The 56,627-nt window shown below is 68.9% G+C and carries 53 protein-coding genes, 2 tRNA genes, 1 other RNA gene and 1 pseudogene (1 of these 57 running past the window's edge); 32 read left to right on the plus strand and 25 right to left on the minus strand.

Annotated elements, in window-relative coordinates:
• Positions 1-131 precede the first annotated feature (131 nt).
• The 4 genes from OG876_RS13970 to OG876_RS13985 all read right to left on the minus strand — a co-directional run bounded on the left by OG876_RS13970 (position 132) and on the right by OG876_RS13985 (position 3,155).
• Positions 132-617: a hypothetical protein gene (locus tag OG876_RS13970; RefSeq protein ID WP_328525269.1), complete on the minus strand. Its 486-nt coding sequence runs from the start codon at positions 615-617 to the stop codon at positions 132-134.
• A 111-nt stretch (positions 618-728) separates the two neighbouring features.
• Positions 729-1,241 (minus strand): GNAT family N-acetyltransferase, encoded by a 513-nt coding sequence (locus tag OG876_RS13975; RefSeq protein WP_328525270.1) that lies wholly within the window; start codon positions 1,239-1,241, stop codon positions 729-731.
• Positions 1,242-1,303: 62 nt separating this feature from the next.
• Positions 1,304-2,908 (minus strand): hypothetical protein, encoded by a 1,605-nt coding sequence (locus tag OG876_RS13980; protein ID WP_328525271.1) that lies wholly within the window; start codon positions 2,906-2,908, stop codon positions 1,304-1,306.
• Between the two features lie 159 nt (positions 2,909-3,067).
• A tRNA-Ser gene (locus OG876_RS13985) sits at positions 3,068-3,155 on the minus strand.
• Positions 3,156-3,235: 80 nt separating this feature from the next.
• Between OG876_RS13985 and OG876_RS13990 the strand changes: the two genes are divergently transcribed.
• Together OG876_RS13990 and OG876_RS13995 are read left to right on the plus strand one after the other, a co-directional pair.
• On the plus strand, positions 3,236-3,862 hold the full coding sequence (locus OG876_RS13990) for a CatB-related O-acetyltransferase (protein ID WP_328525272.1): 627 nt from the start codon (positions 3,236-3,238) through the stop codon (positions 3,860-3,862).
• The gene (locus OG876_RS13995) at positions 3,859-4,845 is read left to right on the plus strand and encodes a GNAT family N-acetyltransferase (protein ID WP_328525273.1); all 987 of its coding nucleotides are present in this window, start codon (positions 3,859-3,861) and stop codon (positions 4,843-4,845) included. Before OG876_RS13990 ends, OG876_RS13995 begins: the two co-directional genes overlap by 4 nt.
• On the opposite strand, the gene OG876_RS14000 is transcribed toward OG876_RS13995, so the two are convergent.
• Positions 4,822-5,637, minus strand: a complete 816-nt coding sequence (locus tag OG876_RS14000) for a TIGR03620 family F420-dependent LLM class oxidoreductase (protein WP_328525274.1) — start codon at positions 5,635-5,637, stop codon at positions 4,822-4,824. The genes OG876_RS13995 and OG876_RS14000 overlap by 24 nt on opposite strands.
• Positions 5,638-5,697: 60 nt before the next feature.
• On the opposite strand from OG876_RS14000, the gene ffs reads away from it, so the two are divergent.
• An RNA gene (ffs, locus tag OG876_RS14005) (signal recognition particle sRNA small type) lies at positions 5,698-5,794 on the plus strand.
• 52 nt (positions 5,795-5,846) lie between these two features.
• On the plus strand, positions 5,847-6,662 hold the full coding sequence (gene nadE, locus OG876_RS14010) for an ammonia-dependent NAD(+) synthetase (protein WP_328525275.1): 816 nt from the start codon (positions 5,847-5,849) through the stop codon (positions 6,660-6,662).
• 3 nt (positions 6,663-6,665) lie between these two features.
• Here nadE and OG876_RS14015 read toward each other — a convergent pair whose 3' ends face one another.
• Together OG876_RS14015 and OG876_RS14020 are read right to left on the minus strand one after the other, a co-directional pair.
• Positions 6,666-7,064, minus strand: coding sequence for an SRPBCC family protein (locus OG876_RS14015; RefSeq protein ID WP_328525276.1), 399 nt, complete (start codon positions 7,062-7,064; stop codon positions 6,666-6,668).
• A 2-nt stretch (positions 7,065-7,066) separates the two neighbouring features.
• Positions 7,067-7,552 carry a MarR family winged helix-turn-helix transcriptional regulator gene (locus OG876_RS14020; RefSeq protein WP_328525277.1) on the minus strand — a complete coding sequence of 162 codons (486 nt, stop codon included), beginning with the start codon at positions 7,550-7,552 and terminating at the stop codon, positions 7,067-7,069.
• A 140-nt stretch (positions 7,553-7,692) separates the two neighbouring features.
• Here OG876_RS14020 and OG876_RS14025 point away from each other — a divergent pair, with 140 nt between their 5' ends.
• Positions 7,693-9,318 (plus strand): long-chain fatty acid--CoA ligase, encoded by a 1,626-nt coding sequence (locus OG876_RS14025; RefSeq protein WP_328525278.1) that lies wholly within the window; start codon positions 7,693-7,695, stop codon positions 9,316-9,318.
• 45 nt (positions 9,319-9,363) lie between these two features.
• On the opposite strand, the gene OG876_RS14030 is transcribed toward OG876_RS14025, so the two are convergent.
• Complete coding sequence (locus OG876_RS14030) at positions 9,364-10,179, minus strand: nucleotidyltransferase domain-containing protein (RefSeq protein ID WP_328525279.1); 816 nt, start codon at positions 10,177-10,179, stop codon at positions 9,364-9,366.
• A 76-nt stretch (positions 10,180-10,255) separates the two neighbouring features.
• On the opposite strand from OG876_RS14030, the gene OG876_RS14035 reads away from it, so the two are divergent.
• From OG876_RS14035 to OG876_RS14065, 7 genes and pseudogenes are all read left to right on the plus strand, one after another.
• Positions 10,256-13,513: a DNA polymerase III subunit gamma and tau gene (locus OG876_RS14035; protein ID WP_442914127.1), complete on the plus strand. Its 3,258-nt coding sequence runs from the start codon at positions 10,256-10,258 to the stop codon at positions 13,511-13,513.
• An 863-nt stretch (positions 13,514-14,376) separates the two neighbouring features.
• Positions 14,377-14,646 (plus strand): annotated as a pseudogene (locus OG876_RS44015) (YbaB/EbfC family nucleoid-associated protein); the annotation flags it as partial.
• A 199-nt stretch (positions 14,647-14,845) separates the two neighbouring features.
• On the plus strand, positions 14,846-15,445 hold the full coding sequence (recR, locus tag OG876_RS14045) for a recombination mediator RecR (protein ID WP_328525281.1): 600 nt from the start codon (positions 14,846-14,848) through the stop codon (positions 15,443-15,445).
• A complete protein-coding gene (locus OG876_RS14050) occupies positions 15,438-16,082 on the plus strand; it encodes a DUF5063 domain-containing protein (RefSeq protein ID WP_328525282.1) in 645 nt (214 codons plus the stop codon). The genes recR and OG876_RS14050 overlap by 8 nt, the downstream gene beginning before the upstream one ends.
• A 97-nt stretch (positions 16,083-16,179) precedes the next feature.
• Positions 16,180-16,830 carry a hypothetical protein gene (locus tag OG876_RS14055; RefSeq protein WP_328525283.1) on the plus strand — a complete coding sequence of 217 codons (651 nt, stop codon included), beginning with the start codon at positions 16,180-16,182 and terminating at the stop codon, positions 16,828-16,830.
• Between the two features lie 21 nt (positions 16,831-16,851).
• On the plus strand, positions 16,852-18,333 hold the full coding sequence (locus OG876_RS14060) for a serine/threonine-protein kinase (RefSeq protein ID WP_328525284.1): 1,482 nt from the start codon (positions 16,852-16,854) through the stop codon (positions 18,331-18,333).
• Between the two features lie 11 nt (positions 18,334-18,344).
• On the plus strand, positions 18,345-18,836 hold the full coding sequence (locus tag OG876_RS14065) for a GNAT family N-acetyltransferase (RefSeq protein ID WP_328525285.1): 492 nt from the start codon (positions 18,345-18,347) through the stop codon (positions 18,834-18,836).
• Here OG876_RS14065 and dinB read toward each other — a convergent pair.
• On the minus strand, positions 18,833-20,029 hold the full coding sequence (gene dinB, locus OG876_RS14070; RefSeq protein ID WP_328525286.1) for a DNA polymerase IV: 1,197 nt from the start codon (positions 20,027-20,029) through the stop codon (positions 18,833-18,835). The two genes, OG876_RS14065 and dinB, sit on opposite strands and share 4 nt — an antisense overlap.
• An 86-nt stretch (positions 20,030-20,115) precedes the next feature.
• Between dinB and OG876_RS14075 the strand changes: the two genes are divergently transcribed.
• A complete protein-coding gene (locus OG876_RS14075) occupies positions 20,116-21,327 on the plus strand; it encodes an MFS transporter (RefSeq protein ID WP_328525287.1) in 1,212 nt (403 codons plus the stop codon).
• Here OG876_RS14075 and OG876_RS14080 read toward each other — a convergent pair.
• The 3 genes from OG876_RS14080 to OG876_RS14090 form a co-directional block, all read right to left on the minus strand.
• Entirely contained in the window at positions 21,210-21,803 is a 594-nt protein-coding gene (locus OG876_RS14080; RefSeq protein ID WP_328525288.1) for a dihydrofolate reductase family protein, read from the minus strand. The two genes, OG876_RS14075 and OG876_RS14080, sit on opposite strands and share 118 nt — an antisense overlap.
• A gap of 57 nt (positions 21,804-21,860) precedes the next feature.
• Positions 21,861-22,400 (minus strand): dihydrofolate reductase family protein, encoded by a 540-nt coding sequence (locus tag OG876_RS14085; RefSeq protein ID WP_328525289.1) that lies wholly within the window; start codon positions 22,398-22,400, stop codon positions 21,861-21,863.
• 65 nt (positions 22,401-22,465) lie between these two features.
• Positions 22,466-22,798, minus strand: coding sequence for an ArsR/SmtB family transcription factor (locus OG876_RS14090; RefSeq protein WP_328525290.1), 333 nt, complete (start codon positions 22,796-22,798; stop codon positions 22,466-22,468).
• A gap of 276 nt (positions 22,799-23,074) precedes the next feature.
• Between OG876_RS14090 and OG876_RS14095 the strand changes: the two genes are divergently transcribed.
• Both OG876_RS14095 and OG876_RS14100 read left to right on the plus strand, forming a co-directional pair.
• Entirely contained in the window at positions 23,075-24,343 is a 1,269-nt protein-coding gene (locus OG876_RS14095) for an aspartate kinase (protein ID WP_328525291.1), read from the plus strand.
• 5 nt (positions 24,344-24,348) lie between these two features.
• The gene (locus OG876_RS14100; RefSeq protein WP_328525292.1) at positions 24,349-25,446 is read left to right on the plus strand and encodes an aspartate-semialdehyde dehydrogenase; all 1,098 of its coding nucleotides are present in this window, start codon (positions 24,349-24,351) and stop codon (positions 25,444-25,446) included.
• 45 nt (positions 25,447-25,491) lie between these two features.
• Here the strand turns inward: OG876_RS14100 and OG876_RS14105 are convergent, their stop codons facing one another.
• Positions 25,492-26,481, minus strand: coding sequence for a helix-turn-helix domain-containing protein (locus OG876_RS14105; RefSeq protein WP_328525293.1), 990 nt, complete (start codon positions 26,479-26,481; stop codon positions 25,492-25,494).
• 1,458 nt (positions 26,482-27,939) lie between these two features.
• Between OG876_RS14105 and OG876_RS14110 the strand changes: the two genes are divergently transcribed.
• The 15 genes from OG876_RS14110 to OG876_RS14180 all read left to right on the plus strand — a co-directional run bounded on the left by OG876_RS14110 (position 27,940) and on the right by OG876_RS14180 (position 44,984).
• Positions 27,940-28,806 (plus strand): ABC transporter permease, encoded by an 867-nt coding sequence (locus tag OG876_RS14110; RefSeq protein ID WP_328525294.1) that lies wholly within the window; start codon positions 27,940-27,942, stop codon positions 28,804-28,806.
• Positions 28,793-29,611 (plus strand): ABC transporter ATP-binding protein, encoded by an 819-nt coding sequence (locus OG876_RS14115; protein WP_328525295.1) that lies wholly within the window; start codon positions 28,793-28,795, stop codon positions 29,609-29,611. Before OG876_RS14110 ends, OG876_RS14115 begins: the two co-directional genes overlap by 14 nt.
• A gap of 3 nt (positions 29,612-29,614) precedes the next feature.
• Positions 29,615-30,703, plus strand: a complete 1,089-nt coding sequence (locus OG876_RS14120; RefSeq protein ID WP_328525296.1) for a glycosyltransferase — start codon at positions 29,615-29,617, stop codon at positions 30,701-30,703.
• A gap of 19 nt (positions 30,704-30,722) precedes the next feature.
• Complete coding sequence (locus OG876_RS14125) at positions 30,723-32,045, plus strand: glycosyltransferase (RefSeq protein ID WP_328525297.1); 1,323 nt, start codon at positions 30,723-30,725, stop codon at positions 32,043-32,045.
• Positions 32,042-32,857 carry a hypothetical protein gene (locus OG876_RS14130; RefSeq protein WP_328525298.1) on the plus strand — a complete coding sequence of 272 codons (816 nt, stop codon included), beginning with the start codon at positions 32,042-32,044 and terminating at the stop codon, positions 32,855-32,857. The genes OG876_RS14125 and OG876_RS14130 overlap by 4 nt, the downstream gene beginning before the upstream one ends.
• A 4-nt stretch (positions 32,858-32,861) precedes the next feature.
• Entirely contained in the window at positions 32,862-34,049 is a 1,188-nt protein-coding gene (locus OG876_RS14135; RefSeq protein ID WP_328525299.1) for a hypothetical protein, read from the plus strand.
• Positions 34,046-34,657 (plus strand): acyltransferase, encoded by a 612-nt coding sequence (locus OG876_RS14140; protein ID WP_405070585.1) that lies wholly within the window; start codon positions 34,046-34,048, stop codon positions 34,655-34,657. The genes OG876_RS14135 and OG876_RS14140 overlap by 4 nt, the downstream gene beginning before the upstream one ends.
• On the plus strand, positions 34,654-35,745 hold the full coding sequence (locus OG876_RS14145) for a DegT/DnrJ/EryC1/StrS family aminotransferase (protein WP_328526904.1): 1,092 nt from the start codon (positions 34,654-34,656) through the stop codon (positions 35,743-35,745). The genes OG876_RS14140 and OG876_RS14145 overlap by 4 nt, the downstream gene beginning before the upstream one ends.
• A gap of 1 nt (position 35,746) precedes the next feature.
• Positions 35,747-36,754: a Gfo/Idh/MocA family protein gene (locus OG876_RS14150; RefSeq protein WP_328525301.1), complete on the plus strand. Its 1,008-nt coding sequence runs from the start codon at positions 35,747-35,749 to the stop codon at positions 36,752-36,754.
• Entirely contained in the window at positions 36,751-37,803 is a 1,053-nt protein-coding gene (wecB, locus tag OG876_RS14155) for a non-hydrolyzing UDP-N-acetylglucosamine 2-epimerase (protein ID WP_328525302.1), read from the plus strand. Before OG876_RS14150 ends, wecB begins: the two co-directional genes overlap by 4 nt.
• A gap of 4 nt (positions 37,804-37,807) precedes the next feature.
• Positions 37,808-39,007 carry an acyltransferase family protein gene (locus OG876_RS14160; protein ID WP_328525303.1) on the plus strand — a complete coding sequence of 400 codons (1,200 nt, stop codon included), beginning with the start codon at positions 37,808-37,810 and terminating at the stop codon, positions 39,005-39,007.
• 25 nt (positions 39,008-39,032) lie between these two features.
• Positions 39,033-40,334, plus strand: a complete 1,302-nt coding sequence (locus OG876_RS14165) for a nucleotide sugar dehydrogenase (RefSeq protein WP_328525304.1) — start codon at positions 39,033-39,035, stop codon at positions 40,332-40,334.
• Complete coding sequence (locus tag OG876_RS14170; RefSeq protein ID WP_328525305.1) at positions 40,331-42,949, plus strand: glycosyltransferase family 4 protein; 2,619 nt, start codon at positions 40,331-40,333, stop codon at positions 42,947-42,949. Before OG876_RS14165 ends, OG876_RS14170 begins: the two co-directional genes overlap by 4 nt.
• Positions 42,950-42,960: 11 nt before the next feature.
• Entirely contained in the window at positions 42,961-44,106 is a 1,146-nt protein-coding gene (locus OG876_RS14175; protein ID WP_328525306.1) for a glycosyltransferase, read from the plus strand.
• A gap of 152 nt (positions 44,107-44,258) precedes the next feature.
• Positions 44,259-44,984, plus strand: a complete 726-nt coding sequence (locus OG876_RS14180; protein ID WP_328525307.1) for a hypothetical protein — start codon at positions 44,259-44,261, stop codon at positions 44,982-44,984.
• Positions 44,985-45,031: 47 nt separating this feature from the next.
• Here OG876_RS14180 and OG876_RS14185 read toward each other — a convergent pair whose 3' ends face one another.
• Positions 45,032-45,907 carry a hypothetical protein gene (locus OG876_RS14185; RefSeq protein WP_328525308.1) on the minus strand — a complete coding sequence of 292 codons (876 nt, stop codon included), beginning with the start codon at positions 45,905-45,907 and terminating at the stop codon, positions 45,032-45,034.
• Positions 45,904-46,893: an SPFH domain-containing protein gene (locus tag OG876_RS14190; RefSeq protein WP_328525309.1), complete on the minus strand. Its 990-nt coding sequence runs from the start codon at positions 46,891-46,893 to the stop codon at positions 45,904-45,906. Before OG876_RS14190 ends, OG876_RS14185 begins: the two co-directional genes overlap by 4 nt.
• Before the next feature lie 82 nt (positions 46,894-46,975).
• On the opposite strand from OG876_RS14190, the gene OG876_RS14195 reads away from it, so the two are divergent.
• Positions 46,976-47,686 carry an NUDIX hydrolase gene (locus tag OG876_RS14195; RefSeq protein WP_328525310.1) on the plus strand — a complete coding sequence of 237 codons (711 nt, stop codon included), beginning with the start codon at positions 46,976-46,978 and terminating at the stop codon, positions 47,684-47,686.
• Here OG876_RS14195 and OG876_RS14200 read toward each other — a convergent pair.
• The 9 genes from OG876_RS14200 to OG876_RS14240 form a co-directional block, all read right to left on the minus strand.
• Positions 47,657-48,550: a carbohydrate kinase family protein gene (locus tag OG876_RS14200; protein ID WP_328525311.1), complete on the minus strand. Its 894-nt coding sequence runs from the start codon at positions 48,548-48,550 to the stop codon at positions 47,657-47,659. The genes OG876_RS14195 and OG876_RS14200 overlap by 30 nt on opposite strands.
• Positions 48,551-48,654: 104 nt before the next feature.
• Positions 48,655-49,284, minus strand: coding sequence for a CoA transferase subunit B (locus OG876_RS14205; RefSeq protein WP_328525312.1), 630 nt, complete (start codon positions 49,282-49,284; stop codon positions 48,655-48,657).
• Between the two features lie 2 nt (positions 49,285-49,286).
• Positions 49,287-50,045 carry a CoA transferase subunit A gene (locus tag OG876_RS14210; RefSeq protein ID WP_328525313.1) on the minus strand — a complete coding sequence of 253 codons (759 nt, stop codon included), beginning with the start codon at positions 50,043-50,045 and terminating at the stop codon, positions 49,287-49,289.
• A gap of 121 nt (positions 50,046-50,166) precedes the next feature.
• A complete protein-coding gene (locus OG876_RS14215; protein ID WP_328525314.1) occupies positions 50,167-51,099 on the minus strand; it encodes a tetratricopeptide repeat protein in 933 nt (310 codons plus the stop codon).
• A gap of 43 nt (positions 51,100-51,142) precedes the next feature.
• Positions 51,143-51,844 carry a carbohydrate-binding family 9-like protein gene (locus OG876_RS14220; protein WP_328525315.1) on the minus strand — a complete coding sequence of 234 codons (702 nt, stop codon included), beginning with the start codon at positions 51,842-51,844 and terminating at the stop codon, positions 51,143-51,145.
• A complete protein-coding gene (locus OG876_RS14225; protein WP_328525316.1) occupies positions 51,837-52,313 on the minus strand; it encodes a hypothetical protein in 477 nt (158 codons plus the stop codon). Before OG876_RS14225 ends, OG876_RS14220 begins: the two co-directional genes overlap by 8 nt.
• A gap of 18 nt (positions 52,314-52,331) precedes the next feature.
• A complete protein-coding gene (lipB, locus tag OG876_RS14230) occupies positions 52,332-52,961 on the minus strand; it encodes a lipoyl(octanoyl) transferase LipB (RefSeq protein ID WP_328525317.1) in 630 nt (209 codons plus the stop codon).
• 51 nt (positions 52,962-53,012) lie between these two features.
• Positions 53,013-53,089: transfer RNA gene (locus tag OG876_RS14235), tRNA-Pro, on the minus strand.
• 9 nt (positions 53,090-53,098) lie between these two features.
• Positions 53,099-54,058, minus strand: coding sequence for a metallophosphoesterase (locus OG876_RS14240; protein WP_328525318.1), 960 nt, complete (start codon positions 54,056-54,058; stop codon positions 53,099-53,101).
• A gap of 26 nt (positions 54,059-54,084) precedes the next feature.
• Here OG876_RS14240 and OG876_RS14245 point away from each other — a divergent pair, with 26 nt between their 5' ends.
• On the plus strand, positions 54,085-54,552 hold the full coding sequence (locus OG876_RS14245; protein WP_328525319.1) for a GatB/YqeY domain-containing protein: 468 nt from the start codon (positions 54,085-54,087) through the stop codon (positions 54,550-54,552).
• 52 nt (positions 54,553-54,604) lie between these two features.
• Here OG876_RS14245 and OG876_RS14250 read toward each other — a convergent pair whose 3' ends face one another.
• Positions 54,605-56,627, minus strand: the 3' portion of a protein-coding gene (locus OG876_RS14250) for a penicillin-binding protein (RefSeq protein WP_328525320.1). The gene runs 383 nt beyond the window's last position; the window shows 2,023 of its 2,406 coding nt (coding positions 384-2,406); its start codon lies beyond the right edge, outside the window — the gene reads right to left on this strand; its stop codon occupies positions 54,605-54,607.

A 56,627-nucleotide genomic window follows, 5' to 3' on the forward strand; every position in this document is an offset into this window, starting at 1 on the left:
CGAGCGCGAGTACGGCTTGTGTTCATCCCCCAACACGCTTTCCAAGCCGCAATTCGACGTTCGGGCAGGATCGAGCGCTAGTGCTGAGCCCTGACCGCACCCGTCAGTCGGCGGGTCGGTATCGCTGTGAGCTAGCCCTCGGAGAGCGCTTCGATCACGTCCTTGGAATGGGTCAGCGGTATCCGGCTGCCCTCGAGCTCGATCCGCGAGTTGCTCTCGGGATGGATCAGCTCGAGCACCCTCACGTTCACTCGCTGGTGGACCTTCACCTCCAGCCCCGCCCTCGCGACCTTGAAGACCATCGCACCGGGCTCCTTGCTGCGCGACCGGCCTTCGAAGCCGTAAACCCCGTCGGCGGTCACTCCGAGCAACATGAACTCGGGCATCCCGTGGGCGGCCGCGTTCGCGTGCATGCCACCGATCACGCCCGCGACGTTACCGACGGCCTCACCTACCGAGCCACCGACTTCGCCCAAGCTGCCGCCCACCATGCCGCCGGCGAAGATCGAGCCGGTCTGGCCGCGGGGGCTGAACTGGCCTGCGGCGATCACCTCATCGGCGATCCCGTCGCGAACCAGAGCCTGCTGAACCACGCGCTCCATCGTTTCCTCGGACATCGCTCCTCCTGGCGCTCGACGTTGATCACCCTGTAGCGGTCCCAGGCTCGCAGGTATGGCTCCGGGATGACAGGACGCCGGTTGACGTGTGAATCCTGCCGGCGCTTGAGTTCAGTGGTCGTGGACCAGGCTTTTGGTGAACATCAGGCAGGCGCTGTCGTCGTTCCTGACGGTCGCCATCGGTGGCACCTGCCGGCCGTCGTAGATCAGCCCGCGCCCGTCAGGGATGTAGCCGCGCCGCACATACATCCGCTGCGCCGTCCCGTAGTCGGGATACAGACCGACACCGATCCCCACCACGTCGGACCGTTCGGCCACCCGAGCCTCAGCCGCGTCCATCAGCCCACTACCGATCCCACGCCGCCGAAACTTCGGCAACACATTGAAGTCCGAAATCTCCGGGATCCCCTCGAACGGCTCGTACGGCGACTCCCACCACACAGTCACGTATCCCGCGAACTCCTCGTCCACGGTCGCCACCAACACATCCCGCAACCCGGCTTCTTGCTCAGCCAGGTACTTCTCGTACTGCTGAACCGGCTTGTTCCACCCGATCGCCGTGAACGCCGCCGCGAAAACCTCAGGATCCCCATCCCGCAACGCCCGAATCGCAACCCCGTCCACGACACCCTCCCCAGCCCGGCACCAACTCCCCGCAGGTTAGCCCGCCGGAGCACATAACAAGTTCACGTGGCGCGCTGGACCTCTTCGTGCCTGCGTCGGCCTTCGCGGAGCTCGAGCGCGGCCAGGAGGACGCGCCGTACCAGGCCTGTCAGCGCGTCATCGCTGCTGGTGACGTCTTCGCTGACCGCGGCCAGGATGGCGTCGAGGTGGTCGTTGGAGGCAGCGGTGTTGCTGACCACGTCGTCCATGAGCCGGATGGCTCGCCGCAGCGGGTCCGAAGGTTCGTCGAGGCCGAGGTCGGCGCGCCAGGGCGAGCCTGCGGCCGCGATACGCAGGACCGCGCCGACCCGGTTGGGCGCGTACGCCAACGACTCGGCGACGGCCTCGGCCCAGCCACACAGAATCGTCAGGTCGTCGACGTTCAACGGTCTCGTTGGAGCCGTTGCTGGGGTCCTTCCACAGGCCGTCGACACGTGCGGGATCGAGCCCGCCCGGACGGCAGCGGTCCACCAGGCCCAAGCGCTGAGGGTCAGTACGGCGGAACCCGGGTCGTCGGCGAACACACTCGCGTACCGGGCGGACCACCGCGATGCGAGCTGCGGCCCGTCAAGGAGCGGCGCCACGATCCCCGTCGGTCCGATCGCGCGGATGAGGTCGGCGACCTCGTCGTTCTGAGCGAGGTCCTCGCAGATCAGGACGACAACGGTGAATCCCTCGCCGAACTCGATGAAGTGCAGAACGCGTCGGGGGACGTTCACGGCTTCCCACCACCGCATCGCGGGGTGCAGTTCGCCGCCAAGGTGGTACTGGTAGATCTGCCCGGCGTCCAAGGACCATCGATGGTGCTTGTTCTGCCGGACGTGGAGCCAGCCGGTGCCGAAGCCCTCCAGCGGTTCGGCCCGGCCCTTCTCCATCTCTGGTGACACGCCCCAATGCACCCAGTTGTCGGGAAAGTCATCGAGCGGCGATCGCTTTCGACGTACGCCGGTAGTGAGCGAAACGACTCCGTGTGACTCGAGTAACGCCTCCAACGGCGCGAGATCGTCCTCCGTGATCGCACTCTCCGGCAGGCACACCACGTCGATGCTGTCGACTTCGTTGCGGGCGGCAACCAGCATCCGGTCGACCAGATCCAGGTCGAGGCGCTCGGCGGGGTCGAAGTCGAAGAACCCGTACGGCTCATCGGTATCGCGCTGTGCGGACCCTTCGACCGGGCGGAAGTCGCTGGCGCGGATCTGCAGGGGCCAGGGCAGTAGCAGGAAGTTGACATGGTCGGCACGAGGCTCGGTGCCTCGCCGGCGGGCCGGCAGCTTGTGCCATCGCACGCGGTAGCCGCACCCGAGCGGATTCGAAGCGGCCAGGGCGACGCCGAGCCCGGCGCACGCCTCATCGGCGATGGCGTGCAGCGTCAGCAGGGCTGCGCGCAGCTCCCAATCGGCGCCGGTGGACAGCTCTTCCAGCGGCGTCGTCGCAGCGGCGAGTACGACGTCCATCATGCTGACCAGTAGCGGCGGTAGTTTCTCCTCAGGGGCGTCGATGACGCCACTCCACGCCCGGCCGACCGCCTCGACCGTGGTCGACCACGCGATCCGTGATTCAGGCGGCCACTGGCGCCCGGGAGGCGGCGACAGCGCGAACCGAAAGGCCCCCGACCGCTCCAGCGTCAACCGTGGACACCGAAGCCGTACCTGCCCCAGCCAGGCTAAGCCCTGCCGACACCCCTCACGAGACAGAAAGCCGGCCGCAACCGCGACCGGCTTCCTCGTGCTCATCCCCCCACACCTTCGAACCCACCCTCTGACCTGCAGGTTCGTACTCCAGGAGACTGGCGGAGGATACGAGATTCGAACTCGTGAGGGGTTGCCCCCAACACGCTTTCCAAGCGTGCGCCCTAGGCCTCTAGGCGAATCCTCCAAGCGCAGAGAATACGCGAGGGTGCACGGGAAGGTGAAATCGGGCTGCTGGTGGTCAGCCTGCTCATCTAGGGTCGCGGTATGCACGGTGCACCGGATCCGAACGTCGTACACCCGATGCCCGCCACAGACCGCGTGGTGCTGCTGAAAGCGGTGGTGACGTCGCCGCTGATCGAGGTGGGCGACTACTCGTACTACGACGACCCGCATGACCCCACCGCCTTCGAGACGAACAACGTGCTCTACCACTACGGTCCGGAGCGGCTGCGGATCGGCAAGTACTGCGCACTCGGCGAGGGCACCACGTTCGTCATGAACGGTGCGAACCACCGGATGGACGGGCCGTCCACGTTCCCGTTCCCGATCATGGGTGGTGCGTGGGCGGAGCACTTCGATCTGATCACCGGACTGCCGGGACGCGGCGACACCGTGGTCGGGAACGACGTGTGGTTCGGATACCGCAGCCTGGTGATGCCCGGTGTGACGATCGGGGACGGTGCGATCGTCGCGTCTGGCGCGGTGGTGGTCGACGACGTATCGCCGTACGGGATCGTCGGTGGGAATCCAGCCAAGCTGATCCGCCGGCGGTTCTCCGACGACGACGTTGCCCGGCTGCTCCGGATCGCCTGGTGGGACTGGCCGGCGGACCGCGTCACAACCAACATCCGGGCGATCATGGCCGGCACTATCGAGGAACTGGAGAAATGAGCCTTGTACTGCGCCCGATCGCACCGGGCGACGTGGATGCCTTGCAAGAGTTGATCGAGTCCGACCCGGGCTACACCGAGCGGATCACTGGCTACCCACCGGGACCTGCAGACGCGCAGAGCCTGTTGATGATGCGACCGGAGGGACTGCCCGAGGAGGCGAAGGTCGTTCTCGGCGCGTTTGTCACCAACCGGTTGGTTGCCGTCGTCGACCTGCTCCGGGGCTATCCGAACGACCACACCGCCTTCATCGGCCTGCTCGAAGTTCACTGGAACCACCAGGGCAGCGGTCTCGGCAGAGCGACGTACGAGGAGGTCCAGCGGTACGTCGAGACCTCGTGGCCCGAGGTATGGACGCTCCGGCTGGCGATCGTGGACACGAACGCGCGGATCGCGACCGGGTTCTGGCTGCGGCAGGGGTTCACGCCGACGGGTGAGGAGCGGCCGTATCGCTACGACAAGCTGGAGTCGACCGCACGCCTCTACGAGAAGCAGCTGACCTGGGCGCATCCCGCGCTGGAGGTGCGGGAGTCGCCGGTCGCGGGCAAGGGCCTGTTCGCGACGCAGCCAATCGCCAAGGGCGAAGTCGTCGGCCAACTGTCCGGCCGCCGGGTCACCACGGCGGAGCTCCGTGAGCTCCTGAAGCATCCGCCTGTCGACACGATCACGATCGACGAGGACGAACACCTCGTGCTGAGCAACGACCCTCGCCCTGTGATTGCTTATGGCAACCACAGTTGCGACCCGAACATGTGGTGGATCGACGCCGTCACGCTGGAGGCCCGCCGGGACATCGCGGTGGGCGACGAGGTGACGAGCGACTACGGGACCTCTACTGGTGTGGACTACGAGCTGCAGTGCACCTGTGGCTCACCACTGTGCCGAGGCGTCATCACAGGTGAGGACTGGAAGCAGCCGGAGCTCCAGAGCCGGTACGGCGACCACTGGATCCCGGCGCTGCTACGCAAGCAGCGTGGGGGCTAACGCTCTCCACTGCTCGACCGGCTGGGGACCGGTGACACCTGTGATCACGTTGACCGCGACATGGTCGACTCCGGCGTCCAGATGCTCGGTCAGCTTGGCCTTGATGTCGGCCGGCGTACCCCATGCGGCCAGTGCGTCGACCATGTGATCCGGGAGCTCAGCCTGGTCCTTCGCACTGAACCCCTGCCGCTCGAGGGAGGCGGCGTACCCGGGGATCCGTGGGAAGAAGCCGATGGTGTCCCGTGCGATCGCCCGGGCCCGGTCCGCGTCTGCCTCCAGTACGACGAGGTGGCTGACCGAGAGCAGCTTGTCCGGGCCGAGTACCTTGCGTGCCTCAGCGGCGTACGCAGCACTGATCAGGAACGGGTATGCACCGGCGGACCGGTCCCGGGCCAGCTCCAGCATCCGCGGACCGAGCGCTGCGAGGACACGCCGCTCCACTGGTACGTCGACCTCGTCCAGGTAGGCGTTGAGGGTGGCGAGCGGCTTGGGGCCGTGCGCTCCGCCCAGTCCGACCGTGAACCGGCCCGGTGCGGACTCTTCCAGCGCGGCGTACGTCGTACTGACGTCGGCCGCGCTGTATCTCACAACCGCGAGGATGCCGCTCACGAATTTTATCGAGGTGGTCGCGCCGACCAGATCGACGATGGTCTGGAGTCCAGGCAGCGGGCCGCCGGACAGCCAGATCGCGGGATACCCGAGCGCCTCGGCCGCCCGCGCGGCCTCGATCGACTGCTCGCTGCTGTCCAGACCCGTCGAGATCCCGAACGGGCCGAATTGATGATCCGTCACGCAACCAGAGTAGTCCGGGGCGGGATTTCGGGCCTGCGGAGGAGATCCCGTACACTCGTCTCCGGTTCCCCGCGTGGCGGTATCTCGCCCAACTCCCCCAGGGCCGGAAGGCAGCAAGGGTAAGTGAGCTCTTCCGGGTGCGCGGGGAATCCTCATGTCCGGGCTGTCTAGGCTGGTGGCGCTTCGACCGACCACAGCGAGGGAGCCCGATGAGCGCCGAGCGCCGTTACCTGCAGGAACTGATCATCGCCGAGCTCGGCGTCCCCGCGTCGTTCGATCCGGACATCGAGATCGAGCGCCGGATCGAGTTCCTGGCCGACCAGCTCCGGCGGAGCGGCGCGACGTCGTACGTGCTCGGCATCAGTGGCGGAGTCGACTCCGCGACCGCGGGCCGTCTCTGCCAGCTGGCGGCGGAGCGAGTGCGGTCCGAGGGCGGTCAGGCGACGTTCATCGCGATGCGGCTGCCGTACGGCGTCCAGGCGGACGAGGCGGACGCGCAGCGCTCGCTGGAGTTCATCAAGCCGGACGAGACGCTCGTGGTCGACGTGAAGCCGGCCACCGACGCCATGGTCGAGTCGGTCCGGCACGCGGGGCTCGGCGACCGGGAGGACTTCCACGTCGGCAACATGAAGGCACGGCAGCGGATGATCGCGCAGTACGTCGTCGCCGGGGCACGCGGCGGTCTCGTCGTCGGCACGGATCACGCGGCGGAGGCGGTGATGGGGTTCTTCACCAAGTACGGCGACGGCGCCTGCGACCTCACGCCGTTGTCCGGCCTGACCAAGCGCCGGGTCCGTGAGGTGGGCTCACGCCTGGGCGCGTCGGACGAGATCACCGGCAAGGTGCCGACGGCCGACCTCGAGACCAACAACCCGGGCCTGCCCGACGAGGCCGTCCTGGGCGTCACGTACGACGAGATCGACGACTTCCTCGAAGGCCGCGAGATCGACGAGAAGGCGGCCGCGACGATCATCGGCACCCACCGGCGGACCGCCCACAAGCGCGCTCTGCCGCTGGCCGTCTAGCGCTCAGGCGGTGTGCGCGAGCTGGCGGACGCGGTTGGCGAGGCGGGCCAGGCGGATGGTGGCGACGTTGCGGTAGGCCGGGCGCAGAACCGTTGCCAACGGCCCGGACTGCTCGAAGGTGTGCGTGACCTGGCGGTCCGGGCCGATGGTCCAGATGCCGACCTCGCGAAATCCGGGGACCTGCCAGGTGATCTCGACCCGGTCGGCCTCGACCACCGTGTACTGCAGTTCGCCGGCCAGGCCCGGTCGCACCTGCAGTGCGTATCTCGCGCCCAGCTCCGCCTGCTCCGGTCCATCGATGGCCAGGAACGCCTCGTTCCACTCCGGCAGCGCGAGCGCGTCCAGCAGGACGTGCCGGATCGCCGCCGGGTCGGCCGGGATGGCCTCGGTGGCTTGCTCCATGACTATCTCTCCTGGGCGAGGTGGTGGTCGTACTCGGGGTCTCGCCGGCGGGCCAGCGCGGCCCCGGCGGGGAACGCGTCGGCGACGGCGCGCAGCGTGGTGATGGTCTCGTCGAGCGCCTGACCCGCGACGATGTCGTGCATGGTCCGGTGCAGGCGGTTCTCCGCGGTGACGATGCGCCGGTGCAGCGCCCGGCCCTGCGGGGTCAGGCTCAGCGCGAGGTAGCGCCGGTCGACCTTGTCGATGCCGCGTTTCACCAGCCCCTGCGCGACCAGCCGGTCGACGAGGCGGCTCGGGCTGTTGCCGGTCTCGCAGACCAGCAGGTCGCCGAGAGCGTTGAGCGTCAGCGGCCCGTGATCGCGCAGGACGCGCAGGACTTCGGCCTGGGACGGCGTGATTCCGAGCGGCCGCAACTCGGCCGCGAGCAGCCGGTTGCCCTCACGCTGGATCGCCAGCACGAGATAACGCAGCTCCTCGACAACCTTCATGACCGATACATTACACGACACGTATGTTGTGTCATCTATCTCTGCCGAGATCGTTCGGTGCTCCGAGTGCGGGAAGAGTGCCGGAGAAAGTCCGGACAGCTTCATGGTCAAGGTGGCATCGCGACTGGCACAGTGTTGGCATGAAGGGTCTGATGCAGAGCTACCAGCTGTCCCTGGACACCATCTTTCTCCGGGCCGAGCAGTTCTACCCGGACAAGACCGTTTACACCGGCGGGCCGGCGCCGACGAAGCTGACGTACGGCGAGTGGGCCGCGCGGACCAGACGCCTGGGCGGCGTCCTGGACGCGCTCGGGACCAGTCCGGACGGTCGAGTGGCCACCTTCGCGTGGAACTCGGGGCGCCACCTCGAGCTGTACTTCGCCGCCCCGTGCACCGGCCGGGTCCTGCACACACTCAACATCAGGCTCTTCCCCGACCAGGTCGTCTACATCGCGAACCATGCCGAGGACGAGGTCGTTTTTGTCGACAAGTCGCTGCTCGGGCTGTTCCTGCCGCTGCTCGAGCGGCTGCCGCTGATCCGGCATGTCGTCGTGATGGACGACCTGCCACCGGGAGCGCCCGGTGCGGAGGTGCCGGACGATCCCCGGTTCCACGACTACGAGGAGCTGCTGGCCGCGGCCGAGCCGGTCGAGTTCCACGTCGACGACGAGAACCAGGCCGCCGCGATGTGCTACACGAGCGGTACGACGGGCCACCCGAAGGGTGTCGTCTATTCGCATCGATCGACCTGGCTGCACTCGATCGGCGTCCTGACGAACTCCGGGCTCGGGCTGGCCGAGACCGACACCGTGATGCCGGTGGTGCCGATGTTCCATGCGAACGCCTGGGGCCTGGCGCACGCGGCGCCGATGGCCGGCGCGTCGCTGGTGTTCCCGGGGCCGGACATGACTCCGCAGGGAATCCTCAAGTTGCTGCAAGAACAAGAGGTCACGTTGTCGGCCGGCGTTCCGACGATCTGGCAGGGTCTGTTGCCGTTGCTGGACGGGGTCGAGTTGCCCAAGCTCAGGCGGATCCCTTGTGGCGGATCCGCCGTACCGCTGGCTTTGTCGGAGGCTTTCCGGGAGAAGCTCGGCCGGCCGATCCTGCAGGCGTGGGGCATGACGGAGACCAGTCCGGTGGCGACTGCGTCGCACGTGCCGGCGCGGTACGACGAGCTCGCCGAGGACGAGAAGGCGCGGCTGCGGGCCCGCCAGGGGTTACCGCTGCCGGGAGTCGAGGTGCGGATCGTCGAGCCCGGGTCGATCACCCCGCTGCCCTGGGATGACGCGGCCACCGGTGAGCTGCAGGTCCGCGGCCCGTGGATCGCGGCCGAGTACTACCGCCCGGGCGATGGCGCCCAGCTCAACACCGAGGACGGCTGGATGAAGACCGGCGACGTCGCCGCGATCGACCAGTTCGGCTCGGTCCGCCTGGTCGACCGCACCAAGGACCTGGTCAAGTCAGGCGGCGAGTGGATCAGCTCGGTCGAGCTCGAGAACCTCCTGATGGCCCACCCCGCCGTCAAGGAGGCCGCCGTCATCGGCGTCCCGCACCCGAAGTGGGACGAACGCCCGCTCGCCTGCATCGTCTGCCAGGAAGGCGAAACCGTGACCGGCGAGGAGATCCTGGACTTCCTCCGCCCCCAGGTCGCGAAGTGGTGGCTCCCCGACGCCGTCGAGTTCATCGAGGAGGTGCCGAAGACCTCGGTGGGGAAGTTCTCCAAGAAGGACCTCCGCACGCGCTTCGCCAACTACCACCTCGAGTAGCTCGGATGGACCCGTCAGCTGGCGCTCATCGGCTCCTTGGGGGCGTCAGGTGAAGTCCACGTCGAACTGACGGCGGAGGTGGGCGAGGGTCGCGTCGACGAACTCCGCCGGCCACGGCTCGCCGGTTTGCTGGGCGAGGGCGGTGCCGCGGCGGATGAACTCGCGGCAGATGTAGTGGTTGGCCGCGACGATGTCCGCGGGGTCGGTGCCGGCCGCGGGGATTGCTTCCAGGACGGCGCGTTGTTCGTCGGAGAGGTAGGCGTTGAGGCGCTTGGCTCCACCGGTACGACGTACGCCGCGCTCGGCGAGCATCAGGGTGATGAGTTGGTCGCGGACCGCCCCGATGCCTTGGTTGCCGACGATCCGTTCGTCGCGGCCGAGGACCGTGACCAGGTTCCCGAGGAAGTAGAAGAAGAGGTTGACCGCGACCGCCGGCCAGTACGGGTCTCCGGGCCGACCGCCCTGCCGCGGGATGTCGCCATCCGGGAACAGCGTGCCGTCCCGGTCGAACAGCACCCGCACACCGTCGTACCCGAACCGATTGAAGGACTTGAGCGGATGCACGATCAGGTCGACATGGAGCCAGTCAGCGGTGATCCCCAGCCCACCGATGAGCCCGGGCACTCGATCCGCCAGGACGGTCGGCCCAGCGACCTTCCGCAGTACGTCGGCCCAGTTCTCCTCGAACCACTCCAGGCTCTCGTCCGTCACGACCAGATGTACGTCGACGTCGCTGAACCTGTCGGCCTCGCCGGTCCCGTAGCTTCCGATCAGGTAGACCGCGAGGATGCGCTCGTCCTCGAGCAGCACCTCTTGGGCTCGCCCGATCGCTGTCTGCTGCAACTCGTCCCCAGCGTCCACCCGCCTCACCTTAGGACGGTCCCGGTTCGACCCGTCCCTCGCACCCCACTCGCGCACCGCGGGGACGAGGCTGGTTTTGTCGGGGCGCGGCGCTAGGGTGGCGGGCGTGGAAGCACCCCTTGCGTTGTACCGCCGGTATCGCCCGGAGACGTTCGCCGAGGTGATCGGGCAGGACCATGTCACGGCGCCGCTGCGGAACGCGCTGAGCAACAACCGGGTGAACCACGCCTATCTGTTCTCCGGGCCCCGCGGGTGCGGGAAGACCACCAGCGCGCGGATCCTGGCGCGGGCGATCAACTGTGAGAAGGGCCCGATCGCGGAGCCGTGCGGGGTGTGTAAGTCGTGCACCGACCTGGCGCGTGGCGGTCCCGGCAGCATCGACGTGATCGAGATCGACGCCGCGTCGCACGGTGGTGTGGACGACGCGCGGGACCTGCGTGAGCGGGCGTTCTTCGCGCCGGTCGAGAGTCGCTACAAGATCTACATCATCGACGAGGCGCACATGGTGACCACGCAGGGCTTCAACGCCCTGCTGAAGCTGGTCGAGGAGCCGCCGCCGCACCTCAAGTTCATCTTCGCCACCACCGAGCCCGACAAGGTGATCGGGACGATCCGGTCCCGGACCCACCACTACCCGTTCCGCCTGGTGCCGCCAAAGGTGCTCGGCGACTATATGGCCTCGCTCTGCCAGTCCGAGGGTGTCGCGATCGAGTCGGCCGCGTTGCCGCTGGTCGTGCGTGCGGGTGCCGGTTCGGTGCGGGACTCGCTGAGTGTGCTCGACCAGTTGATCGGTGGGGCGGGTCCGGATGGGGTGACGTACGAGTTGGCCGTCGCGCTGCTCGGGTTCACGCCGGACTCGTTGCTCGACGCTTGTGTTGATGGATTCGCCGCGCACGACAGTGCGGCTGTGTTCGAGACGATCGAGAAGGTCATCGAGACCGGGCAGGACCCGAAGCGGTTCGCGGAGGACTTGCTGCGGCGACTGCGGGATCTCGTCGTGCTGTCCGCCGTACCGAATGCTGTTGCCTCCGGTCTGATCGAAGCCGCCGAGGACCAGGGCGAGCGCCTACAGACCCAGGCTGCCGGGATCGGCTCCGCGGAGCTCACCCGGGCGGCCGACATCGTCGCGGCCGGTCTCCTGGAGATGCGTGGCGCGACGGCTCCCCGCCTTCAGCTCGAACTCATCTGCGCCAAGGTCCTCCTCCCCGGCGCCGACGACTCCACCAACGGCATCCAGGCCCGCCTCGACCGGATGGAACGACGCCTAACCATCGGGGTCCCGGCCGCTACGCCAGACGCCGCCCCCGCGGCGGGTGTCGCCGGCGGAGCTGGCCAGGACGCCGCCAGTCGAGCCGCAGCCCGGGCCGCCGCTGGTGCGGTAGGCACGCCACCCGACAGTACGACGATGGCCGAAGCGACCGCTGGCCCCGGAGCCCCTGCGGACTCAGCACCGGCAGCTGACGCCGGCCCAGGCGCCGCCGCATCCGGAGCTGGCTCCTCAAGCGCGGCGGCCGGAGGCGATACAGCTGGCGTGGACGCCAGTGGTGCCACGGCGACAGGTGGTGCTGTTGGTACTGCCGGCAGCGGTGCCGGTACGTCGCGGCGCGGCGCCGGGACGGGAGACGCGGGGCGCGGGGGTGCTGTTGATGGCGGCGCTTCCGGCTCCGGCTCGGTGGCAGCTGGCGCCGGGCGTACCGGAGCGTGGGGCGATGAGTCCGCTCCGGCGGCTGCGGCTGCGGCTGGTGCTGGAAAGGCGGTCGGTGGTGCTTCGGGGCCGGGTGGTGCTCCGGCGGGTGGGGGCTCGGGGGCGCCGTCCGGTGGTTCAGTGGGGCTGGCGGATATTCGGCGGTTGTGGCCTGAGGTGCTCGACGCGGTGAAGAGCAAGCGGCGGTTCGCGTGGATCATGCTGAGCCAGAACGCGCAGGTCATCGCCGTCGACGATCAGACACTGACGCTGGGATTGGTGAACGCGGGGGCGCGGGAGAGCTTCGCCCGTTCCGGCAGCGACGAGATCCTCCGGCAGGCGATGATCGACACCATCGGCCTGAACCGCAGAATCGAAGCCGTCGTCGACCCCTCCACCGACCCCGGCGCAGGCGGCGCACACCAACCAGCCACCCCCCGACCAGGCGGCCCACAGGCAGGCAGCCCAGGCTCAGCTGGTCCAAGCGCAGGCGGTACTGGCGCAGGTAGTCCGGGCACAGGCGGTACCGGCGCAGGCGGTCCAGGCACGGGCGGTACCGGTGCGGGTGCCGGAGGTGGTGGGTCTGCCGCAGGTTCCGGAGCCGGCGCGACCGCGGCTGGATCGAGCACGGGAGGCGGAGCCGATGGGTTCGCCGCAGGTTCCGGAGCCGGTGGTTCGGCCGCGGGTGGTGCTGCGGCCGGTGGTCCGGGAGTCGGCGGACAGGCCGTGGATGGTTCGGCAGTCGGTGGTCCGGCCAGTGGTCCCGGCGCGAGTGCTCCCGGCACGGGCACAAGCGGATCCGGCGTGGGTGCTCTCGGCTCGGGTGGCGCTGGCGGATCCGCGGGTGGTCCTGGATCGGGTAGTGCTGGCGCGAGTGGATCCGGTGCGGGCGGGCTGGGAGCGACTGGAGCAGGTGTGGGTCCGGGTGGCGGCGGTGGTACTGCGGCCGGCGGGGTTGCGGCCGCGGGATCGGCGTCCGGTGGTGTGGGCTCTGGTGGCCCGGAGGCCCGGACCGGTGCGTGGGGTACTGGCGTGGCAGCGACGCCTGGTGCGGGTGCGGGCGCCGCAGGCGGGGCTGGGGATCAGTCGGGCGGTGGTCAGTCGTCGGTGAACCCGGGACGGAACGCCGGGCCGGGTGGCGCGGGCGGGACTAAAGGGGCTGGCCAGTGGGGTGATGGCGCAGGCACGGCGGTTGCCCTCCAAGAGCCGCCGGACCCGGAGTATGACGACGTACCGCCGGAGCCTGATCCGTGGGACGACGTACCGGTGTCGCGGCAGGCCCCGCGAGCCGCTCGCGCAGACGGGCCCGGGACGCGGACGCCTGGGGCTGGACGCGCGCCTGGAGCTGGGCAGTCGACCGGGACCGCCGGGCAATCGGGTGGGACGGCTGGGCAGTCGGCTGGCGTGTCTGGCGGTGATCGGCGTGAGCAGGCGGCGAGTAAGCGGCGGGCTGCCGAGGCGGCGGTTGCGGCTGAGCAGGCACGGCGAGCGGCTGCTGCGCCGGCCGCTCCGATGGTGCCGCTGACCCCCGAGGAGGAAGCGGACGCGATCGGCGAGGACGACGTAGTGCTGGAAGAAGATTCCCGCACGCACACAGACCTCCTGCGCGAGACCCTAGGCGCCCAAATCATCACCGAAGAACCCAACTGACCACCAGCCACAGCCGCCCACCAGCTAACCGCAGAACGCCCACCGGCCGATCGCAAGCCCGCCGGCAGCCGCAGGGCACCACCGACTGACCACAGAGCCCACCGGCTAACCGCGAGGCGCCTTCTGGCCGGCGCAAAACTGCGCCGCCAGCCGGCGGCCACAAAGCTCCGGTCGGCCGATGGCAAGCACCCAGGCCAACCGCAGAGCGCCTACTGGCCGACGTAACGCCGCGTCGCCAGCCAACCACCCACCGGCTCGCCGGCTCACCGCAGAGCGCCTACCGGCCGACGCACAGACCGCTTCAGGGCACCCGCCGGCTGGCCACAAGCCCGCCGGCTAACCACAAGGGCTCCCGTCGGCCGATGGCAAAGCACCCAGGCCAACCGCAAGGCACCCGCCGGCTCACCGCTGGGCGCCCTGGGCCGATCGCACAGCCAGCTGGCCAATCGCAAGGCACCACCGGCCGTTGTCCGGGGTCGGTACGTCGCCGTGGTCGGTGGAGGACGGTTAGGCCTCGACCTGGTCAGGGGGTTGACGCTGGGGTCGCGCGCGCGGCACCAAGCGACGGGCGTCGTGCTCTGCTGAGCCGCTGTGGAGGCGCCGGTGAGAGGTGGGTGGCTGGGCGGGGGTTTTCCACAGGAGTGGGGTGGGGGTGTGGGTGGTTGTGGTGGGTGTGCACAGGAAATTTGGGGTGTGGATGGGGGTGTCCACAGGGGTGTGGAAAAGTTGGGGAGACTGGTCGGTTTCTGGGGGAGGGTGGGGTTGTCGGGGGGACCGGCTAGTGTTGAGGCTCGGGCTAGACACGGAGCGGTTGGGACGAGGAGATCGCGGTGTTCGACGGTGGCGGTGCTGGGGGCTTCGACATGTCCAACCTGCTCGCGCAAGCGCAGGCGATGCAGAACCAGTTGATGGAGGCTCAGGCCGACCTGGAGAGCCAGGAGATCGAGGGCTCCGCCGGCGGTGGGCTGGTGACCGCGCTGGTGTCGGGTACGGGTGAGCTGCTCAGCCTGAACATCAAGCCCGAGGCCGTCGACCCCGACGACACCGAGACGCTGGCCGACCTGATCGTCGCCGCGGTGCGCGACGCCTCGGAGAACGCGAAGGAAGCCGCGGCGCGGGCGATGGGCCCGCTGGCCGGTGGGCTGCCCGGGTTCGGCGGCGGAGCGGATGTTCCCGGCGCCGGTGGTCCGGCCGGTTTCAGCCTGCCCGGTGCGTCGGCTCCCGCGGTGGAGCAGGGTGACGACAAGCCCGGCAACCCGGGCACCAGCGGCAGCGTCGGGTTCACGAACCCGGGCAGTGGGACCGGCCCATCCGGTCAGAACCCGGGCTGACGTGTACGAGGGGGCCGTTCAGGATCTGATCGACGAACTCGGCCGGTTACCCGGTGTCGGTCCGAAATCCGCGCAGCGGATCGCGTTCCACCTGCTCGCCGCCGACGAGACCGACGTACGCCGGCTCGCCCATGTGCTCGTGCAGGTCAAGGAGCGGGTCAAGTTCTGCGAGATCTGCGCCAACGTCTCGGAGGAGACGCAGTGCCGGATCTGCCGTGACCCGCGCCGCGACCTGAGCCTGATCTGCGTGGTCGAAGAGGCCAAGGACGTGGTCGCGATCGAGCGGACCCGCGAATTCCGCGGCCGGTACCACGTGCTCGGCGGGGCGATCTCGCCGATCGAGGGGATCGGACCGGACGAGCTGCGGATCAAGGAACTGATGGTGCGGCTGGCCAGCGGAGAGGTCACCGAGATCATCCTGGCCACCGACCCGAACCTCGAGGGTGAGGCGACGGCCACCTACCTGAGCCGTCTGCTGCGGCCCATGGGGTTGCGCGTCACCCGTTTGGCTAGTGGACTTCCAGTAGGCGGTGACCTCGAGTACGCGGATGAGGTCACACTCGGACGGGCGTTTGAAGGGCGACGATCGATAGATGACTGATTCAACCGATATTGCAGAGCGCGCACTGCGCACGGACTCCGAGGACCTCACCGAGTTCGCCGAACAGATCGCCGACCAGGTGCAGAGCTTCCTGATCTCGGTGCGCGACATCGCCGCGCAGCCGGACGAGGACGGCGTGGACGAGGGGCTCGCCTCACTGCCGTACCTGCTGCTCGAGGTGAGCCAGCTGCTGCTCGCCGGCGGCCGGCTCGGCGCGTTCGAGGACTTCGTCCCGGAGGAGCGGTTCGAGAGCGACGCCGGACCGGATCCGGATCTGGACGCGATGCGGGACCGGCTCGCGGTGCTGTTCGAGGGCCTGGACGAGTACGCCGAGGTCTTCGACCCGTACGCCGCGCCGCCCGAGATCACCGTCAACCGGCTGTCCGACGACCTCACCGCGATCGCGACCGACCTCGTGCACGGCCTCGCGCACTACGAGGAAGGCCGGATCGTCGAGGCGCTGTGGTGGTGGCAGTTCTCGTACGTGTCCACGTGGGGTGCCGCGGCGAGCGCCGTACTGCGGGCGATCCAGTCGCTGATCGCGCACGACCGGCTGGAGCCGGCCCACGATGCCGAGACCGAGGCGACGGATCGCGAGCTGGTCGAGGTCGCGGAGGAAGCCGTCCAGCGCCGCTGAAGTTATCCACAGGCCGCCTCCGACCGGACCCGCGAGGGGTGCCTCAGCCACTACGGTGAGGACTCGGACCCGGGGTTCTGACGGTCGGAGGAGCGTGATGTCTGTCCATGACCTGATCCGGCGGCTGCCCGATCCGCCGACGGTACGGCGGATCAGTCGTGCGCTCGCGGTTCTGGATCTGATCCTCAATGACGACGACGACCTGCTGAACTTCTTCTCGTTCGACGCGCGCTGGTCGGAGACCGAGGAGGCCGCGCTGATGCGGGACGGGTCCGGCAACGAGTACTCGATCGTGTTCTCGCCCGCCGGCGCGTTCGCGTACGGGTTCGACCACGAGTCGCCGATGTCCCCGTGGGTGAACGGCATGCGGACCTGGCCCGGACTGCTCGACGGCGTCCCGGAGGTCTTTCAGGCAGCGCGCGACGAGCCCGCGTTCCGTGACGATGGGCCGAGGGCGACGGTGTGTTTCTGGCGTACGACGGAGGATTCCGCGTGGCGCTGTGGTCCGGTGGAGAACGCCGACAAGGACGGCGCCGACTGGCTGTTCGAGGTGATCGCCGACGGCCGGCCGGAGGCGTACCTGACGTTTGCCGAGGACTACTACGAGGTCGCCCTCGACCTCGAGCCGATCCGGCACGCGTACGCGTTGATGCCGCTGACCGAGTACGTCGTGACCTCGCTCAACCCGAGGCGCCGGCTGGCCGATCTCTCCGAGGGGATCGCCGAGATCGGATACCCGCGGTCCTGAAGCGCGTTAGCGTGTCGCCCGATGACAACTCGTCCGCACGATCCGGCGGTGATCGGGTCGTTCACGATCCAGGGCCGGCTCGGTCGTGGTGCGATGGGCGCCGTCTACCTCGCGCGCTCGCCCGGTGGCCGGCTGGTCGCGGTGAAGGTGGTTCGCGACGAACTGGCCGGTGATGCGGCCTTCCGGGCCCGGTTCGCCCGCGAGATCGAGGCGGCGCGGCAGGTCGGTGGTGCGTACACGGCCGCGGTCGTCGACGCCGATCCGGACGCGGAGCATCCCTGGCTGGCCACGGAGTACCTGCCCGGACCGACCCTGCAGAAGGCGATCGACACGTCCGGCCCGTTGACGCCCGGTGGGGTGCAATCGCTCGCGGGCGGGCTGGCCGAGGCGCTGATGGCGATCCATGCCAGCGGCGTCATCCACCGCGATCTCAAACCGTCGAACATCGTCCTGACCGACAACGGTCCGCGGGTGATCGACTTCGGCATCGCCCGCGCACTCGAGGAAGCGAGCCTGACCGCGACCGGCGTGGTGGTCGGTACGCCGGGCTACCTGTCGCCGGAGCAGATCACCGGTACGGCGATCGGGCCGCCGAGCGACGTGTTCGCGCTCGGGGCGGTGCTGGTGTTCGCCGCCAGTGGACGTGGTCCGTTCGCGCATGGGAATCCGGCGTCCTTGCTGCACCGAGTCGCCCACGAGCAGCCACACATCCCGCCGCTCCCCAATCCACTGCAGGACGTCGTACGCCGATGTCTCGCACGCGATCCCGCGCAGCGGCCGACGCCACAAGAGCTACTCCAGTTGCTCGGATTACCCGCGAGCACAGCCCTCCTCAGCTCGCCCGCCGAGACGATCCCCTACCCGCCACCGCCAACCAAACTCCTCCCCGCACAACCGCAAACCCTGCAACCGCAAATCGCACAACCGCACACCTCGCAGCCGCAAACCGCACAGCCGCAGACTCCGCAACCGCCACCAGCGCAACCGCGGCCGGCACCACCGACGGGCGCCGCCTTCAGCACCAGCCGGACGCGGCCGGCGATCATCGCAGGCATCACCACCGTCCTCTTCCTCGCCTTCATCCAGCGCGACCCCCAAATGCAAGCCCAGCACCCAGCAGTCACCGCATTCCTCGGCATCGTCGACCTGATCTTCCTCTACTTCGCCATCCGCAGCTGGCGCCTCGTCCTGCGCCGTCGCGTCGTCCTTCGCCTGTCCCCACAGGGATTGACGATCGAACGCGGCTACAAGCAAGGGACGATCCCCTGGAACGGCGTCACCCGGCTCCGCGTCGGCGGTGACGTCCGGCGTCCCTGGCTGATCGCGTGGCTCGAAGCGCCGCACCAATCCACGCTGCCGGCGCCGAAGCGACGGCACCACGGCGGCATCAGGATCTACCCGATCGCTCACGGCGCGACCGTCAACCGCCGCATCCGCCAGGTCGACGAACTCCGCGCCGCCCTCAACTGGTACGCCGGCCGTCTGCACGACAACTCGTACTAGCGTTGGCCGACATGAAGGTACGAGCTGCCACGGATGCGGATCACAAGGCCATCGTCGACATCCTGACCGCCGCGTGGGGCGGCACGATCGCTGTCGCCCACGGAGTCGCCTATGACGCCGCGACGCTGCCGGCGTTGGTGGCCGAGCAGGACGACCGGATCGTGGGTCTGCTCACCTACACGCTGGCGGACGGCGAGCTGGAGGTCGTCACCATCGACGCCCCAGCGCGACGCCTTGGTGCGGGCAGCGCCTTGCTGGCGGCCGCCACGGAGGTTGCCCGTGAGGCCGGCGCCCGGCGGTTGTGGCTGATCACCACGAACGACAACCTCGACGCGCTGCGGTTCTACCAGCGACGTGGGCTGCGGATCGTCGGCGTCACTCCGGACGCGATGGACGCATCGCGCAAGCTCAAACCGTCCATCCCGCTGACGGGTGAGTACGACATCCCGTTGCGCGACGAGCTGACCTTGGAGCTGCGGCTCGACCAGCCGGACAAGAGCTAGTCGGGCAGCATCGGCACCGTCAGTCCCTGGTCGCGGCCGAGCAGGATCCCACGAGTGATCGCATTCGTGCCGAACTTGTCCTTCACCCGATCCATGGCCGTGTCCAGCTCGTCGTTCGCCGCCTTGTCGAAGGGCAGCGCGAGCTGCTGTGCCGCCTCGTTCTCCAGGTTGCCGACCGAGATGCCGATCATCGTGATCCCCTGTGTCGCGATGAGCGGCCCGGCGGTGGTCAGCAGCGCCCGCGCGGTGATCAGGATAGCCCGCGTCTGATCCGTTGCCTGCGGCAACGTATGGGATCGGGTCGCCCGGCTGAAGTCGTCGAAGCGCAGCCGCAACGTGACGGTCCGCCCGGACCGCCCCGCCGTCCGCATCCGGCGCGTCACCCGATCGACCAGGCCGGCCAGTACGGCGTCGAGGGTGGCCGGCGACTTGGGTGATCGACCGAGGGCCCGTTGCGAACCGATCGACCGCCGCCGACGGCCGACCTCGATCGGCCGGGGATCCCGGTTGTGGGCCAACGCGTGCAGATGGCGCCCGGAAGCCCGTCCGAGCATCGCGACCAGCGCGGCCTCGGGCAGCATCGCGACATCACCGACCTTGGTGAGCCCCCGGCTGCGCAGCTTCTCCGCGGTCACCTCGCCCACGCCCCACAGGCGCTCGACATTCAGCGGATGCAGGAACTCGAGCTCCCGCTCGGGCTGCACCTCGAGCAACCCGTCCGGCTTCGCGACCCCGCTGGCCACCTTCGCCAGGAACTTCGTCCGCGCCACCCCGACCGTGATCGGCAGCCCGACCTTCGAAAGCACGTCGGCGCGCAACCGCCGGGCGATCTCCAATGGCGTCCCGGAGATCTTCCGCAACCCGCCGACATCGAGGAACGCCTCGTCGATCGACAACCCCTCGACCAACGGCGTGGTCTCCTCGAAGACCTTGAACACCGCCTTGCTGGCCTCGGAGTACGCCGACATCCGCGGGTCCACCACGATCGCGCCGGGGCAGCGGCGCAACGCCTGTCCACCGTTCATCGCGGTGCGGACGCCGTACGCCTTGGCCTCGTAGCTGCAGGCGAGGACGACGCCGGCGCCGACGATCACCGGGCGGCCGCGCAGGCGTGGGTCGTCCCGCTGCTCGACCGAGGCGTAGAACGCGTCCAGGTCGGCATGCAGGATGGTCGCCCCGCGGGATTCGGACACGAACACATGTTCGCATACGCCGCCGACAACAAGATAGGGAGAAATCCCGAGGCAGCGGCCGTCCTTGTCAGGACACAATGCAGCCCATGGACCTGACGTCGTACCGCGATCTCTGGAAGACCCACGGCGTGATGGCGCTGTTGGCCTCGGCTCTGATCGCGCGGCTGCCGGTGATGGCGACGATGGTGCCGCTGTCGTTCCTGGCGAAGGATGCGGCCGGCAACTTCGGCTGGGCCGGTGTGGTGGCCGGTGCCTACGCGGTCGGTATGGCGGTCGCGAGCGTGGTGTGGTCGCGGCGCGCGGATCGTCGAGGCGCACGCAAGGTCCTGATCGCCACCGGGATGACGTGGGGCCTGTTGATGGCGGTCGTCGCCATGCTGCCGTACACCTGGTATCGGGTGCTGCCCGTGGCGGCCGCGCTGGCCGGCATGTTCGTCGCGCCGGTGACCTCGGCCCTGCGGGCGAGCTGGCCGCGACTTGTGCACGGTGCGCGGTTGCGGGCGATCTATGCGCTGGACGCGACCGCCCAGGAACTCCTCTTCGTCATCGGTCCGATGCTCGGCGCGCTGGTGGTCAGCTTCGCCAGCCCGCGGGCAGGCCTGCTGGGCTGCGCCGCGACCGCGGCCGGGGCGATCTGGTGGTTCGGTCTCAAGCAGCAGCCGCGGGCGATCCACGAGGAGGACGGCGGGGTCCGGCCGACCGTGCGCGAGTTGCTCATCCATCGGCATCGGTTCGCGCTGCTGTTCGCTTTCGCCTGCATGGTCACGGGTTTCGCGGCGATGTCGCTCGGCATCGTCGCGTTCGCCGACGAGCACGGGAACCGGCTGATCGCCGGCGTCCTCGAGATGGTGGCCGCGCTCGGCAGTCTGACCGGCGGCCTGGTCGGCGGTGCGCTGCCCGGGCGGCGCGAGTCGCACGTCTGGCGACGGATGCTCGCGATGACGGTCCTGGTCGTCGGCTGCGTTTTCGCCACCGCGTCCGTGGTGGCGCTGTCGGTGATGATGTTCGCGGCCGGCGCTCTGATCGCGCCGACGATCGGCGCGATCTATGAGCGGCTCGGCGTCCTGACTCCGGCCGCTGCGCGGACAGAGATCTTCGGCTGGATGCTGAGCGGCGGGATGATCGGCTCGGCGGCCGGCTCCGCGATCGCGGGTGCGTTGGTCGAGTCGTTCGGTGTTCGCTACGCGTGGGTCCTGATGGCCGGCCTCGCGCTCGTCGCGACCGTGTCCGTGCTGGGCGTACCGCCCCATCGCCCGGCCGAGTCCGCCGACCTCGAAGGCGCCGCGGTCACCGCGTAGAGCACGCGGTAGCTGGCCTCCAGTACGCCGCCATTGCGGGCGCACATCGAGATCAGCCGCAGAGTACGGCGATCGAGCAACGTGCCGCGGCCCGCGGCCACCGGGTGGATCAGGAGCGACACCTCGTCGATCAACTTCCATCGCAGCAGCGAACGGACCAGCGCCAGACTGCCGACGACGTGAAGGTCGTCGCCGGGCACCTCCTTCAGCGCCGTCAGCACCCGGCGCGGATCACCTTGCAATACTTCGGTGTCCCGCCGCGCAAGCACCGGCCGGGACGCGATGACGAGCTTGCGCGCGAGATCCAGCCCGGTGACGGAACCGGCGTACTGCTCGAACGTCTTCCGGCCGAGCAGGACCGTTTCCGCACCGGTCACCAGTTGGTCGAGCGCCTGGCCGGCGTCGGGGAGCCATTGCTCCGGCCGGTCGACGATGCCGTCCTCCGACATGCACAGTCGGGCCACGATGTTGCGCATCTCTACCGCTCCTCTGAGTCTCCTTACCAACTCAGATGCAACGGCGGCGGCGAATGTTTAGGCCGATCGGTACACGGTGTGCAGCACGCCGGTGGAGAACGGCGTACAGGAAACCAGCTCGAGCGGGATGTGCTCGCCGCCGTCGAAGAGGCGGGCGCCGGAACCGAGCGCGATCGGGTGGATCAGCAGGTGCAGTTCGTCGATCAGCTTGGCGCGCAGCAGCGAGCGGGTCAGCATCAGGCTGCCGCTGATGCTGATGTCGCGGCCCGGTCCCTGCTTCAGTTCGGTCAGGGCCTCGATCGGGTCGCCCTTCAGGAGCGACGAGTTCTGCCAGGCGTCGACCTGGTCGAGCGTGTTCGAGACGACCAGCTTCGGTGTGCCGTTCATCACGTCGGCGCCGTCGGCCTCCGGGTGCTCGGGCCAGTACGACGCGAACTCCTGCCACGACTTGCGTCCCAGCAGCATGGTGTCGGACCGCGACCAGATCGCCTCGACCGCGCCGCCCATCTCGTCGTTGAAGTACGGGAAGTGCCAGGTGCCCGGCGCCTCGGCGACTCCGTCGAGCGAGATGAACAGACCGGCGATGATGTTGCGCATGGTGACTCCTCGGGATCGGTTGCCTTTCACCGAGGCGTCGACCGGCCGGTGGCCGGATCGACACGTCAGTCGACGGAATTCTTCCGGCGGCCGCGATGGATCTCGGTCTCCAGGGCATCCAGGCGGTTGATCCAGAACTTGCGGTACCGGTCCAGCCAGGTGTCGATCTCGCGCAGGGGGCCGGGGTCGACGGCGTACAGCCGCCGGGTGCCGTCCACGGTGACGGTCGCGAACCCGTTGTCGCGCAGCACCCGCAGATGCTGGGAGACGGCCGGCTGGCTGATGCCGAACTCGTCGCCGATCGCCGCCGCGATACTGCCGGCCGGCAGCTCGCCGTCGGCCAGCAATTCCAGGATCCGGCGCCGGACCGGGTCGCCGAGAATGTCGAACGCGTGCACGTTCACAGTATTTCAGTGATGACTTATATGAACAAGAGCCTTGTCCGGCCGGACGGTTTCCGGCCCGTACGGAGCGTCGCCGTGGAACCTTCCGGCGGCGTCCGGATCGGCCGGACGACCGGGGCGGTGGGGTGGGAGGGTATCGGGTGCTGTGCGCCCAGGTGCTGGTCAGCCGGTAGGCAACGAGCAGGTCACGGCTAGAATGACCCCGAAACGACTACGCCTGGTGCAACGCCGCACGGCGTACCGCAACCAGTGGTTTGAGGAGAGTCAGCTGTGGGACGCGTCGTACACAAGTACGGCGGTTCTTCGGTCGCCGACGCCGATGGCATCAAGCGCGTGGCCCAACGGATCGTCGCGACGAAGAAGGCCGGGAACGACGTGGTGGTGGTCATCTCCGCCATGGGCGACACCACCGACGAATTGATGGACCTGGCCCAGCAGGTTTCTCCGCTGCCCCCGCCGCGCGAGCTGGACATGCTGCTCACCTCGGGTGAGCGGATCTCAGCCGCGCTGCTGGCGATGGCAATCGCGAACCTGGGCTACGAAGCGCGGAGCTTCACCGGCTCGCAGGCCGGCGTGATCACCACCTCCGCGCACGGCAACGCGCGCATCATCGACATCACGCCGGGCCGGATCGAGGGAGCGCTGGGCGAGGGCCACATCGCGATCGTGGCCGGTTTCCAGGGCGTCGCCCAGGACACCAAGGACATCACCACGATGGGCCGCGGCGCGTCCGACACCACCGCGGTCGCGCTGGCCGCCGCGCTGGAGGCGGACTACTGCGAGATCTACACCGACGTGGACGGCATCTTCACCGCGGACCCGCGGATCGTGCCGGCCGCCAAGCAGATCCCGAAGATCTCCTACGAGGAGATGCTCGAGATGGCCGCCTGCGGCGCCAAGGTGCTGCACCTGCGCTGCGTGGAGTACGCGCGGCGCTACAACGTCCCTGTCCACGTGCGCTCCTCCTTCTCGCAGAAGGAAGGCACCTGGGTCGTCGATGCAAAGGAACTGGATCAGATGGAACAGGCGATCATCACCGGCGTGGCCCAGGACACCAAAGAGGCCAAGATCACCGTGGTCGGCGTACCGGACAAACCCGGTGAGGCCGCCCGGATCTTCGAGACGGTCGCCGGCGCCGAGACGAACATCGACATGATCGTGCAGAACGTCTCCGCGGTCGCCACCAACCGGACCGACATCTCCTTCACGCTGCCCCGCGCCGACGGCGCCCGGGCGATGTCCGCGCTGGCCAGGATGAAGGACGAGGTCGGCTACGAGCAGTTGCTGTACGACGACCAGATCGGCAAGGTGTCGGTGATCGGCGTCGGCATGCGCTCGCACCCGGGCGTGTCGGCGAAATTCTTCTCCGCGCTCGCCGACGCCGGCGTGAACATCGAGATGATCTCGACCTCGGAGATCAGGATCTCGGTGGTGATCGACGAGGACCTTGTAGACGCAGCCGTCACAGCGGCGCACACTGCATTCGACCTGGACGACGAGCACACCCAAGCTGTCGTGTACGGAGGAACTGGACGGTGACACCTGTGAGCGCATTGGACCACGAGACCGAAGACCGGGCGGGCCTGCCCTCGCTGGCGGTGGTCGGGGCGACCGGCGCCGTCGGGTCGGTGATGCTGGCCCTGCTCTCGACCCGGGAGAACGTCTGGGGAGAGATCCGGCTGATCGCGTCCGAGCGCTCCGCGGGCAAACGGCTGAAGGTCCGCGGCGAGGAGGTCGAGGTCGTCGCGATCAGCGAGGACGTCTTCGACGGCATCGACGTGGCGATGTTCGACGTACCGGACGACGTGTCCGCACACTGGGCGCCGATCGCGGCCGCCAAGGGCGCCGTCGTGGTGGACAACTCCGGCGCGTTCCGGATGGACCCGGACGTCCCGCTGGTGGTGCCCGAGGTGAACGCCGAAGCGGCCCGGAACCGGCCGAAGGGCATCATCTCCAACCCCAACTGCACGACGCTGTCGATGATCGTCGCGATGGGTGCGCTGCACCACCGCTACGAGCTCGAGCAGCTCGTGGTCGCGTCGTACCAGGCCGCCTCCGGGGCAGGTCAGGACGGCATCGACGCGCTCTACGACCAGCTGACGAAGGTGGCCGGCAATCGCGACCTCGGCACCACGCCGGGCGACGTCCGCCGGGTGATCGGCAACGATCTCGGCCCGTTCCCGGCCCCGCTGGCGCTGAACGTCGTACCGTGGGCCGGCTCGCTGAAGGACGACGGCTGGTCGTCGGAGGAGCTGAAGGTCCGCAACGAGTCGCGCAAGATCCTCGGGCTGCCGAATCTGAAGGTCTCCGCGACCTGTGTCCGCGTCCCGGTCATCACCACGCACTCGTTGTCGGTGCACGCGCGGTTCGTCCAGGAGGTGGACGCCGACGGCGCCCGGGAGGTACTGCGGGACGCCCCGGGCGTGCTGCTGTTCGACAACCCGGCCGAAGGTGAGTTCCCGACGCCGGCCGACGTGGTCGGCACCGACCCGACCTGGGTCGGCCGGATCCGCAAGTCGCTGGACGACCCGAACGCGCTCGAGCTGTTCGTCTGCGGCGACAACCTGCGCAAGGGCGCGGCCCTGAACACGGCCCAGATCGCCGAGGTCGTCGCGAAGGAGTTGACCGCCGCCAAGGCCTGAATCGTCAACAAACAAAGGGCTCCCAGGTGGGAGCCCTTTGTTTGTCTACAACCAGTTCTCCCGCGCGGCGTGCAGTGCGAGCTGGAAGCGGGTGCTGGCGCCGGTGCGGTTCATCAGCCGCTCGAGATAGCGGAAGAACGTCCGCCGGCTGATGCCCAGCGTGCGGGCGATGGTGTCGTCCGCGGCGCCGGTCGCGAGCAGGGCCAGCAGCCGGCGCTCGATCGGTTCGAGCCGGTCGTCCTCGGTGCCGACCGAGGCGTGCAGCGGCAACGCGTTGCGCCAGCAGAGCTCGAACATGCCGATCAACGCGGTCAGCAGGCTGCTCGGCCGGATGATCAGCAGCGACCGGTTCACATCGGTGTCGCGCACCGACATCGACACGAATGCGATCGACCCGTCGATGATGGTCAGCTTCGCCGGTACGTCGGGCAGCACCCGGGCCTGCTCACCGGCCTCCACGCACGGGAGGATGTTCTCGGTCAGATACCCGGGCACCTCGACCGATTCGGGCGAGTACACGACCCGGTACGAGACACCGCGCTTGAGGTGCTCGATCTCCTCCTGGTTCGGGCCGCCGATGTAGTACGGCGGGGAGTCGATGGCCAGGATCTCCCGCTGCGCGCCGCCCTTGATCTGGTGGATCCGCTCGATGATCGCGCTGCCGGTGACCACCTCGATCAGGTGCGTGGTCGACTCGTTGTGCACGGTCCGGCGGAACTCGTCGTACGCGTTCAGGACCTCGATCCGGGCCTGCTTCAGCTCCGACTCGCGCCGCAGCGTCATTGCCTCCAGACCGGCGTCGGGGGGCACCGGCAGGAAGCGGGAGCGGTCCGATCCGGACCGCCGGGCCAGGCCCGCCTGGACCAGCCCGCCGAGCGTCGAATCGATGCTCGCCGACCGATCGGGGACCGCCTCGTCCAGTTCGGTGATCGACGACGGACCGGTCCGCAGCAGGTGCTGGTAGACCTTGATCTCGTCGTCAGTGAGTCCGAGCACCTTGAGATGGTCGGCACGCTCCGTGTCCGTTGTGCTCACAACTCTCCCCTCCCTTCCGAATGCTGTCACCGTCGGCAACCGTCCCTCCAGAATAAGACGGCCGATCCAGCGCCGATCGCACTGTCCGTGTCGTCGTGAATGCGCCTAGCGATATTTGTTGTCCTGTCAGCATTCTTGTGCCGTGTCACCATCTGGCCACCATTTCCGCGCAGTTGTGAGCGAGAATTGAGGTCCAGCAGCCCGGCGACGGACCACCTGAGCGCCGCCGGGCTGCTGTTCCAATTCTGGCCTGAGTTCGCTGCTACGTCAGCGGAGCCCGTTTCGGTTGGGTCTCGATCCCGGCGCATCGGTGCCCTCGCACTCCCGTGCCATCACCGGCTGTGCTGGAGGGTGTACAAACTGTGCATCTCCATCGTGAGGCCGATGAGGAGGAGAGCCCGATGCGACCGGTTCCGCCCTGTTCCGCGGTTCGCATCGATGCTGCCGTCCCCAGCGCACCCGCCCTGGCATCTTTGCAGGGATGCCGGGCCGCGCTGCCTTCCACCGGCCTCGGGCCCGTCCCCACATCTGCTGCGCGCACCTGTCGGCGATCGCAGCACGTCTGGGGACGAGCCCAAGGTGCGATGACCGCCGCCCTGGTCATCGTGCCGGCCGATCCGGCGCGTGCCCGCTCCGCCTCCGCCCACCGCGGACGGGTCCCTGGATCGCGTGTGAGGCCCCAGGAGGTGCCGAGCGGAGCTCCGTGGATGGTGAGGCTGTCCATGGGGAGCGGGGACAAACAGGTCCGCCGCCCGGCTCGCCCCGGCCAGGAAGCACCTCCTGGGGCCCCACTGTGTTTTTGGCCTCGCCTCCGGCTCGGCGCGGTCATGGGGCTTTACGCCCGACCTTCCCTCGTCGCTCCGGTCGCTGTGCTTTTAGCCACGCCTCCGGCGCGGCGGGTCCTGGGGCTGTGACTCCCGGCCTTCCCTCGTCGCTCCAGTCACTTCGCTCCCTGCGCTCCTCAGTCCAGGCCGGGAGGCCCCATGACCGGGCTCCCTGCGCTCCTCAGTCCAGGTCGAGCGGCCCCATGACCGGGCCATGGGGCCGGGTGGGGCATGTCACGACAACTTCCTGGGTGCGGGTAGCGTCGTACTGGTGAATTGACCGCGATTTGACCTTGTGCGCTGTTGTTCGCCCCGGCGGACGGTGACCATGGTCGCTGCGCCGTTTCCGTTGCGCTGGAAGGCGTTTTGGCCGTCGATGGTTGTCAAATGTATATTCCGGATAACGATCGACGGAGGACGACTCTGGCGTTGTGGGCATAGTGGCGTGCGACGTTTGGTAGCCGTCTGTACGTCGTTGCTCACTATGGAGGACCACTGTGTCGTCGGCGTGTGAGCGGATCCGCTACTCTGCTTCCCGGTCTGCGTGGCCCGCCGTCGTACCGGGCGGCAACCGCCGAAACCCAGGTGATCGGCCACAGAGACTCGACTTCCGGCAGAGAGAGGCGTCGCCTGAATGAACGCGACTAGCGTCGACGAGGAGTTCAACCCGTCGGTGCACGTGTACGAACCGCACAAGGTCGGCCTACCGGCGCTGCGTCCTTACTTCAAGGCACTGTGGCAGCGCCGGGAGTTCGCGGCCGAGATGTCCCGGACGAACATCCGGGCGGCCAACACCAACACCTTCTTCGGACAGGTGTGGCTGGTCCTGAACCCGCTGCTGCTCGCCTTGGTGTACTACCTGCTGACCGACATCATCGCCGGCGGTGCCTCGAGGGTCGGTGCCGCGGAGCGGTTCGCCCACATGTGTGGCGGCCTGTTCGCCTTCTACTACTTCTCCGGTGCGATGACCGCCGGTGCGGCCAGCGTGGTCGGTGGCGGCAAGCTACTGATGAACCAGTCGTTCCCGCGGATGCTGCTGCCGCTGTCCGCGGTGCGGACAGCATTCCACCGGTTCCTGCCGACCCTGGTCGTGTACTTCGGCATCCACCTGGCGATGCGTCAGCCGCTGCGCTGGCCGATGCTGCTGGCCCCGGCCTTCCTGATCATGCTGACGATCTTCGCCGCCGGCATGGGCATGATCTTCGCCGCCCTGCAGGTGTACTTCCGCGACACCACGAGCTTCCTGCCGTACTTCGTGCGGATCTGGCTCTACATGTCGCCGGTGCTCTGGTTCGCCGAGCAGGCCCCGGCCAAGTTCAAGGGCTTCATTCAGTACAACCCGCTGTACCCGCTGCTGGGCGGCTGGACCGACCTCCTGGTGCGCGGTGACATCCCGAAGTGGCAGATGTGGGCCGGTGCCGGGTTCTGGGCCGTCCTCGCCTTCCTGGTGGGCTCGTTGTTCTTCATGTCTAGGGAGCGTGAGTTCGTTGTCCGTCTCTGAGACCGAGAAGAAGCCGATGCAGAAGAGCACGTCGGGTATGCCGGCGGTCAAGGTGCAGGACGTGTCCATCACCTACCGGACCACGTTCGAGCGGGTGCCCACCTTCAAGAGCGCGATCGTCCGGTTCGGCCGCGGCGAGCGCGCGGTCCGCGAGGTCAAGGCTGTCCAGAACGTCTCCTTCGACGTCGACCACGGCACCACCATCGGCATCATCGGCGCGAACGGCGCCGGCAAGTCGACGCTGATGCGCGCGGTCGCCGGCATCCTGCCGCCGACGTCGGGCCGGATCGAGGTGCACGGCCGGGTCTCCACCCTGCTGTCACTGGGCGTCGGCTTCAACGCGGCGCTGTCCGGCAAGGAGAACGTCGTACTGGGTGGACTCGCGGCCGGTCTGAGCCGCAAGGAGATCGAGGCGCGGTACGAGGAGATCGCCGAGTTCGCCGAGCTCGGCGACTTCATGGAGATGCCGATGCGGACGTACTCGTCCGGCATGTTCAGCCGGCTCGCGTTCTCCGTGGCCGTGCACATGGACCCGGACATCCTGCTGATCGACGAGGCGCTGTCCGCCGGTGACGCGTCGTTCAAGACCAAGGCCGCGGCCAAGATGTCGGAACTCGTCACGAACAGCCGGACCATGTTCCTGGTCAGCCACGCGATGAGCAGTGTCCGCGAGATGTGCAACGACTGCATCTGGCTGCACAAGGGCAAGCTGATGATGCGGGGCGAGCCGGACGAGGTGATCCAGGCCTACACGAAGTTCCTGCAGGTCGGCGAAGCAGAAGCCGTTTCTCTCGAGGATCTCTGACCAATGTCACGTAGCGCGGCGCCGGACGTGGGGATCATCACGACCGGCCATGACGTCGCTGACGCGCGCCTGCACAAGATCACCGCGGCGCTGCAGCACCGGGACCTCAGCGTCGAGCTCTGGGGCCTCGGCGATCCGGCCGGTGGGCCTGCGGGCGCCACCATCCACGCCGGTCCGCGGGGCAACCTGGTCCAGCGGCTGGCGCGGACCGCCGTACTGCCGTGGCGGACCAACGCCAAGGTGGTGATGACGGTCGATCCGGACATGATCCCGATCACCCGGTTCGTCACCACCGTCCGGCGGCGCAAGATGGTCGCCGACGTGCACGAGGACTACACCCGGCTGCTGGCCGACCGCGCCTGGGCCAAGGGACCGGCCGGCCTGCCCGCTCGGCTGATCGTCCGGGCCAGCTCCAAGCTGGCCGCGGGCGCCGACCTCACCGTCGTCGCCGACGCGCACCTCGCCCCGCACGAGGCGAAGCAGCGGCTGGTCGTGCAGAACCTGCCGTACATCCCGTTCCTGGCCCCGACGCCGCCGTCCGGGACGCCGCGCGCGGTGTACGTCGGGGACCTGCGGGCCAGCCGTGGATTGTTCGACATGGTCGAGACCGTCGCCGCGGCGCCGGACTGGTCGCTCGACCTGATCGGCCCGGTCGCACCGTCGGACCGGGACCAGCTCGAAGCCCGGATCGGGCAGGCCGACCTGGCCGGCCGGGTCCGGCTGCACGGACGCCAGCCACCGGCCGAGTCGTGGCGGCTGACCCAGGGCGCCTGGGCGAGCCTGGCCATGCTGCAGCCGACGCCGGCGTTCGTGGAGGCGATGCCGTCCAAGATCTACGAGTACCTCGCCAGCGGTCTTCCCGTGCTGTCCACCCGCCTGCCGCGGCAGACCAGGGTGATCGAGGAGTCCGGTGGCGGAGTCCTGGTGGACTCGGTGGCGGAGGCGTCCGAGACCCTGCGGCGCTGGTCCGCGGATCCCGGCGAGCTGGAGAAGCTGCGCGACCACGCGCTGCAGTGGGCGGCTGACCACCTGCCCGCGACCACGCCGTACGACGAACTGGCCGACGCGATTCTCAACCTGCTGAGAGCCTGAACCTGCTGAGAGGAAGGGCATGACCGACCGCCCACACATGCTGTACGTCGCCTGGGGCTATCCGCCCTGCCGAGGTGGCGGTGTCTACCGGGCCCTGGCCACGGCCAACCGGTTCGCCGCGCTCGGCTGGAAGGTGACCGTGCTGACGGCCGACCGCGAAACCTTCCATCGGTTCACCGGCGCCGACCTGACCCTCGAGGAGCGGATCGACCCGTCCATCGAGGTCGTCCGGGTCCCGTTCGAGTGGCCGATCCTGGAAGCCGACCTGCGCAAGTGGTCCAAGGCCCGGGCCTCCAACCCGAAGCTGTGGAGCAAGTGGCGCACCAAGCAGGACCAGATCCCGTTCCCGGAGACCGGGTACGGCCCGTGGCGCTCGATCATCGAGAAGGCCGCGGAGCGGATCCACCAGGCGCACAAGGTCGACCTGACGGTCGCCACCGCGAACCCGCACGTCGCGTTCACCGCGGCGTACCACCTGCACAAGAAGCACGGCGTCCAGTACGTGATGGACTACCGGGACGCGTGGCTGCTGGACGTGTTCACCGGTGACCGGCTGCACGAGCCGAACAGCCGGGCCGCCAAGTGGGAGAAGAAGCTGGTCGAGTCCGCTCGCGAGGTCTGGTTCGTGAACGACCCGATCAAGGAGTGGCACGAGAAGCTCTATCCGGCGCACGCCGCGAAGATGCACACCGTCGCCAACGGCTTCGACCCCGACCTGGTGCCGGACACCCACGACCGCGGCCCGGTGACCGACCGGCCGCTGGTCTTCGGGTACGTCGGGACCGTGTCGCCGAAGGTCCCGCTGGCCGAGTTCGTCGAGGGCTGGCAGCTCGCGCGCTCGCAGTCGGAGGAGCTGGCCGGCGCGAAGGCGAAGATCCACGGCTACCTCGGGTACTACGCGCAGCCGCGGGCGGACATGCTCGCGACGATCAACAACGCGTCCGAGGACGGGGTCAGCTACGAGGGCCCGGTCGGCAAGGCGGAGATCGCCAAGGCGTACGACGAGTTCGACGTCCAGCTGCTGATGCTCGGCAAGGGTCGGTACGTGACGAGCGGCAAGGTGTTCGAGTACCTGGCGACCGGGTTGCCGGTCGTGTCGGTGCACGACCCGGAGAACGCGGCGTCCGATGTACTGCGGGGTCATCCGCTCTGGTTCCCGGTGTCGGAGGTGACGCCCGAGGCGATCGCGGCGGCGCTGACCGAGGCGGCGCACGCTGCTCGGACGGCCGACGAGGGGATCCGGGCGAAGGCGCGCGAGTTCGGTGCGTCGTACCGGCGTGATCTGCAGCTGGATCCGCGGATCGAAGCGCTGGCCGCGGGTGTGAAGGGGGTGGCGGCATGAAGAACGTCGTCCTGCTCAGCACGCGCCGGTTGCCACCCACGTACTTCGACACCGTTCGCGAGGACCTCGGCAACGCCGAGATCACCCTCGACGTCGTCGGCTGGGTAGCCCCGGCCGGCCCCGTCGCCGACAAGGTCCACACCTTCACCCTCATCGGCCCGGGCCGGATGCCAGTTGCCCCCACACCCGAGCCTGTCGCCGACCCCACCGACGAGTCCCCGGACGCGATCATCGCGCCTGAGGCGGTCGCCGAGCCGGAGTCGGTCGTCGGTGAGGCCGAGGTCGCACCGGCTGCGGCTGAGGTCCCTGCCGATGCGGCGGATGAGGTTGCTTCCACCTCTGCCGCTGCCGCCGAGGAGAAGACCGCAGAGGCGTCCACGACTTCCACAGCCCCGGCTGCGCCCGCCACCTCGACTGGCGCGGCTGCTTCCACCACGCCGCCTGCTGCGGCGAAGCCGCGGCCTACTGGCGCCAAGCGCGTCGTGAAGGCGGTGCAGTGGCGTTACCGGCGGGCTCGGAAGGTGGTTGGGCGGATGTTGCCTAAGGCAATTAAGACGTCGGCGCCGGTGAAGTTCCTGCGGGGGAATCGGGCCAGCAAGGATCTGGGGAAGACGTACTGGGGCCGGGTGCTTAGTCGTCGGGATGTGATGGCGACGATCGAGAAGGCCGATGTGGTGGTCGCGCTGGATGCGGGCGCGATCTGGGCCGGGTGGAATCTGGGCCAGCGCCGGGCGAGTACGCCGGTCGTGCTGGGGATTCCGGCGGCGCGGCGGGAGTTGGATCAGCTGAAGGCTCCGGCAGGTAATGGGTGACACGATGACGGTGACGCGTTCGATTCGCGAGCACCTGCCGGCGCCACTTGCCCGGACCGCGGGAGCGGTCCGGCGGCGCCTGCGGGGCTTGCGGTACTCGTACGCGCAACTGCCGGCGTTCCCGCCGGTGGCGACGACGCGAGTGCGGATGCTGGTCGGACCGACCAACTCCGCCGGGCAGGGTCACGCCTGGGCACAGGCCGCCAAGACCCTGCCGGACGTCGACGCCGTCTCGTTCTCCTTGCACCGCAAGGGCCAGTTCCAGTTCCAGAACGACTACGGCGTGCCGCTCGCGTGGTTCGGCCAGCCCCGCTGGCAGCGCGCACAGGAGCAGCACGTGCTGGCGTCGTACTCGCACGTGATGGTCGAGTCGCTGCGGCCGATCCTGGGCTCCCGCGGCTACCCCGACGCGGCGGCCGACATCGCCACGATGCTTGACCAGGGCATCAACGTGTCCCTGCTGTTCCACGGCTCCGACATCCGCCTGCCCAGCCGGCACGCGAAGCGTGAGCAGTGGTCTCCGTTCATCCCGGGTGACGAACTGACCGAGCGCCTGGAGAAGCAGGCTCGCCGCCATGCCGAGCTGATCGACAGCCTCGGCCTTCCGGTCTTCGTGTCCACGGTCGACCTGCTGGACGACGTACCGGACGCGCAGTGGCTCCCGGTCGCGATCGACCCGGCGCCGTGGCAGCAGGCCGCTCGCCCGCTGTTCTCCGGCGCGAAGCCCGTGATCGCGCACGTTCCGTCGAACGCGAAGCTCAAGGGCACCGAGGAGATCGACGCCGTCCTAACCGGTCTGCACCAGAGCGGTCAGATCGAGTACCGGCGCATCACCGGAGTCGCCCACGACCGGATGCCGAGCGTCATCGGCGACGCCGACATCGTGGTCGACCAACTCCGGATCGGCCTGTACGGCGTGGCGGCCGCCGAAGCCCTGGCCGCCGGGCGGATCGTGGTTTCGTACGTCGGTGACGCGGTGCGCCACCGGGTGCGTAGTCTGACGGGGCGAGAGGTGCCGATCGTGGAGGCGGATCCCGACACCCTGGGTGATGTCGTGAGCGGCCTGATCGCCGATCGTGACGCCGCCGCCGAGCGGGCGGTCGCCGGCCCCGGCTTCGTGGCGGAGCTGCACGACGGACGCCGCTCGGCCCAAGCACTCACCAGTTGGCTCATTTCGAAGGAGATCTTGTGACGTCCCGCATCGCGCCCTCGGCCGACGTCGACGACAGCGCCCAGATCGGCGACGGTTCGTCGGTCTGGCACCTGGCCCAGATCCGCGAGAACGCGGTCCTGGGGAAGAACTGCATCGTCGGCCGCGGCGCCTATGTCGGGACCGGGGTCCGGATGGGCGACAACTGCAAGATCCAGAACTACGCCCTGGTCTACGAGCCCGCCTCGCTCGAGGACGGCGTGTTCATCGGACCGGCCGTGGTCCTCACCAACGACTACTTCCCGCGCGCGGTGAACCCGGACGGTTCACCGAAGAGCGGGCACGACTGGGAACCGGTCGGCGTGACCATGAAGGAAGGTTGCTCGCTCGGGGCGCGCAGCGTCTGCGTGGCGCCGGTCACCATCGGTCGCTGGGCCACCGTCGCCGCGGGTGCGGTGGTCACCAAGGACGTGCCAGACTTCGCGCTGGTCGCGGGCGTTCCGGCTCGCCGGCTCAAGTGGGTCGGCAAGGCCGGAGTGCCGCTGCTCGACGTCGGGAACGGCGAGTGGAAGTGCCCGAACACGGGCGAGACATACATCGAAACCGACGGACGGCTGCGGCCGGCCGGTGAAGACATGGAGGAGAACTGATGGTGCAGCCGATTCCGGCCGCGAAGCCGATCATCGGGAAGGAGGAGCGCGAGGCCGTCGACCGTGTCATGCAGTCCGGCATGCTGGCCCAGGGCCCCGAGGTGGCGGCGTTCGAGCAGGAGTTCGGCGCAGCGCTGGTCTCCGGCCGTGCGTGCGTCGCGACGAACTCGGGCACGTCAGGCCTGCACCTCGGCCTGCTGGCCGCGGGCGTCGGACCGGGTGACGAGGTCATCGTTCCGTCCTTCACCTTCGCCGCGACCGCGAACAGCGTCGCGCTGACCGGCGCCACCCCGGTGTTCGCCGATGTCGAGCCGACGTACTTCTGCCTGGACCCGGCCGCGGTCGAGGCCGCGATCACCGAGAAGACCAAGGCCGTCATGCCGGTGCACCTGTTCGGTCACCCGGCCAACATGACCGCCCTGCAGGCGATCGCCGACAAGCACGGCATCCAGATCTACGAGGACGCCGCGCAGGCGCACGGCGCGACCTGGAACGGCGCGCAGGTCGGCACCTTCGGCGAGTTCGCGATGTTCAGCCTGTACCCGACCAAGAACATGACGTCCGGTGAAGGCGGCATGAACTCTGTCGCCAACGCCGACATCGAGCGCCGGATGCGCCTGCTGCGCAACCAGGGCATGCTCAAGCAGTACGAGAACGAGCTCGTCGGCCTGAACAACCGGATGACCGACCTGCACGCCGCGATCGGCCGGGTGCAGCTGGGCAAGCTGGCCGGCTGGACCAAGCAGCGGCAGGAGAACGCGGCCTTCCTGGACGCGAACCTGCAGGGTGTCGCCATCCCGGCGGTCGCCGCCGAGGCGACCCACGTGTACCACCAGTACACGATCCGGGTGACCGAGGACCGCGACGGCTTCGCGAACGCGCTGCGCACCGAGTACGGCGTCGGCTGCGGCGTCTACTACCCGATCCCGAACCACCGGCTGCCGTCGTTCAAGCGTGAGCTGGACCTGCCGGAGACCGAGAAGGCCGCGGCCGAGGTGCTCTCGCTGCCGGTCCACCCCTCGCTGTCCGAGGACGACCTGAACCGCATCGTGGCCGCGGTGAACACCGTGGCGAAGGCTGGTGCGTGAGATGGCGAACCTGCGAGCCGGCCTGATCGGCCTGGGCATGATGGGCCGTCACCACGCCCGCGTGCTGGCCTCCCTCGACGGCGTCGACCTGGTCGCCGTCGCCGACCCGGGTGGTGACAAGTTCGGCGTGGCCGGCGGCCGTCCGGTGCACGAGACGATCGAGCAGTTGATTGCCGAGGGCATCGACTACTGCATGGTCGCGGTGCCGACCCAGTACCACGCGGAGATCGCGAAGGCGCTGGCCGAGGCCGGCGTGCACGCGATGATCGAGAAGCCGCTGGCCGGTTCCTCGGCCGAGGCGACCGAGATCGCCAAGGCGTTCGAGGCCGCGGGCGTGGTTGGCGCGGTCGGTCACATCGAGCGGTACAACCCGGCGCTGCAGGCGCTGCGGGTGCGGCTGGAGAACGGTGAGCTGGGTGACATCTACCAGATCACCACCCGTCGCCAGGGCCCGTTCCCGTCCCGGATCGCCGACGTCGGCGTGGTGCTCGACCTGGCCACCCACGACATCGACCTGACCGCGTGGGTGACCCAGTCGCCGTTCGTCACCGTGTCCGCGCAGAGCGCGCACAAGTCCGGCCGGCAGTACGAGGACCTGATCGCGGTCACCGGCAAGCTGGCCGACGGCACCGTGACCAGCCACCTGGTCAACTGGCTGTCACCGATGAAGGAGCGGCTCACCGTCGTCACCGGTGAGAAGGGCGCGTTCATCGCCGACACGCTGACGGCCGACCTGTCCTTCCACGCCAACGGCACCGTCGCCACCGCGTGGGACGATGTCGCGCACTTCCGCGGTGTCAGCGAGGGTGACATGATCCGGTACGCGATCAGCAAGCCGGAGCCGCTCCGCACCGAGCACGAGGCGTTCCGTGACGCCGTGCTCGGCAAGGAAGCCGACATCGTCACGCTGCAGCAGGGTCTGACCACCGTCAAGGTGGCCGAGGCCGTGATCCAGTCCGCCGCCGAGGACCGCACGATCAAGGTCGCCGGGGAGTCCGCCCAGTCATGAAGGTCCTGAGTGTCGTCGGGGCTCGCCCGCAGTTCGTGAAGCTGGCCCCGGTGGCGGAGGCGTTCGCCGCCACCGACCACCAGCACGTGATCGTGCACACCGGGCAGCACTACGACAAGAACATGTCCGACGTGTTCTTCGCCGACCTGCGCATCCCGGCCCCCGACGTCCACCTGGGCGTCGGGTCCGGCAGCCACGGGGTCCAGACCGGTGCCATGCTGGCCGCGATGGACGCCGTACTGGACGAGCACCAGCCGGACTGGGTGCTCGTGTACGGGGACACCAACTCGACGCTGGCCGGGACGCTGTCGGCGGTGAAGATGCACCTGCCGGTGGCGCACCTGGAGGCCGGGCTGCGGTCGTTCAACCGGCGGATGCCGGAGGAGCACAACCGGGTCCTGACCGACCACGCCGCCGACATCCTGCTGGCCCCGACCCAGGTGGCGATGGACCACCTGGCCAACGAGGGCCTCAAGGACCGGGCCCGGCTGGTCGGCGACGTGATGACGGATGTGTGCTTCCGGGTCCGCGACGCGGTGCAGGACAAGCCGCTGGACCTGCCGTTCAAGCGTGGCGAGTACGTCGTCTCGACGATCCACCGGGCCGAGAACACCGATGACCCGGCCCGGCTGGCCGCGATCGTCGACGGGCTCGCCGCGGCCGGCGTACCGGTGCTGCTGCTCGCGCATCCGCGGCTGGTGGCCAAGTGCGCGCAGTATGGGATCAAGCTGGAGCGTCCGGACGGTTCGCTGCACGTCCGGGAGCCGCTGGCCTACCCGGAGATGGTCGCGGCCGTGCTCGGCTCGGCCGGTGTGGTGACCGACTCCGGGGGTCTGCAGAAGGAAGCCTTCCTGCTCGGCCGGGTGTGCACGACGCTGCGCACCGAGACCGAGTGGGTGGAGACGCTGGAGGACGGCTGGAACGCCCTCACGTCAGATGTGAGCAAGTTGCCCGAGCTGGCTGCCCGGCCGGCTCCCGCGGGGGATCGCCCAATGCCCTATGGCGATGGCCAGGCCGCCGGCCGGGTTGTCGCCGCCCTAGCGGAGTAACCACATGACGAAGGCCGCCGAAGAAGACCAGCAGCAGCCGCCGACACTGGCGGCCGACGTGGCGACCCCGCCACCCGGCGCGCCTGTCAGTGCGTTCCCGGGGGAGTCCGGGCCGCCGCCGGCCTCCCCCAGGGCACGGTTGCCGCGGGTCGAGTCGCTCACCGGATTGCGTTGGTGGGCGGCGTTCTTCGTGTTCTGCCACCACATGACCAACCTGGCGCCGCTGCCGATCTTCCGCTTCCTGAAGTACGGCACGTCCGGGGTGACGTTCTTCTTCGTGCTGTCGGGTTTCGTGCTGACCTGGTCGGCCCAGCCGGGGACGAAGATCCGGACCTTCTACCGGCGCCGGTTCGCCCGGATCGTTCCGCTGTACCTCCTCACCCTGCTCGCGGCCTTCTTCGTGTTCTACCGGGTCGACCCGCCGGAAGAGATGTCGTGGATCAAGCCGATCTCGATCACCGTGCTGGTGCTGTCGGCGTTCCTGCTGCACGGCTGGTCGAACAACCCGGACATTCTGTACGGCGGCAACCCGGCAGGGTGGACGTTGTCGGTGGAGGCGTTCTTCTACGCGTACTTCCCGTTCGTCTGGCGGGCCACGCGGACGCTGAAGACCGCCGGTGGCCTGATCCTGTGTGTCGCGGTGATCGGGCTCGGCGGGGCCTATCGACTGGCCTTGTTCCATTACAAGGACATCGTCCCGGTGCTACCGCAACCGATCCTGCACTCGGTCGCGTTCCTGTTCGGCATCGGGCTGGCGATCGCGCTGCGGTCCGGCTGGAAGCCGCGGATCCCGGTCTGGTTCGCGTTCGGGGTGACCATCGGCGGGCTGCTCCTGCTGTGGTACTCCGGCTCGCACCCGGCCAAGGTGCCGTTCGCGATCACCATGGGCCTGTGCCAGAAGGAAATTCTCACGCTGCTGTACGGCTTCCTGATCCTGGCCGTCGCGTCCCGGGACACCCGCGGTGGCCGGTCCCTGCTGCGCAGCAAGCCGCTGGTCGCACTCGGCCAGTGGTCGTACGCGTTCTACCTCATCCACGCGACCATCCTGTACGCGATCAAGGAGTACCACGGTGTGGCCGGGCCGATCGGCTGGTCCAACCTGACCTGGTACGCCGGAGTCCTGATCATCTCGATCTTCGCCTCGTGGCTGCTCTACAAGTTCGTCGAGCACCCGATGGAACGGAAGTTGCGAGGCCCCCGATGAAGAATCACTACCTAGTGGAGTTCCTGTGCGTGTCAGTGTAGTTGCCTTAGGCAAGATCGGACTGCCGCTGGCGGTCCAGTTCGCGGCCAAGGGTCATCAGGTCGTCGGTGTCGACATCAACCCGAAGACGGTCGAGCAGGTGAACGCCGGGCAGGAGCCCTTCCCGGGTGAGGCTCACCTGGCCGAGTTGCTCGCCGAGACCGTGGCCGACGGCCGCCTGCGGGCGACCACGGACTACGCGGACGCCATCCCCGGCAGTGACGCGGTGGTGCTGGTCGTGCCGCTGTTCGTCGACGAGAACACCGGTGAGCCGGAGTTCGGCTGGATGGAGAGCGCGACCCGCTCGCTGGCCGAGCACCTGAGCCCGGGCACCCTGGTCAGCTACGAGACCACCCTGCCGGTCGGCACCACCCGGAACCGGTGGAAGCCGCTGCTGGAGGAGGTCTCCGGCCTGACCGAGGGCCAGGACTTCCACCTGGTGTTCTCGCCGGAGCGCGTGCTCACTGGCCGCGTCTTCGCGGACCTGCGCAAGTACCCGAAGCTGGTCGGCGGTCTGTCCGAGGAGGGCGCCAAGCGCGCCACCGCGTTCTACGAGGCCGTGCTGGACTTCGACGAGCGCCCGGACCTGGAGCGCGGCAACGGCGTCTGGGACCTGGGTTCGGCCGAGGCGGCCGAGCTCGCGAAGCTGGCCGAGACCACCTACCGCGACGTCAACATCGGCCTGGCGAACCAGTTCGCCCGGTTCGCCGGCCAGAACGGCATCGACGTCCACCAGGTGATCGAGGCGTCGAACTCGCAGCCCTACAGCCACATCCACCGGCCCGGTATCGCGGTCGGCGGCCACTGCATCCCGGTCTACCCGCGGCTGTACCTGTGGACCGACCCGGAGGCCACCGTTGTCCGCGCCGCCCGCGAGGCGAACCTGGGCATGCCGGAGTACACCGTCGGCCTGCTCGAGGGCGCGTACGGCGATCTGACCGGAGCCAAGGTGGTCGTGCTCGGTGCGGCGTACCGTGGTGGTGTCAAGGAGACCGCGTTCTCCGGGGTCTTCCCGGCTGTGGAGGCGCTGAAGGCCCGAGGCGCGGAGGTGTCCGTGCACGACCCGCTGTACGCAGACGAGGAGCTCCAGCAGCTCGGCTTCACGCCGTACGCGCTGGGGACGCCGGTGGACGCCGCGGTGCTGCAGGCGGACCACCCGGAGTACGCGCAGCTGACCCCGGCCGAGCTGCCAGGTGTGCAGGTGCTCGTCGACGGCCGTGACCGGACCGACCCGGCTCGCTGGGCGGGCGTCCGCCGGATTGTGATCGGAAGGTCGGTCAGCCAGTGACAACTGCCGACCTGCGGGTCGTGATGATGGTCGCCAACGACGTCACCAACGACAGTAGGGTCCGCAAAGAGGCCGCAGCACTGGCCGAGACCGGAGCAGAGGTGACTGTGCTCGGGGTCTCGGCCAGCGGCCTGCCGTCGAGGGAGTTGCTCGACGGTGCGCTGATCGTCCGGGTGGCGGTGCCGTTCGCGCTGCGCGAGGAGCGGAAACGCAGCCGCACCGCGCGCCGGGACTGGCGGCCGCCGTTGGTGGGGTACAAGTACCGCTCGACCTATGTCGCCCGCAGTCAGCGGGTCCAGGCCGAGCTGAAGGAGCTGAAGGCCGACTCCGGGCACGCGATGGCGCGGGCCAAGGCCGGCAAGGGCCATCCGGTCAAGTTCAAGCTCGGCGTCGCCGCCCGGCTGCTGCGCCGGTCGCGCTGGCAGACCGCGAAGAAGGCGACCTGGGTGCGCAAGGGCGTCGGCAACAAGGCCGACGGGCCGTTCAAGTTCGGCTGGCGCGCGTACGACGGGGTGATCCACCGGCTGGGCTGGCCGGCGCCGTGGCGCAAGCTGCACCCCGAGGCGCTGGACCTGGAGATCGCGTTCGGCGACCTGATCGACCGCCTCGAGCCCGATGTGGTGCACGCGCACGACATGCACGTGATCGGCGTCGCCACCCGCGCCGCCGGCCGGGCCAAGCTGCGTGGCAAGGACCTCAAGGTCGTGTACGACGCGCACGAGTACGTCGCCGGCCTGTCCCGGTACGGCGCGCGGACCCGGCGCTCGATCGCGGCCTGGGCCAACCACGAGCGTGAGTACATCAACGACGTGGACCGGGTGATCACCGTCAGCCCGGCGATCGCGCAGCGGCTGCGGCGCGAGCACAAGCTCGACCACGAGCCGACCGTGATCATGAACACACCGAACCCGGCGGACGTGGCGGTCGAGGTTCCCGACATCCGCAGCCGGCTCGGTCTGGCCTCCGAAGTCCCGCTGCTGGTGTACAGCGGTGGCGTCACGCGCGCGCGTGGCATCCACACCGCCGTACAGGCGCTGGTCGACCTGCCGGACGTGCACCTGGCCGTGGTGTGCGTGCCTGGTGTCGCGACGGACGCCGTCCGCGATCTGCAGGCGCAGGCCGTGGCGCTCGAGGTGCAGGACCGGTTGCACTGCCTGGATCCGGTGAAGCCGGACGAGGTGGTCGCGTTCCTGCGAACCGCGGACGTCGGGCTGATCCCGATCCTGCGCTACCCGAGCCACGAGATGTCGCTGCCGAACAAGCTGTTCGAGTACGCCTTCGCCGGGCTGCCGGTGGTGGTCAGCGACATGCCGAGCATGAAGGAGTTCGTCGACCGGGTCCGGATCGGCGAGGTGTTCGTCGCGGCGGACGCGCACGATCTCGCGTCGAAGGTCCGCACGGTCCTCGGCGACATCGACACCTACCGGGAGCGGGTGGCCGACCCCGGCTACCAGCAGGAGGTGTCCTGGGCCGGGCAGGCGGACAAGCTGCGCGGCCTGTACGGCGAGTTGGTCGGCCGGCAGTTGGAGGTCGTCCAGCCGGGCGGCCGCGTGATCAAGAAGCAGCGGCGGCTGTTGCTCGGCCCGGTCAACAGTGCCGGTCAGGCGTGGCTGTGGGCGACCGCGCTCGAGCGTGAGGTGCCGGATCTCAAGGCCGAGTCGCTGACCACGGGCAGTGGCGCGTTCGACTTCCGCGTGCACCGCACCGGGACGTACCGGCAGTACCGGTCCGACCTGCGCTGGCAGCTGGAGCTGACGGCGTACGCGTTGCGCGAGGTCACCCATGTGCTGTTCGAGGCCGGCCGACCGATGTTCGGCCAGCAGCGCGGGCAGATGTGGACGAACGACGTACCGATGCTGGACTCGGCGGCGATCAAGCACGGCCTGGTCTTCCACGGGTCGGAGATCCGCGATCCCGCGCAGCACCGGGCGCAGTACCGGTGGTCGCCGTTCCGCAACCCGGACGACGAGCTGACCTCTCGACTGCAGTCCGCGAACGACCTGATGCGCAAGCACCTGGAGGGGTACGAAGGCCCGATCTTCGTCACCACGCCGGACCTGCTGGAGTTCGTCGACGACGGCATCTGGCTGCCACTCACCGTGGACGTCGGGGAGTTCGCCTCGACCGCGCCGGTGCTCGAGCGGGAGGTGCCGGTGGTGCTGCACGCGCCGTCGGCGTCAGCGCTGAAGGGCTCGGCGTACGTCGACCCCGTGCTGACCGATCTGGATGCGCGCGGGCTGATCAAGTACCAGCGTGTGCAGGGTGTCCCGCACTCCGAGCTGGCCGAGATGGTGAAGAGCGCCGACATCGTGGTCGACCAGCTGCTGCTCGGTTCGTACGGCGTCTTCGCGTGCGAGGCGATGGCGGCCGGGCGGGTCACCGTCGGGCACATCGCGGACCCGGTCCGAGACCTGCTGCCGACCAACCTGCCGATCGCGGAGGCGACCCCGGACGACCTGTCCGAGGTGATCGAGCGGCTGGTCGCCGAGCGCGACACGGCCCGCAAGATCGCCGACGCCGGGCCGGAGTACGTCCGTGAGCTGCACGACGGGCGCCGGTCGGTCAAGGAGCTGCTGCCGTTCATCAACAACGAGCTCGAGGCCGGCGGCAAGTAGTGCGGATTCTGATGATCGCGCAGTCCCCGATCGCCGGGGACTCGCGCATCCTGCGGGAGGCGACGGCGCTGGCCGCGGCCGGTCACGTGCTGCACGTGATCGGCCGGGATGTTCCAGAAGGCTTCGAGGTCGGTCCGGGCGTCACGGTCGAGTCCGTATCCCGCTCGGCCGGGCTGCGGACCGGCAACGGTGGTCTCGCGGTCGGCCACGGCCGGAGCGGGCCGAAGGTGCTGGTGCAGCGGTTCGGCCGGTGGCTGCTGCTGCCGGAGCACCGGAACCGGACCGAGAAGCAGTGGCGCGTCGCGGCGGCTCCTCGGGTGGCCGCCGCGGGACCGTTCGACGTCGTGCACGCGCATGACTTCAACACGCTCGAGCTCGCCGCGGAGTACGCCGAGAAGTGGTCGGCGACGTTGGTCTACGACACCCACGAGTTGTGGTTCGACCGCGCGCTGCCGGGGCGGCCGACGCCGCTCTGGCGCGCGCGTGGGCGTCGCTTCGAGGTTTCCCTTGCGTCGAAGGCTCGGCTCGTCATCACGGTGTCCGACGGGATCGCGGCCCGGCTGCGTTCCCGGGGGTTGCCGGACGTCCGCGTCGTACGCAACACGTTCCCGAAGCCGGACGAGGTGCCACCGCCGCTGGATCGGCCGGAGGGTTTGTTGTACGCCGGTCGCGTCGGTGCTGGCCGGGATCTGCCGACCGTGGTCGCGGCGGCCCGTCAACTGGCACCGTTCCGGACAGTGCTGATGGGATCGGTGGATCCCAACTACCGCTTGGATCTGGGTCCGGTGGAGACGGTGGCGGAGCGCTCGATCGACGAGGTCGACGACACGCTCCGCTCGTACGGCATCTCGCTGGTCACGCTCACCAACACCTGCGAGAACCACCGCCTTGCGCTCCCCAACAAACTCTTCCACGCCGTCCGCGCCGGCGTCCCGGTCGTCGCCGCCGACCTCCCCGAGATGCGCGCCGTGGTGACCCAGTACAAGCTCGGCACCTTGTACGAGCCCGGCAACGCGCCGTCGTTGACCGCTGCCGTCCGAGCCCTGATCGAGAACTACACCACCTACGCCGACGGAGTCCGCTCCGCCGCCGCAGAACTCAACTGGGAAAGGGATTCCACCACCCTGGTGGCCGCCTACGCCGACCTCACCAGCTGACGCCGGCCCACGGGAAACTGCGTCCACAGCCCGCTACCGCCGCACCGACGGCGGTTGCGGCCACCTGTGCACTCGGGCTCGGCTCGATCACCCAGGACTGGGGTCACAACAGCCGGGTCGTCACCGCCACGGCGCCGCCGACGGTGAGCCCGGTGATCTCCACGCCCCGCATCTACACACCGCCGTACGACGTCGGCCAGCCGACCACGTTCACCGCTGTTCCCGCGGGCGCGGGCAGGACGACCCGGACCGGCAAGGTCGTGTGGGGCTCCGGCTACCTGATGGAGAGCTCGTACACCATCGGCGCGGGCGGCAAGCTGGTCGGAACCCCGGTGTTCCGCCGGATCGGCAACGGCTGGGGCGGGCGGTTCCTGATCCAGTCGCAGTACAAGGCCTCGGCGAGGAGCAAGCCGACGCGGACGATGCTGTACCAGCAGGACCAGTACGGAAAGTTCGGGCGCTGGACCGATGTCGGCCAGGGGATCCGCAACACCGGGTACGTCATCGGGATGAGCACGATGAAGTCGTTCGCGCTGATCGCCGCGACCCCGACGTACGACACGTTCCTGGCCAACAACCGCGCCGGCGGGCTGTACACGGTCAAGATCCCGGCCACCACACCGCTGAAGCCGATCATCACGCCGGTCCGCACCTCGAGCTGGCAGATCTTCGAGCAACTCATCGCGGCCCCGTGCGGCAGAACCGGATCGATCCTGCTCGGCATCGACCGCGACACCCACACCGCCTACCTGTACGCCGTCGGCCACGCAGCCGGCACCAAAACGGTCATCAAGTCCCTCGGTAAAGTCCCCCTCACCTTCACCGACTGGAACTACTTCCGCGTCGCCCCCTCCTACGACCCACTCAACGGCGCCTGAGTCGCGAGCAGGGTTTCCAGGGCGGCCTGGGTGGTGGGGTCGGGGCTCTAGGCAACGAGATGCAGCTTGATCGGGGCGACGCCGATCTCGATGCGCTGCCCCCAGCCGACCGCCAGGGTGTCGGACTCCATGCCGTCGCCGAAGACCACCAGGTCGGACTCCGCGGTGATGGTCAAAGTGTCCGGCGCTTTGAGCAGACCTTCGGTACTGTCGGTTCCGGTCGCCGGCGACGGCCAGGCTTCACGGACGAACCAGCACAGGGCCGGGTCGGTCGGTGCCGGGAGGGCCAGCGGACTACGACGCTCCTGCCACGCTGACCGGCACCAGCCCGTGGAACCGGTGCCGGTGCCGACGAGGATCCCGGACGAGGACTGCCGCTCCGGCAATCCGTCCGGCGAGCTCAGCCGATACCGCGCCGACTGATGCGAGTGATGGCCGATGTACACCTCGTTGAGTGCGATCAGCTGTTGCCCGTCGTCGGTGCTCGCGACAACCATCGTGCGTTCGACCACGTGCCGCGTGATCAGCAGCCCGGTGATCGCGGCCGGCTCGTGCGGGACCAGTACGCCAGGATTGCGCGCCGGCTCGGGATTGATCCCGATCACCGGCTGGCCGTCCAGGTACTTGGCCACGTTCGCGACGAGTCCGTCCTGCCCGACCGCGATCACCACGTCCTCCGGCCCGAACCCGAACCGGTCCAGATCATTGCGCTCGGCAATGGCCCGCCGCCAGTCCAGCGGGATCGCCGCCGAGACCGTGGCGAGCGCGTCCTGCTGGGCCTGGTGCCGGGCGTCGAGCTCGGCCAGGTCCCGGCCGCGGCCGGCCAGGAAGAAGCCGGCCTGCTGCCGCGTCCCGTGCCGGGCGACCAGCTCGGTGAGCTCGGTCGCCCGATGCACTATCACGGCTCTGGGTGGAAGGCTCATCGGGCCGCCAGCCTGGTCAGCAGGGGGGTGATCAGGTCGGGCGTCAGGTTCAGCGTGCCGATCTCCGGCAGCGCGCCCTCCTTGATCGCCATCGCCAGGATGGTCCCCTGGTCGAGGCCGGCGTACGCGTCCAGCATCGCCTGCTCGGCAGCAGCCACGGCCGCACCGACAACCCGCTTCGCGTCGGCCTCCGCCTCGCTCAGTGCGCGCTGACGACCAGCCGCGGCGGCAGTCTCGATCTGTCCGGCGCCAGCCGCCTCGGTCGCCCGGAGCCGCTCGTTCTGCCCGCGCTGGTTGACCAGCTGCTCCTCGCGCCGGGCCAGCTCGATCTGGTTCTGCAGTTCGTTCTCTGCGATCGACCGTTCCCGCTCGACCGCCATCGCGCGGCGCTCGTACGTCGCCTTGTCCGCGGCCTGCTGCACCATCTCGCGCGTGGGAGTCTGCAGCGCCTTCTCGACATCCCGCTCGGCCCGTACGGCGACCACGCGGACATCCTCGACACCGATCCCCAGCCCGGTCAGCCGCTGGTCCTCACGCAGCCCGGTGCCGACCGCCTGACGCAGCGCCGTCATGCCCTCCGAAAGCGCCTCGGTCAGCGACATCCGGGCCAGCAGGTCCAGCGCCGTCTGCTGGGCCAGCTCCGTCAGCAGACCGCCGAGCTGCTCCAGCGGGGTGGACCGCCAGAGCCCGGTGTCCGGATCGATCCCGAAGTCGAGCCGGCTCGCGGCCAAGGCCGGATCGGTGACGCGATACGTCACCGTCGCCTGCACAGCCACGTCCTGGAAATCCTGCGTGCGGCCGTGGAACAGCAGCGGCTGCTCCCGGTCGTCGACCGGGATCTCGCTCAGCGACGAGGTCAGCGCGCGGAACCAGAACGCCTGGCCGGCGCCGTCGTGCGCCACCTTGCCGTTGCGCAGATGCCGCACGTGGGTGGTCGGGTTGGCCCGCAGGTGGCTGATGAAGCGGAACCGGGTGATGTCTGCCATCGCGCGTACTCCTCTTTGTCGTCACTTTGACGATAAGAGGCTGGATGGCTTCTCGTCAAGATGACGATTAGAGTGTGCTGTCATGGACTTCGAGCCGCTCGGCCTGGCCACCGACCTGGTCATCCTGACCGTCCGCGACGGCCGGCTCCAGGTGCTGCTGATCCGCCGCGGGATCGCGCCGTACCGGGGCCGCTGGGCGCTGCCGGGCGGCTTCGTCCGGCCGGACGAGGACCTCGAGGCGACCGCGCGCCGCGAGCTCGCGGAGGAGACCGGCCTGTCCTCGGACCGCATCCACCTCGAGCAGGTCGCGACGTACGGCGCTCCCGATCGCGACCCCCGTGGACGGGTGGTCAGCGTCGCCTACCTGGCGCTGGTCCCGGATCTGCCCGCGCCCGTCGCGGGGTCGGACGCGGCGTCGGCGAGCTGGGTCGAGGTCGTGGAGGTGCTGGACGATCCCGACCGGCTCGCGTTCGACCACCACCGGATCCTGGCCGACGGGGTCGAGCGCGCCCGGGCCAAGCTCGAGTACTCACCGCTCGCGGCGGCCTTCTGCCCGCCCGAGTTCACCATCTCCGAGCTGCGTGGCGTGTACGAAGCGGTCTGGGGTACGCCGCTGGACCCGCGCAACTTCCATCGCAAAGTCACCAAGACCCCCGATTTCGTCGAACCGGTCGGCGCCACCACCACCCGCGACGGCGGCCGCCCGGCCCAGCTCTTCCACGGCGGCAGCGCCACCAGGCTCCACCCGCCGATGACCCGGGCGCTATCCGTGCTTTCTGCTGCGGACGGCTAGCTCCTCGGCGGTGATCAGGTCGGTGTGGGTGCCGGGGGAGCCGCAGGCCCAGGCGCCCGCGATCGAGCCGGCGACGGCAGCCTCGTACCACGTGACGCCGTCGAGGTACCGGGCCAGGAACGCGGCGACGTAGGCGTCGCCGGCGCCGTTGGTGTCGATCACCGGCCGGTCGGGGAGCTGGATGGCCGGCAGGTGCCGTGCGGGCTCGTTCCGGATGTACAGGTAGCTGCCGTCGGCGCCGGCCATCGCGACGACGACCTCGGCGCGGCCGTTGGCGAAGATCCAGTCGACCGCATCCGCCGGCAGCGCGCTGGTCGAGACGAAGACGATGTCGGCCGCCGTCGCGAAGTCCTTGTGGTAGTCGTTGCGCCCGTCCCAGTCGTGCAGGTCGGTCGAGATCGTACAGCCGACCGCGATCGCGTCGCCCAGGGCGTAGCGCGCGAAGTCCATGATCGAGACGTGGACGTGCTGGGAGTGGACGACGTTCAGCCGCCACAGGTCCGGGTCGACCCGCAGTCCGGGCGGGTGCCGGGCGTCGTACAGGGAGAGGCGCTGACCGTCGGGTGCGACCAGGTTGACCGATCGGCGGGTGCCGCTGGGGTGGAACGCGACCTGCAGGGGGAGGCGGAGTTCCTCGTACGCCAGGCGGATGCGATCGCCCTCGGCGTCGGCGCCGATCACGTCGACCAGGCCGGTGCGCAGGCCGAGCAGGTGGCAGCCGAGGGTCACTCCGTGGCCGGTGTGGCCCAGGTACGACTCGATCGGCTCGACCCCGATCGTCTCCACCGTCGCCAACGGCAGGCTCGGCACACGCACGATCGTGTCGATCCCCACTCCACCGATCACCAGCACATCCAGCTCCACCCGTCCCGTATACCTGACTTTCGGCAGGGATGACAGGTGTCTTCCGGGAGCTGAACACAACCTGTCCGAACGGCAGGCTCGCCGACACCCCTCCGACGCGGGACCTACTGCTTGATCGGGGCTCCGGTCTTCTCCTGCAGTTCGTCGAAGGTGACGCCGTCCGCGAGCTCGACCAGTTGCAGCCCGTCGTCGGTGACGTCCAGCACGGCCAGGTCGGTGATGATCCGGTTGACCACGCCACGGCCGGTGTACGGCAGGTCGCACTCCTCCAGGATCTTGTGCGAGCCGTCCTTGGCGACGTGCTCCATCAACACGATCACCTTCTTGGCGCCGTGCACCAGGTCCATCGCGCCGCCCATGCCCTTGACCATCTTGCCGGGGATCATCCAGTTGGACAGATCGCCCTTGGCCGAGACCTGCATGGCGCCCAGGATGGCCGCGTCGATCGCGCCGCCTCGGATCATCCCGAACGACAGCGCGGAGTCGAAGAACGACGCCCCCGGCAACGTCGTGACGGTCTCCTTGCCGGCGTTGATCAGGTCCGGGTCCTCGTCCCCCTCGACCGGGTACGGGCCGACGCCGAGGATGCCGTTCTCGCTCTGCAGGACGACCGTGACGCCGTCGGGGATGTAGTTCGGGACCAGGGTCGGCAGGCCGATGCCGAGGTTCACGTACTCGCCGTCGGTCAGCTCGGCGGCGGCCCGGGCGGCCATCTGCTCACGGGTGAGTGGCATGCTCAGGCCCCCTTCTTCTGCACAGTGAGTTTCTCGATGCGCTTCTCGATGTTTTTGCCGACAGCAACTACTCGCTGGACGTAGACACCCGGCAGGTGGATCTCGTCGGGATCCAGCTCACCAGGCTGGACCAGCTCCTCCACCTGCGCGATGGTGACCCGCCCGGCCATCGCGGCGAGCGGGTTGAAGTTGCGCGCGCTGCGGTCGAAGACCAGGTTGCCCTGGGTGTCGCCCTTGAGCGCGTGCACCAGGCCGAAGTCCGTGGTGATCGACTCCTCCAGCACGTACGTCGTGCCGCTGATCTCCCGGGTCTCCTTCGGCTCCGAGGCCTTCGCGACCGAGCCGTCGGGGTGGTACTTCTGCGGCAGCCCGCCGTCGGCGACCTGGGTGCCGACGCCGGCCGGCGTGAAGAACGCGGCGATACCGCAACCACCCGCGCGCAGCTTCTCGGCCAGCGTGCCCTGTGGGGTCAGCTCGACCTCCAGCTCACCGGACAGGAACTGACGGGCGAACTCCTTGTTCTCCCCGACGTACGACGAGGTCATCTTGGCGATCCGCTTGTCCGCGAGCAGGATGCCGAGACCCCAGTCGTCGACACCGCAGTTGTTCGACACCACGCTGAGCCCGGTCACCCCCTTGTCGTGCAGAGCGGTGATCAGGTCCATCGGGTTGCCGCACAGCCCGAAGCCGCCGACCGCAAGGCTCGCGCCGTCCCCGATGTCGTCCACCGCGGCCTGCGGCGAGTCGTACGTCTTATCCATCAGCTGCTCCGTTGCAGTCACAATGCTGGGTCGCTCCCGACTCTAACCAGCCCGCTGCCCTCCCGCGATGTGGCCGCCGCCACAGATGTAGCGGCGTACCACCGGGATATGTGGTCGGGTGCTATGCGGAGGCTTCGGACGCGTTCAGCACCGCGAGTTCGTGCACGGCCTCGGAGTGGGCGTCTTCCAGCTCCGGGAAGGCCAGGACCGAGGAGAGGTGGGCGCGGGCCGCGGGGAGGTTGCCGGAGTGCCGGGCAGTGCGGGCCAGACCGAGCCGGGCGGCCGCCACGGTCTCCGCGAAGTCGGCGTGCTCGCCGATGGCCAGAGCGCGGCTGTAATCCTCGTGAGCGTCTTCCAGCTTGCCCAGGGCCCGGTAGAGGTCGCCGCGCTCACAGAGCAGCCGCGCGGTCTCCTCACCGAGGCACAGCTCCTCTGCCAGCCTCAGAGCCTCGGTCGTGAGGTCCAGCGGCTCGTCGGCCACCTGCCGGAGTGCGGTCAGGGCGAGGAACATGCCCCAGCGGTCCTCGAGCATCCGGAAGCGTCCCAGCGCCGTACGCAGGGCCTGGGCGGCCTCACTCGGCGCTGCGCGGGTGAGACCCGGATAGCCCCGGCAGAGCTCGACGGCTGCGCGGGCCCAGGCGTCGCCGGACTCGTTGCGCTCCAGGACGTCCTCGACCACGGCGGCAGGTTCGAACGGTCCGAACACCAGCGACCACAGCAGCACGGTCACGGAGTACCGGAACGGCCCGGTCGCCGTCAGCACGATCTGCTGGGCCAGCTCCACCTGCTCCTGCTCGGCCGACGCGGCCCCGTGGATCACGGCCAGCAGGTACTCCTCGTCGAGCCCGACCGGCACGGTCCGGCCCAGCATGCTGAGCACCCGCTCGGCGGCCGCCGCGGCCTCGTCCTGCAGGCCGCGCGACCACCAGTACACCGAGTACCGCGCCACCAACCGGAGGGCGGTCCGCAGGTCGCTCTCGCACGCGCGCTCGATCGCGCTGACGACCTGGTCGCCCTCGAGGTGGTTCAGCTCGCCGGAGCCCCCCAAAGTCACGTAACTCATTGTTACTCGGGCCTGTGAACGCCACGCCACCGGGTCAGAAACGGAGGACCCCCCACCGGTCCGGCCGGTGCATGTCCTCGATGTACTGCGGCGACCACACCCAGAACTCGATGCCGTCACCCTTGACGTACGCGCCGTCAACCACCTCGTGCGGCCACTCGCACCGCATCAGGTTCATCCGCCACTCGTCACCCGGGTTCGGCGGGGTCGCCCGGCCCGCGTTGTACGACGCCAGGTCGGCCCACGGTACGGCGAGTTCCACGGACCACGAGGTGTCGATGTCGGACGGGTCGTTGACCGTGCCGTCGAGGTGGATCGCGGTCCGCAGGCTGGGCAGGTTGGTCGGGTCGATCGGTACGCCGCCGTCGACGTACGGCTTGGGCAGGGTGAGCTCCCAGATCGTGCCGAGCGGGTTGATCTCGAACTCGTAGTAGTTCTGGCCGTCGCCGTCCGGGTCGAGGAACAGCTCGAAGTTGTTCTCGTGGAAGAGCTTGCTGTTCTTCTCGGTCATCGTCGACCAGAGGTGCGGTTCCTCGAGGACGCCGCCGACGTACAGGTACTGGTCGTCGTACATCAGCTTGGCCCGGGTCCGGAACCGCGGCGCCGGGCCCTCGCCGGCGATCGGGACGAAGTCGGTGGTCCAGGGTGCGACGTCCCAGGCGGGGTCGGTCAGGGTGCCGTCGAGGTTCGGCGCGGCCGGGGTCCGCGGGCACTCGTAGACGGGCAGGTCAGGCATCGGCACGCTCCAGCAGTCGGGCGACGAGATTGGCGAGCAGGAAGGTGATCGCGGTCAGGACCGGGACGACGGCCAGGGTCCACGGCGAGTCGAGGTTCCCGGTCAGGAACGCGAGGACGAGGACCAGCATGAACGCGACCCCGAGGAACGCGATCAGCCGGGGGTGCGGCATCGCCAGCCGGCTGAGCGCGAGCCCGCCGAGCACGATCGTCACGACCACGATCAGGACCAGCAGCGGCAACCCGAGGGCACCGCAGTTCGTGGTGTCGCGGAACCGCTCACAACTGCGTTCACTCAGCCAGACCAGCGCGATGGTCGCGAACCCGCACAACAACCCCACGACGGCCAGGATCAGCAGCGGCGGCAACGGCGGCGCGTCGAACCGGCCCTCGTCGGCCTCGTCCTCGTCGGCGGCCGCCAGGACGGCCTCGAGATCCTCGGGCATCCGGCCGTCGTCGTCCTGACTCATTGCCGCAGGCTATCGGGATTACGCGGCGCCCAGGGAGTCCGCGATCGCGTCGCGGACCTCCGCGTCCGTAGGGGTGGCGATGCCGCGCTCGGCCGCCAGGTCGGCGAGCGAGACCATCGTGACGTCGTGCAGCCCGCAACTCGTGAACGTGTGAAACACCGTCATGTCCGGATTCACGTTCACCGAGAACCCGTGGCTGGTCACGCCACGCCGGATCCGCATCCCGATCGAACACAGCTTCCGGCCGTCCTCGGTCCACACCCCGACCAGACTGCTCGCCCCCTTCGGTGTGTCCCGTCGTACCAGCGGGAAGCCGAGTGAGCCGAGCGCGTCGATCAGCCCGTTCTCGACCCACCGCACGATGTCCACCGGTCCGCGCGACTTCAGGTCGACGACCAGATACCCGACCAGCTGTCCCGGCCCGTGGTACGTCGCGAACCCGCCACGATCGACCGCGACGGCCGGGATGCCGGCCGTCTCCTCGGGCAGATCGTCGAGCCCGGTCCGCGGCCCGTACGTGATCACCGGCGGATGACTCAGCAGGAAGAGCCGATCCTCGGCCGTCCCCGCCACCCGCTCCTCGACCCAGCCACCCATCTCCTTGGCCGCGACCTCGTACTCCAGCTCACCCAGATCAACCCGCTGCATAACGCCAGCGTAGACAGCACAAAGGCGGTGACCGGAGTCACCGCCTTGTGTTGGTCGGGCTGACAGGATTTGAACCTGCGACCTCTTCGTCCCGAACGAAGCGCGCTACCAAGCTGCGCCACAGCCCGAAGTCGCCGTTAGCTTACATGCGCCGACCGTGGGGACGAAATCGGGTTTATCCGCGGCACCAGAGTGAGCAATGTCGCCTCCGGCCGGCAGGCGAACCGGACCGGCGCGTACGGCGAAGTGCCGAGACCCGCGGACACGTGCAGGGCCGCTTGGCGGCCGTTGTGGCCCCATGTGGACAGGCCCTTCACCCGCGACGTGTCCAGGTCGCAGTTGGTCACGAGGGCGCCGTACAGCGGCACGGCGAGCTGGCCGCCGTGGGTGTGGCCGGCCAGGACCAGGGGATAGCCGTCGCCGACGAAGCCGTTCAGGACGCGCTGGTACGGCGCGTGCGTGACGCCGATGGACAGGTCGGCCGTCGGATCGATCTCACCCGCGACCTCGTCGTACCGGTCGCGCCTGATGTGCGGGTCGTCGGTGCCGGCGAAGTCAAGCCGCAGGCCGTTGACCTTGACCGTCGCCTTGGCGTTGTTCAGGTCGGTCCACCCGGCGCCGGTGAACGCGCGCCGCATCTCCTCGTACGGCAGGTCCGGGCCGTGCGGCTTGTGCCGCTGCTTGTGCGCCGGCAGCAAGTACTTGCCCGGGTTCTTGAAGTGCGGCTTCCAGTAGTCGTTGGAGCCGAACACGAACACCCCCGGCACGTCGAGCAGATCGCCGTACGCGCGGAGCAGCGGCCGGACCGAATCCTCGTGGGAGAGGTTGTCGCCGGTGTTCACGATCAGGTCGGGCTCGAGCGCGGCCAGACCGTTGACCCAGTTGATCTTGCGCTCCTGGGTCGGCCACAGGTGCAGGTCGGACAGGTGCAGCACCTTCAGCGGCGCGGATCCCTCCGGCAGCACCGGCACCGTCACTCTGCGCAGTGTGAACCAGCGCACCTCGATGCCGGCCGCGTACCCGACGCAGACGGCGCCTACGGCACCGACGACCGCCGTGGCCTTGAGAGTGGAGGTGGCAATCCCGCGCAGACTCATTTCACCAGCCTGCCACAATCTCAGGTATGTCCAACTCCGGAATGAAACAGCGCCTGCACGACGACATGACCGCCGCCCTGAAGGCGCGCGACGAGATCCGCAAGTCCACCCTGCGGATGGCGCTCACCGCGGTCACCAAGGAGGAGGTGGCCGGCAAGGAGGCCCGCGAGCTCTCCGACGCCGAGGTCGTCGACGTCCTCAGCTCGGAGGCGAAGAAGCGCCGTGAGTCCGTCATCGCCTACCGCGAGGCCGGTCGCACCGAGCTCGCCGACAAGGAACAGGCCGAGGCGGACATCCTGGCCGAGTACCTGCCGGAGCAGCTGTCCGAGGACGAGATCGTCGCTCTGGTGACCGAGACCATCGCGAGCACCGGCGCCGCCGAGCTCGGTCCCCGCGGGATCGGCAAGGTGATGGGCGCCCTCCAGCCCAAGATCAAGGGCAAGGCCGATGGTGGCGTCGTCTCCGCTGAGGTGAAGCGCCAACTGGGCGCCTGACGCAACGACGACGAAGGGCCTCGTCCTGGCCGGACGAGGCCCTTCTCAGTTGCTAGCGGCCCCTACCGCCGCACTTCGGGTACTTCGGGTTCCACGGTGGGCAGTTGGGGTTGATGGTCGGGCCGCCCGGTGGTTTGGTGCCCGGCGGCTGGGCGGTGTTGGTGGGCTGGCCCGGCTGGTTCTGCTTGCTGCCGTTGGAGATGTAGATGGTGACCTTCGAGCCCTCGGGGGCGCCGTCGCGCTGGCGCGGAGTCGTGTAGGCGACCGTGCCGGCGGTCTCCTCGGAGTCGACGGTGCCGGGGGCAAGCTCCACCTGGAAGCCGGCCTGGCGCAGCTTGTTGGCGGCGTCGTCCGGGTTCATGCCGTTCACGAACGGCAGGTCCTTCACGTTGCCGCGCATGGTCTTGTCCGACGGCGCGGTGAAGTGCGACGTCGGAGTGCCCTGCAGGGCGCCCTGTAGCGCGGTCATCCACAGCGGCCCGGCGGTGCCGGAGCCGGACGCGTCGTGCATCTTTTCGCCGTTGAGCGTCTGGTTGATCAGGTTCCGGTACGGCAGCGACGCGTCGGCCACCACCGACGCGGCCGCGAGCTTCGTGGAGTAGCCCGCGAACCACACGGCCTTGTTCTCCTGGATCGTTCCGGTCTTACCGGCCAGGTCGCTGTTGCCGAACTTCAGGTGCTGGCCGGTGCCGCCCTGCTCCATCACCGTGTGCAGCACCGCGTTCACGCCGTCGGCGACCTCTGGGGCCAGCGCCTGCTTGCAGTTCGCGCCGGGAGACCCGACCGACTTGCCGGCGGCGTTCTTGATCGAGGTGACCAGCCACGGCGTGCAGTACATGCCGCGTGCGGCGAAGGCGGCGTACGCGCTGGACAGCTGCAGCGGTGTCACGAGGCCGACGCCGAGCGTCATCGACGGGTACTGGCCGAGCGGTTGGCCGGTCTGCGCGTCGACCATGCCCAAGGAGGTCGCGATCTTCGAGATCGCGCACAGGCCGGTCTGCTCCGACAACTGGATGAAGTAGGTGTTGGTCGACTTCTGCGCCGCCTGGACCATCGTCGGGTCCGGAACGTTGTTGGTCGAGTTCTGCGGCGACCAGCCCTTCTCGGCGGTGACGTGTCCGTCGCAGGTCGTCCACTTCTTCCCGCCCAGGTTGATCGGGCTGGGCGAGACGATCTGGTAGTTCAGCGGGATGCCCTTCTGGATCGCGGCCGCGATCGTGAAGGCCTTCATCGTCGAACCGTTCTGGAAGCCGCCGTACCCACCGGGGTAGGACTTCTCGACGTTGTAGTTGTACGACGTCTGGTTCTTCTTGCCGCCGTACGGCTTGCTCTGCACCATCGCCTTCACCAGGCCGGTGCCGGGCTCGACGATCGTGATCGCGGCGATTGCGGAGTCGGTGGGCTTGGAGTGGGTGTCGATCGAGTGCTGCGCGGCCTTCTGGATCTTCGGGTCGAGCGACGTCCGGACGGTGAGACCGGCCGTCTTGAGGAAGTTCGCGCGGTCGACCTTGGTCTTGCCGAAGGCCGGGTTCGCCTCGAGCTGGGAGACGATGTACTCGCAGTAGAACGGGTACGGGCCGTTGGCGCAGCCGAGGTTGTTCGGGCGGACCTTGGCCGGGTCGATCACCGGCGTCTTCAGGGCCGAGTTCGCCTGGGCCACCGAGATGACCTTGAGCTCGAGCATCCGCTTGACGACCACGTCGCGGCGGTCCTTGGCGCGCTTCATGTCGTTGGTCGGGTCGTAGCCGGTCGGGTTCTTCACCAGGCCGGCCAGCAGTGCGGCCTGCGGCAGGGTGAGCTGGGAGGCGTTCACGGAGAAGTAGTGCTGCGCGGCGGCCTGGATGCCCCAGGCGCCGTCGCCGAAGTTCGCCAGGTTGAGGTACTTCTCCAGGATCTCGTTCTTCGAGTACTCCTTCTCGACCGCGATCGCGTACCGCAGCTCGGCGACCTTGCGCTGGTACGTGTCGGCGGTGGCGGCGGCGACCTCGTCCGGCGTCTTCGCCTTCTCGACCAGGCTCACCTTCACGTACTGCTGGGTGATGCTCGAGCCGCCCTGCTGGATCCCGCCCGAGGAC

It is taken from the genome of Kribbella sp. NBC_00359 (genome assembly GCF_036097425.1).
Lineage (GTDB): Bacteria > Actinomycetota > Actinomycetes > Propionibacteriales > Kribbellaceae > Kribbella.

Excerpts from the sequence above, each read along its gene's own strand:
- wecB (WP_328525302.1), top strand. The coding sequence starts at position 36,751 with ATGAAGGTCCTGAGTGTCGTCGGGGCTCGCCCGCAGTTCGTGAAGCTG.
- OG876_RS14205 (WP_328525312.1), bottom strand. The coding sequence starts at position 49,284 with ATGCCACTCACCCGTGAGCAGATGGCCGCCCGGGCCGCCGCCGAGCTG.
- OG876_RS13970 (WP_328525269.1), bottom strand. The coding sequence starts at position 617 with ATGTCCGAGGAAACGATGGAGCGCGTGGTTCAGCAGGCTCTGGTTCGC.
- OG876_RS14150 (WP_328525301.1), top strand. The coding sequence starts at position 35,747 with ATGGCGAACCTGCGAGCCGGCCTGATCGGCCTGGGCATGATGGGCCGT.
- OG876_RS14110 (WP_328525294.1), top strand. The coding sequence starts at position 27,940 with ATGAACGCGACTAGCGTCGACGAGGAGTTCAACCCGTCGGTGCACGTG.
- OG876_RS14135 (WP_328525299.1), top strand. The coding sequence starts at position 32,862 with ATGACGGTGACGCGTTCGATTCGCGAGCACCTGCCGGCGCCACTTGCC.
- OG876_RS13995 (WP_328525273.1), top strand. The coding sequence starts at position 3,859 with ATGAGCCTTGTACTGCGCCCGATCGCACCGGGCGACGTGGATGCCTTG.
- OG876_RS13990 (WP_328525272.1), top strand. The coding sequence starts at position 3,236 with ATGCACGGTGCACCGGATCCGAACGTCGTACACCCGATGCCCGCCACA.
- OG876_RS14130 (WP_328525298.1), top strand. The coding sequence starts at position 32,042 with ATGAAGAACGTCGTCCTGCTCAGCACGCGCCGGTTGCCACCCACGTAC.
- OG876_RS14210 (WP_328525313.1), bottom strand. The coding sequence starts at position 50,045 with ATGGATAAGACGTACGACTCGCCGCAGGCCGCGGTGGACGACATCGGG.
- OG876_RS14225 (WP_328525316.1), bottom strand. The coding sequence starts at position 52,313 with ATGAGTCAGGACGACGACGGCCGGATGCCCGAGGATCTCGAGGCCGTC.
- OG876_RS14025 (WP_328525278.1), top strand. The coding sequence starts at position 7,693 with ATGAAGGGTCTGATGCAGAGCTACCAGCTGTCCCTGGACACCATCTTT.
- OG876_RS14125 (WP_328525297.1), top strand. The coding sequence starts at position 30,723 with ATGACCGACCGCCCACACATGCTGTACGTCGCCTGGGGCTATCCGCCC.
- OG876_RS14065 (WP_328525285.1), top strand. The coding sequence starts at position 18,345 with ATGAAGGTACGAGCTGCCACGGATGCGGATCACAAGGCCATCGTCGAC.
- OG876_RS14160 (WP_328525303.1), top strand. The coding sequence starts at position 37,808 with ATGACGAAGGCCGCCGAAGAAGACCAGCAGCAGCCGCCGACACTGGCG.
- OG876_RS14020 (WP_328525277.1), bottom strand. The coding sequence starts at position 7,552 with ATGAAGGTTGTCGAGGAGCTGCGTTATCTCGTGCTGGCGATCCAGCGT.
- OG876_RS14195 (WP_328525310.1), top strand. The coding sequence starts at position 46,976 with ATGGACTTCGAGCCGCTCGGCCTGGCCACCGACCTGGTCATCCTGACC.
- OG876_RS14060 (WP_328525284.1), top strand. The coding sequence starts at position 16,852 with ATGACAACTCGTCCGCACGATCCGGCGGTGATCGGGTCGTTCACGATC.
- OG876_RS14240 (WP_328525318.1), bottom strand. The coding sequence starts at position 54,058 with ATGAGTCTGCGCGGGATTGCCACCTCCACTCTCAAGGCCACGGCGGTC.
- OG876_RS14120 (WP_328525296.1), top strand. The coding sequence starts at position 29,615 with ATGTCACGTAGCGCGGCGCCGGACGTGGGGATCATCACGACCGGCCAT.
- OG876_RS14075 (WP_328525287.1), top strand. The coding sequence starts at position 20,116 with ATGGACCTGACGTCGTACCGCGATCTCTGGAAGACCCACGGCGTGATG.
- OG876_RS14175 (WP_328525306.1), top strand. The coding sequence starts at position 42,961 with ATGATCGCGCAGTCCCCGATCGCCGGGGACTCGCGCATCCTGCGGGAG.
- OG876_RS14220 (WP_328525315.1), bottom strand. The coding sequence starts at position 51,844 with ATGCCTGACCTGCCCGTCTACGAGTGCCCGCGGACCCCGGCCGCGCCG.
- OG876_RS14185 (WP_328525308.1), bottom strand. The coding sequence starts at position 45,907 with ATGAGCCTTCCACCCAGAGCCGTGATAGTGCATCGGGCGACCGAGCTC.
- OG876_RS14245 (WP_328525319.1), top strand. The coding sequence starts at position 54,085 with ATGTCCAACTCCGGAATGAAACAGCGCCTGCACGACGACATGACCGCC.
- OG876_RS14050 (WP_328525282.1), top strand. The coding sequence starts at position 15,438 with ATGACTGATTCAACCGATATTGCAGAGCGCGCACTGCGCACGGACTCC.
- OG876_RS14080 (WP_328525288.1), bottom strand. The coding sequence starts at position 21,803 with ATGCGCAACATCGTGGCCCGACTGTGCATGTCGGAGGACGGCATCGTC.
- lipB (WP_328525317.1), bottom strand. The coding sequence starts at position 52,961 with ATGCAGCGGGTTGATCTGGGTGAGCTGGAGTACGAGGTCGCGGCCAAG.
- nadE (WP_328525275.1), top strand. The coding sequence starts at position 5,847 with ATGAGCGCCGAGCGCCGTTACCTGCAGGAACTGATCATCGCCGAGCTC.
- OG876_RS14055 (WP_328525283.1), top strand. The coding sequence starts at position 16,180 with ATGTCTGTCCATGACCTGATCCGGCGGCTGCCCGATCCGCCGACGGTA.
- OG876_RS14085 (WP_328525289.1), bottom strand. The coding sequence starts at position 22,400 with ATGCGCAACATCATCGCCGGTCTGTTCATCTCGCTCGACGGAGTCGCC.
- OG876_RS14190 (WP_328525309.1), bottom strand. The coding sequence starts at position 46,893 with ATGGCAGACATCACCCGGTTCCGCTTCATCAGCCACCTGCGGGCCAAC.
- OG876_RS14015 (WP_328525276.1), bottom strand. The coding sequence starts at position 7,064 with ATGGAGCAAGCCACCGAGGCCATCCCGGCCGACCCGGCGGCGATCCGG.